This window comes from Burkholderia sp. Bp9143 (genome assembly GCF_003853645.1).
Taxonomy (GTDB): Bacteria; Pseudomonadota; Gammaproteobacteria; order Burkholderiales; family Burkholderiaceae; genus Burkholderia.
Genome location: NZ_QTPO01000042.1, coordinates 1 through 57,074, shown reverse-complemented (window position 1 = coordinate 57,074; position 57,074 = coordinate 1). Strand labels below are relative to the sequence as shown.

The window sequence follows — 57,074 nt, the reverse complement described above, 5'->3', positions numbered from 1 at the left end:
GGCGCCGTCGACGCGATCACCGGCGTGCTCGCGCTCGAGCTCGGCCCGCGCAAGATTCGCGTGAACGCGATCAACCCGGGGATGGTCGTGACCGAAGGCACGCACAGCGCGGGCATCATCGGCTCGGATCTCGACAAGCAGGTGCGCAGCGAGACGCCGCTCGGCCGCCTCGGCGAGCCGGACGACATCGCGTCGGTGGCGGTGTTCCTCGCATCGGACGATGCACGCTGGCTGACCGGCGAACGTCTCGTCGCGAGCGGCGGGCTGCACTGACGCGCCAGGTCGGCGTGCGCCGCTATGCGATCATCGCGAGCGCGTTCGCGCCGACATGCCAGCGCAGGCTCTCGACGACGAGCGCGTGATCGCGTTCGTCGTCGAGCCCTGCGATCGTCATCGCGCCGACGATCCCGCCGCCGGCAAGCCGTAACGGCACGCCGCCGCCGTCGAGCGCATAGTCGGCGTCCGACAATCCCTGCGACCGCAACGACCAGCCGGCGCGGCGAAAGCGCGCACCGACCTCGAGCGAACTGACGCCGAAACGAAACACCGTGTTCTGCCGGCGGCGGATCGCGTCGCTGTCGTCGGCGCGGCTGCCGTCCAGTGCGCAATAGAACAGCGGTGCGGCTTCACCGACGATGCCGACCGCGATCGGCAGCCCGCGCCGCGACGCGAGATTGACCGCGATGTCGCCGAGCCGGCGCGCGACGTCGGCATCGAAGTGCGACAGCATCGGGGCCGACGCAGTGTCGCCGAAAGGCGTGGGTGCGAAGCGCGGGAAGGGGGGCACCATGGCAGCTCCGTGTCGTCGCAAATCCGGTTCGCGCGCGTGTCCTGCGTCGCGCGTCCGCCGTCGATCGTTCAGTGCATCAACGCATCAACGCTTTAGCGCTTGGGCGCCGCGTCGAGCATCCACTCGTGCGCGGGATCGTTCTTGAACGCCCACGCGCGGCTCGGCCCGGCCATCACGTTCAGGTAATACAGGTTGTAGCCGTGCGGCGCGACCACCGGGTGATAGCCGCGCGGCACCATCACGACGTCGTGGTTCTCGACCGCGCACGCTTCGTCGAGGCTGCGGTCGTCCGTGTACACGCGCTGGAACGCGAAGCCCTGCGGCGGATCGATCCGGTGGTAATAGGTTTCCTCGAGCGACGTTTCGTCGGGCGCCGCGTCGCGATCGTGCTTGTGCGGCGGATAGCTGCTCGAATGGCTCGCGGGCGTGATCACTTCGACGACGAGCAGCCGGTCCGCGGCCGGGTTGTCGCCCATCAGGATGTCGCACACGTAGCGCGTGTTGGTGCCTTGCCCGCGCACCGCGCGGCGCATCCGTTCGCCGTCGAGGCGCTGCACGTGCTTGTCGCCGCTCGCGTAAGGCGCGGTGCACAGCGCGACTTCCGCGTCGCGCGTCGCGATCAGCGTGACGGTCTTGCCGCCCGGCACGTACAGCGCGTCCGGCGACACTTCCTCGAACACGCTGTCGCGCTTGCCGAGCGCGTCGTAGGTTTCGCCGTCGACTTGCGCACGCAGCGTGCCCGTGAGCACGACGACGCACAGTTCGCGCGTGCCCGTGTCGAGCGTTTCGGTGTCGCCGGCCTTCAAGCGCAGCGCGCGAAAGCCGACGTGTTTCCAGCCGGCCGACTCGGGCGTCACGTTGCAGATTTCGCGGTCGGCGGATGCCTTGACCAGCAGGGGGGAAATCGTCATGGCGTGAGTTTCTCGATGAGGTGACAGGGCTTACGCGCTCAACCGGTCGACGATCGCGCGCAGCGACTCGTAGCCCTTCTTCGCATACTGATAGCTCGGCGCGACGGCCGGGTCCTGCTCGGCCTCGACGACGAGCCAGCCTTCGTAGCCGGCGTCCTTCAGCGTGCGCAGCGTCGCTTCGTAATCGAGCGCGCCGTCGCCCGGCACGGTGAAGGTGCCGTTGATCACGCCGTTCAGGAAGCTCCAGCCGCCGTTGCGCGCCTGCGTGACGACCTGCGGCCGCACGTCCTTGCAGTGCACGTGCACGACGCGCGCCACGTGCTTCTTCAGCAGTGCGACCGGATCGGCCGCACCGCCGAAATACGCATGGCCGGTGTCGAACAGCAGGAACACCTTCGCGGGATCGGTCAGCGCCATCAGCCGGTCGACGTCGTCCGGCGATTCGACGTACGCGCCCATGTGGTGATGGTAGGCGAGCTTGATCCCGTAGGTCTCGAGCAGGCGCGCGCCGAACGCGTCGAGGCGCGCCGCGTAGCGCCGCCAGGATTCATCGTCGACGAAGCGCGGCCGCTTCGCGACCGGCGTGTCGATGCTGCCCTGGATCGTGCCCGCGCATTCGCCGTACACCACGACCTTCACGTCGTTGAACTGCAGCTTCGTCATGTGCGCGCGGCAGCGCTCGATCTCGGCGGCGACCGCGTCGGCATCGCTCATGCCCGGTGCGACTTCCGCGAGGAAGCCCGAATACCAGCCCGACACGCATACGAGCCCGAACTCGGCGAGCTTCGCCTTCAGCTCCGGGCCCGTCTTCGGAAACTTGTTGCCGAGCTCGAAGCCCGCGTAGCCGATCTCGGCGCCTTCCTTCAGCGCCGTCTCGAGCGGCGTCTCGCCGCCGAGCGACGGCAGGTCGTCGTTCATCCACGACAGGGGATTGATACCGATGCGAACGTTCCAGCTCATGGCTTGCTTCCTTGGTTCGAATGTTGTTGTCGCGGGGCGGGGCAGGGAAACGAATCAGCGCCGCTGCCGGGTTTTCTCGTCGAGATACGTCTGGTGCGCGCGTTCGACGCTGGCGCGCGCGGACACCTGCGGCACCGCGACTTCCCACCATGCGCCGCCGTCCGCGGTCGTGCGCTCGTGCGTCGTGTCGATCACGAGCACCTGGCTCGTCTTCGCCGCGCGCGCACGCTTCATCTCGCTGCGCAGCTCACCGATGTCGCGCACGTGCACGGCTTCGGCGCCCATCGCGCGCGCATGCATCGCGAAGTCGATCGTCGAGGGTTCGCCGCCTTCCGGTACGCAGTCGTCGAGCATGTTGTTGAAGCTCGCGCCGCCGCAATTCAGTTGCAGCCGCTCGATGCAGCCGTAGCCGCGGTTGTCGAGGATCACGACGATGATCTTGCGGCCGAGCATCACGGACGTCGCGAGTTCCGCGTTGAGCATCATGTACGAGCCGTCGCCGACGATCACGATCACTTCGCGCTCGGGCCGCGCGAGCTTCGCGCCGAGGCCGCCGGCGACCTCGTAGCCCATGCACGAGTACGCGTAGTCCATGTGATAGTTGCCCGGCACGCCGCTGCGCCACAGCTTGTGCAGCTCGGCCGGCAGCGTGCCGGCCGCGCACACGACGAGATCGTCGCGCGCGCTGTCGCGCCCGGCGTCGGCCGCGGAGTCGCGCACCGCGCCGATCACTTCCGCGTCGTACGGCAGCGTGTCCTTCGGCACGCGCGTGGTCAGCTCGGTCACGCGCGCGTTCCACGCGGCGGCCTGGTCGCGGTTCGCGGCGGTCCACGCCGCATCCGCGCGCCAGCCCGCGAGTGCGGCCGACAGCTGGCCGAGGCCCGTGCGCGCATCGGCGATCAATTGACGGCCGCGCTTCTTGCCCGCGTCGAACGGCTGCACGTTCAGGCTCAGCAGCGTGGCATTGCCGAACAGCGCATGCGAGCCGGTCGTGAAGTCCTGCAGCCGCGTGCCGACCGCGAACACCACGTCGGCCTGCGCGGCCGCGCGGTTCGCGGCGGGCGAGCCCGTGACGCCGATCGATCCGAGGTTCAGCGGGTGGTCCCACGCGAGGCTGCCCTTGCCGGCCTGCGATTCGGCGACCGGCACGCCGTGCGTGTCGGCGAATGTGCGCAGCGCGTCCCATGCCTGGCTGTACAGCACGCCGCCGCCGGCGACGATCAGCGGCTTCTTCGCTGCTTTCAACACGTCCAGCGCATCCGCGAGCTCGAGCGCGTCGGCCGGCGGCCGGCGCATCCGGATCACCGGCGGCGCGAAGAAATCCTCCGGCCAGTCGTACGCGAAGGTCTGCACGTCCTGCGGTAGCGCGAGACACACGGGGCCGCACTGCGCGGGGTCGGTCATCACCTGGATCGCGCGCGGCAGCGCGACGAGCAGTTGCTCCGGCGACGTGATCCGGTCGAAGTAGCGCGTCACCGGCCGGAAGCAGTCGTTCGCGCTGACGTCGCCCTGTTCGAAGTCCTCGACCTGCTGCAGCACCGGGTCGGGCAGCCGCGACACGAACACGTCGCCGGGCAGCAGCAACAGCGGCAGCCGGCCGACGTGCGCGAGCGCGGCGGAGGTCAGCATGTTGGTCGCGCCGGGGCCGATGCTCGACGTCGCGGCCATCATCCGCTGGCGGAAATTCGCTTTCGCGAACGCGACCGCCGCATTCGCCATCCCTTGCTCGTTGTGCGCGCGGAACGTCGGCAGCCGGTCCTTCTCGGCGTGCAGCGCCTCGCCGAGCCCGGCCACGTTGCCGTGCCCGAAGATCGCGAACACGCCGCCGCAGTACGGCAGGATCTCGGTGCGGCCGTCCGGCTGGACGACTTCGGCGCGCAGGGCGGCCAGGTAGCGCACGAGCGCCTGGCTGACGGTCAGTCTCACGGTGGTGGTCATCGTCTGTCGATCAAGAAGAGTCGGGTGGTCATCACGGGCATCTGCATCAGGCCGCGGCGGCGGCGCGCGCGGCGGCACGGCGGCCGAGCCACGCGTCGACCAGCTGCGCAAAATTGCCGGCCACTTCGTCGATCAGCGCCTGGTCGTCGATCCGGCCGGCGAGCCAGTGCAGCGACGCGTCGGCCCACAGCGTGCGCCCGACCATGAAGCCCTTGACGATCGGGTTGGTCGCCGAGCGGAAGCTGTCGACGAGATATTGCAACGGCTGGTTCAGTCCGAGGATCACCGCGCCGCGGCAGTGCGGGTCGCGCTCGGCCACCAGCGTCTCGAGCCGCGCCCAGCCATCGGCGCTCATCGGCGCGAGCTTCCACCACTCGGGCATCACGCCGAGGTTGTAGAAGCGCGCGACCGTGCGTAGCACCGCGTCGTCCTCGGTGCCGGCCGGCGTGACCGCGCGCGGCGGAATGATTTCCAGCAGCAGCTCGTTGCCGCTCTCGCGCGTGGCTTCCCACAGCTCCAGCACGCGCTGCTCCTGCGCCACGCGCAGGTCGACGTCGTCGTCCGGGTGGTAGTGGACGAGGCACTTCACGACCTGTTCGGTCGGCCAGTGCGTGAGCGATGAGCCGACCGAGCGCGTGTCGTCGAAGCATAGCGGCCGCGAGCCGGGCAGTTCGACCGGGCGGCCGACCCACCAGCCGCGGCCGGTGGCCGACGCGAGCGCGTCGCTGCCGTATGCGCCGCCGTCGATCAGTACGCCGACGTGGCCTTCGATCCGGCGATCGCGCTCGACCTGTTCGGCCGCGCGCACGAGCAGGCGCTTCAGCGTCTTGATCTTCGCTTCGTCCGCGCCGGCCTGCACCGCGAGTTCGTAGAACTGGCTGCGATGGTCGAACGCCATCACGCACAGGTCGTCCCATTCGCGGCGCGGCACCGTCACGCGATGCAGGTGCGCGAGCGTGCGATCGGCGTCCACCCGCGGATTGCGGCTGCCGCCGAACCAGTGCGCGAGTTCGTCCGGCGTCGGCATCGCGGCCGAACACGCGTGGCGCGACACGACGATCGCGCCGCACGCATTCGCGATGCGCGTCGACTCAGCCCAGTCGCGCCCGCGCAGCAGCCCGGACAGCAGGCCCGACAGGAACGCGTCGCCCGCACCGAGCACGTTCAGCACGTCGACGCGTTCGCCGTGGAAGGTCGGCGCATCTTCGATGCGTGCCGGGATGTCGCCCTCGATCACGCAGCAGCCGAGCGCGCCGCGCTTGACCACCAGCGCCGCGCTGCTCGCGCGGCGCACGGCCTGAAGCGACGCGATCAGGTCGTGCGGCACGCCGCCCGCGATCAGGAATTCCTCCTCGGTGCCGACCAGCAGGTCGAACTCGCCGAGCACCTGCTGCAGCTGCCGCGTGACCTGCGCGTCCGGCACGTAGCGGTTCTCACCCGCGCCGCGCGCGGTCAGCCCCCACAGCACCGGCCGGTAGTCGATGTCGAGGATGCGCACGACACCGTGGCGGCGCGCGTAGCCGAGCGCGGTCAGCGACGCCTCGCGGGTGCCCGGCGTCGAAAGATGGGTACCGGTGATCGCGAGCGCGCGGCAGCCGGCGATGAAGTCCTCGTGGATCTCGTCGGCGCGCACGGCCATGTCCGCACAGTTCTCGCGCACGAACAGCAGTGGAAACGTGTCGCGGTCCTTCAATCCGAGCAGCACCAGCGCGGTGAGCCGTTCCGGATCGGTCTGCAGCTGGCTCGTGTCGCAGCCTTCGCGCTCGAGCGTCTCGCGCACGAAGCGCCCCATCTGCTCGTCGCCGACACGCGAGATCATCGCGGTCTTCAGCCCGAGCCGGGCGACGCCGAACGCGACATTGCCGGACGAGCCGCCGAGATACATCTGGAAGCTGCGCGCGTCTTCCAGGCGGCTGCCGTACTGTTGCGCATAAAGGTCCACGGCGACGCGGCCGAGGCAGGCGAGATCGATGGGGCGGTCAGTCGGAAAGTTCAACGGGCTCATATCACGTATCACGCTCGCGGCCGGCGTTCGACCCTGCCGGCAGATTGGGGGACCGATCCCGCGACGGTGGTCCGTCACGTGCGCGGCGCGACACGAGAGCGCCTGCCGCAAGGAATCGGGCTACGGAACGGAGTCTAGACTTTTTGGAAATCCAGTTCCCTAGGTGAAATCACGTAGAAATAAATTTCCAAATTGTCGAGGAAGTGATCTACAGTTTCATCCGGATGCTTCAGTCCATATCGGACTCGGCCCGGCGGCGCGCAACGCGCCGTTTTCCGCCCCCCGGAGATGAGGAGACAGAGTGATCATGAAGACCAAGCTGATGGCCGCCGCGGCCGCCGCAATCCTGGCCATGCCGCTCGCGCATGCCGAGAAGATCGGTGTGACGATGGCATCGTTCGACGACACGTTCCTGACGATCCTGCGCAACAGCATCAGCGATGCGGCGAAGAAGGACGGCGCGACCGTGCAGATCGAGGACGGCGGCAACGACGTCGGCAAGCAGTTGAGCCAGGTCCAGAACATGATCGCGCAGAAGGTCGACGCGATCATCGTGAATGCGGTCGATACCGACGCAACGCCGAAGATCACGAAGATGGTGACCGCCGCGAAGATCCCGCTCGTCTACGTGAACCGCAAGCCGGTCGATTTCGACAAGCTGCCGACAGGCGTCGCGGTGGTCGCGTCCGACGAGAAACAGTCCGGCACGCTGCAGGCGCGCCAGGTGTGCAAGCTGCTCGGCGGCAAGGGCGACATCCTCGTGCTGATGGGCGAGCTGTCCAACGAGTCGGCGCGCGCGCGCACCAAGGACATCGAGGACGTGATCGCGACCAAGGACTGTTCCGGCATGAAGATCGTCGACAAGCGCGAAGGCAAGTGGAGCCGCACGCAGGGCCAGGACATCACGATGAACTGGCTGAGCTCCGGGACGAAGTTCGACGCGATCGTGTCGAACAACGACGAAATGGCGATCGGCGCGATCAACGCGCTGAAGGCCGCGCGCAAGCTGACGCCGAAGACGGTCGTCGCCGGCATCGACGCGACGCCGGACGGGCTCGCGGCGATGAAGAGCGGCGACCTGAAGGTGTCGGTGTACCAGAACGCGGCCGGGCAGGGCGCGCAGGCCGTCGCGGCCGCGCTCAAGCTGGCGAAGAAGCAGCCCGTCGACCGTTTCGTGAACGTGCCGTTCGAACTCGTCACGCCTGAGAACATGAACCAGTACGCGAAGCACTGACCGGTTTTTCCGCTGAACTGCGCGGGCCCGGCGCGTCCGGGTTCGCGTGTGACTTTCGAGGAACGTCCATGTTTACAGCCAGGATGGCGCGCTCGATGGCCAGCGAAAGCGCGCCGGCCGCCTCGTTCGCCGCACCGGGTTCGTCCGGTGCGCCCGTTGCCGATTGCGTGCTCGAGGTGCGCGGCGTCGGCAAGTCGTTTCCCGGCGTCGTCGCGCTCGACGGCGTGCAGTTCCGCGTGCGCCGCGGCACCGTGCATGCGCTGATGGGCGAGAACGGCGCCGGCAAGTCGACGCTGATGAAGATCATCGCCGGCGTCTACACGCCCGACCAGGGCGAGATCCTGATCAACGGCGAGCCCGTCGTGCTGAACGGCCCGCTCGACGCGCTCGATCGCGGGATCGCGATGATCCACCAGGAACTCAACCTGATGCCGTACATGACGGTCGCGGAGAACATCTGGATCCGCCGCGAACCGAAGAACCGCTTCGGCCTGATCGATCACGCCGAGCTGCGCCGCCGCACCGCCGCGCTGTTCGAGCGCCTGTCGATCGACATCGATCCGGAAGCCGACGTGCGCACGCTGACGGTCGCGAGCCGCCAGATGGTCGAGATCGCGAAAGCCGTGTCGTTCGACTCGGACGTGCTGATCATGGACGAGCCGACTTCCGCGCTGACCGACAAGGAGGTCACGCACCTGTTCCGGATCATTCGCCAGCTGCGCGAGCAGGGCAAGGGCATCGTCTACATCACGCACAAGATGAACGAGCTGTTCGAGATCGCCGACGAGTTCTCGGTGTTCCGCGACGGCAAGTACATCGGCACGCACGCGTCGACCGACGTCACGCGCGACGACATCATCCGGATGATGGTCGGCCGCGAGATCACGCAGATGTTCCCGAAGGAGGAGGTGCCGATCGGCGACGTCGTGCTGGCCGTGAAGAACCTCGGCGTCGAAGGCGTGTTCCGCGACGTCAGCTTCGAGCTGCGCGCGGGCGAGATCCTCGGCGTCGCGGGCCTCGTCGGCTCGGGGCGCTCGAACGTCGCGGAGGCGCTGTTCGGCGTCGTGCCGGCCACTTCGGGCGAGATCCTGATCGACGGCAAGCCGGTGCGCATCGCCACGCCCGCGCAGGCGATGAAGCACGGGATGGCATTCCTCACCGAGGACCGCAAGGACACCGGCTGCTTCCTGAATCTCGACCTGCTCGCGAACATGGAAGCGGCGGTGCTCAGCAACCGTTACGTGAAGTTCAATTTCGTGCGGCAGGCGCAGCTGAAGCGCGACTGCGAGGAAATGAGCCGGATGCTGCGCGTGAAGACGCCGGGTCTGCACGAGGAAATCCAGAACCTGTCGGGCGGCAACCAGCAGAAGGTGCTGATCGGCCGCTGGCTGCTGACGCAGCCGCGCATCCTGATCCTCGACGAGCCGACGCGCGGGATCGACGTCGGGGCGAAGGCCGAGATTCACCGGCTCGTCAGCGCGCTCGCCGGCAAGGGTGTCGCGGTACTGATGATCTCGTCGGAAATGCCGGAAGTGCTCGGCATGAGCGATCGCGTGATGGTGATGCACGAAGGCCGGATGACCGGCATCGTCGAACGCAAGGATGCCGACCAGGTCCGCATCATGGACCTGGCCTCGCGCTGAGCCGCAACAAGCATGGAGACAACTGAAATGGGCAACCTGAATCCGGTCGCGGACGCGCAGTCCATGACGATCAAGACGCGGCACGCGAAGTGGCCGCCCGAGCTGAGCATCTTCCTGGTGCTGGTGGGCATCAGCCTGTTCTTCGAGGTGATCGGCTGGCTCGTCGTCGGCCAGAGCTTCCTGTTCAACGCGGAGCGGCTCGAGATCATCGTGCTGCAGATGGCCGTGATCGGCATCATCGCGGTCGGCGTGAACCTCGTGATCATCACCAGCGGGATCGACCTGTCGTCGGGGTCGGTCGTCGCCGCGGCGGCCGTCGTGTCGGCCAGCCTCGCGCAGGTGTCCGATTTTCCGCGCGCGGTGTTCCCGCACCTGACCGACCTGCCGGTCATCTGGCCGGTGCTCGCCGGCGTGTGCGTCGGGCTGCTGGTGGGCCTCCTGAACGGCTCGCTGATCGCGCTGACGGGCATCCCGCCGTTCATCGCGACGCTCGGCACGATGGTCGCCGCGCGCGGCTTCGCGAAGTGGTTCACCAACGGGATGCCGGTGTCGATGCTGACCGACCCGTTCGCGGCGATCGGCGCGGGGGCGAACCCGGTGATCATCTTCCTCGTTGTGGCCGCGATCTTCCACGTCGTGCTGCGCTACACGCGCTTCGGCAAGTACACGTACGCGATCGGCGCGAACCGCCACGCGGCCGTCGTGTCGGGCATCAACGTGACGCGCCACCTGGTGTTCGTCTATGCGATCGCGGGCCTCCTGAGCGGGATCGCCGGCACCGTGACGGCCGCGCGTGCGATCTCCGGCCAGTCGGGCATGGGCGTGATGTACGAGCTCGACGCGATCGCGGCGGTCGTGATCGGCGGCACGTCGCTGTCGGGCGGCCTCGGGCGCGTGACGGGCACCGTGATCGGCGTGCTGATCCTCGGCGTGATGACGTCGGGCTTCACGTTCATCCGGATCGACGCGTACTACCAGGAGATGGTCAAGGGCGCGATCATCGTCGCGGCCGTGATCGCCGACCAGTACCGCAACAAGAAGTCGCGCCGCTGACCTGCCGCGACCGAATACGAAACCGATCGGGAAGAAGATGAAGATCGCTCTGGATCCCTACATGATTCGCCACCTGCCGCTCGACCGGCTGCCGCACGCGGTCGCCGAGCTCGGCTACGACCAGATCGAGCTGTCGCCGCGCAGCGACTTTCTCGACTGGTGGGTGATGCCGCGCGCGACGCGCGAGCGCATGGCCGCGTTCCGGCAGGCGCTGCGCGCAAGCGGCGTGGGCCTCGCGTCGCTGCAGCCGATGTACCGCTGGGCCAGCCCGTTCGAGGACGAGCGGCAATGGGCGGTGCGCTGCTGGAAGAAGGCGATCGAGGTCGCGCTCGAGATGGCGTGCCCGCTGATGGTGTCCGAGTTCGGGCGCGGCGCGTCGCCGGAGCGCTCGGTCGGCGAGCGGCCGGGTGCGAACCCGAAGGAGCTGTGCGAGGCCGCATGGTTCCGTTCGATGGACGAGCTGCTGCCGATCCTCGAGCGCGAACGCATCGTGCTGTCGGTCGAACCGCATCCGGAGGACTGGGTCGAGCAGCTGCAGCCGGCGATCGACATCGTCACGAACATCGGCTCGCCGTCGCTGAAGCTGTCGTACATCGCACCGCACACGTTCTACTACGGCGACGACATGGCCGCGATGATCGCGCAGGCCGCACCGATCCTCGCGCACGTACGCGTGGCCGACACCTTCGACCACCGCAAGAGCAGCCAGCTGCGCTACATCGTGAACCCGCCCGGCTCGAACCAGATCCGCGTGCACCAGCATCTCGACATCGGGCAGGGCGAGATCGACTGGGACATGTTCTTCCGCGCGCTCGGCGAGGCCGGCTTCGACGGCGTGATGTCGTCGTGCGTGTTCGCGTGGGAGGACCGCGCGGAAGCGTCGTCGCGCTACATGCGCGAGACGATCCAGCGCTATGTCGAGCGCCATTTCGAGCGTGCGGCGGCGCGCTGACTCATGACTGACCGGTGCGGCATGGGCCGCGCCGTTGCTGAATGACAGACTGGAGATATCCGGATGACCTTGCAAATCGGCGTGATCGGCTGCGGCGCGATCGGCCAGGACCATATCCGCAGGCTCACGCGCACGCTGTCCGGCGCGCGCGTGGTGGCCGTCAACGACATCGATCCGCAGCAGGCGCGCGATGCGGTGACGAAGTACGGGCTCGATGCGGAAATCTACGGCGACGGCCACGAAGTGGTTGCGGCCGCCGACGTGCAGGCCGTGCTCGTCACGTCGTGGGGGCCGACCCACGAAGCGTTCGTGCTCGACGCGATCGCGCACGGCAAGCCGGTGTTCTGCGAGAAGCCGCTCGCGGTGACGGCGGAAGGCTGCATGCGGATCGTCGAGGCCGAGGTCGCGCACGGCCGCCGGCTCGTGCAGGTCGGCTTCATGCGGCCGTACGACGAAGGCTATCGTGCGCTCAAGCGCGTGATCGACAGCGGCGAGATCGGCGCGCCGCTGATGCTGCACTGCGCGCACCGCAACCAGTCGGTCGGCGAACGCTACACGACCGACATGGCGATCACCGACACGCTGATCCACGAGCTCGACGTGCTGCGCTGGCTGCTCGGCGAGGACTATGCGAGCGCGCAGGTCGTCTATCCGAAGAAGACGCGCCACGCGAGCGCGCATCTCGCCGATCCGCAGATCGTGCTGCTCGAAACCGCGAGCGGCGTGCGCATCGACGTCGAGATCTTCGTCAACTGCCAGTACGGCTACGACATCCAGTGCGAGGTGGTCGGCGAGAACGGCATCGCGAAGCTGCCCGATCCGCCGACCGTCGGGCTCAAGCACGCGACGCGGCAGTCGGTCGAGATCATGACCGACTGGAAGGAGCGCTTCATCGCGTCGTACGACGTCGAGCTGCAGGCATTCATCGACGGCGTGCGGCAGGGCGCGTTGACCGGGCCGTCCGCGTGGGACGGCTATGCGGCGGCGGTGGCGGCCGACGCCTGCGTGCGCGCGCAAAAGAGCGGGGCGGTCGAGCCGATCGCGATGGCCGAACGCCCGGCGTTCTATCGCGGCTGAGCCGCAACCGCTTACCTGCCGGACTGACCGACATGACGATGAAGATTGGCTGCGCGCCCTGCTGCTGGGGCGTCGACGACGTGAACAACCCGCACCTGCCGCCGTGGCGGCACGTGCTCGCCGAGGCCGCACAGGCCGGCTACTCGGGCATCGAGCTCGGGCCGTACGGCTATATCCAGCTCGACCTCGACGTGGTGAGCGCCGAGCTCGACCGGCAGCGCCTGAGCATCACCGCCGGCACGATCTTCGACGACCTGGTGTCGCCGGAGAACCTGCCGAACCTGCTGCGCCAGACGCGCGAGATCTGCATGCTGATCACGCGGTTGCCGAGGCTGCCGACGCAGCACGGCCAGCGCTACGCGGCGCCGTACCTGGTCGTGATGGACTGGGGACACGAGGAGCGCGACTACGCGGCCGGCCACGCCGATCGCGCGCCGCGGCTGTCCGACGAACGCTGGGCGCGCATGGTCGACCATATCCGCCAGATCGCGGAGATCGCGCGCGACGAATTCGGCGTGCGCGCGGTGATTCATCCGCATGCGGGCGGCTACATCGAGTTCGCGGACGAGATCGACCGGATCGTCGCCGACATCGCGGCCGATACGGCGGGCCTCTGTCTCGACACCGGCCACCTGTACTACTCGGGGATGGATCCCGAAACGTGGCTGCGGCGGCATGCGGCGCGGCTCGACTACGTGCATTTCAAGGATATCGACGCGACCGTGTACGGCGCGGTGATGGGCGAGCACATCGCGTTCTTCGCGGCTTGCGCGCGCGGCGTGATGTGCCCGATCGGCAACGGCGTGCTCGACTACCGCGCGATCCGCCGCGCGCTCGACGACATCGGCTATGCGGGGTACATCACGATCGAACAGGAGCGCGATCCGCGCAACGCCGGCACGAGCCTGCGCGACGTCGCGGCGAGCCGCGCGTTTCTGGCATCGGCCGGATTCGCGTGAACGACCGACGGTTTGCACCCCTGAACACACCATGAACACCTGAATACGGACAGGAACACGACAATCATGATCGACGGACAGATTCTGCTTGGACATTCGATTCCCTGGGGCATGGTCGGCGGCGGGCTCGGCAGCCAGATCGGCTACAGCCACCGGTCGGCCGCGTTGCGCGACGGCAGCTTCCGGCTGGTCGCCGGCGCGTTCGATATCGACGCCGAGCGCGGCCGGCAGTTCGGCGTGAAGCTCGGCGTCGACGCCGAGCGTTGCTATCCCGACTACCGGACGATGTTCGAGGCCGAGGCGAAGCGCGCCGACGGCATCCGCGCGGTGTCGATCGCGACGCCGAACAACACGCACTTCGAGATCTGCCGCGCGGCGCTGAACGCGGGGCTGCACGTGGTCTGCGAGAAGCCGCTGTGCTTCACGACGGAGGAGGCCGAGACGCTGCAGCGGCTGTCGGTCGAGAAGAATCGCATCGTCGGCGTCGCGTACGGCTATTCAGGTCACCAGATGATCGAGCAGGCGCGCGAGATGATCGCGCGCGGCGATCTCGGCGAGATCCGCATCGTGCAGATGCAGTTCGCGCACGGTTTCCACAGCGAGGGCGTCGAGGCCGCGAGCGCGGCCGCGCGCTGGCGCGTCGACCCGAAGTTCGCGGGCCCGAGCTACGTGCTCGGCGACATCGGCACGCACCCGCTGTACATCTCGGAAGTGATGGCGCCCGAGCTGAAGATCCGCCGGCTGATGTGCTCGCGGCAGAGCTTCGTGAAGAGCCGCGCGCCGCTCGAGGACAACGCGTTCACGATCATGGAATACGACACGGGCGCGATCGGCTACGTGTGGTCGAGCGCGGTGAACGCGGGCTCGATGCACGGGCAGAAGGTGCGCGTGATCGGCTCGAAGGCGAGCGTCGAATGGTGGGACGAGCATCCGAACCAGCTGCGCTACGAAATCCAGGGGCAGCCCGCGCAGGTGCTCGATCGCGGAATGGGCTATCTGCATCCGCACGCGTTGCGCGAGGATCGCATCGGCGCCGGGCATCCGGAAGGGCTGTTCGAAGCGTGGTCGAACCTGTACGCGCGCTTCGCGTTCGCGATGGATGCGGCCGACCGCGGCGACGTGCAGGCGTTGAAGCAAATCCGCTTTCCGGACGTCCACGCGGGCGTCGAAGGCGTCCGTTGGGTCGAGAACTGCGTGCGGTCCGCCGATGCGGGCGGCGTGTGGGTCGACTATCGTTGAGCCATGGAGGGCCGATGCGCGGCATCGGCCTGCGGCGTCGAGCCTCGGTAGACGCCCTAATCTTTACGGCGCGACAAGGGCGTTGGAAAATCGTTTCCAGTACAGCCGTGGAGCGTGTGCAGGTGATGATCGAGCGCGTGGGAGCGAGCGTGCGGCATGGGTCGTGCCGCAAACGTGATTAAATTCGCCCTTCATGCATGTATACAGGTGAGTCCCGGGCCGCGTCCGTCAGTAATCGCGCGCATCGGGGCCGTCAACTTCGCGCTATCCGATGAGCTCATCCGAGAAACCTCCTGCCACCGTCGAGCAGTTCCTGCAGCATCTGACGCAGGAGTACGACGGCCTCAGCAATCGCCTGAAGGTGATTGCGCGTCACGTGGAAACGCATCGGGACCAGCTTGGCCTGGAAGGCATCCAGTCGCTCGCGGAGGCGTGCGGGGTCCAACCGTCGGCCGTCGTGCGGTTCGCGAAGCATTTCGGCTTTTCCGGCTTCTCCGAGATGCAGCGCTTGTTCCGCGAGGGCCTGGCCCAGCAGATCGCGCCGGGCCGCGCGTACAACCTGCGATTGCGCGACGTGATCGAGGCGGGCTCGTCGAGTCTGCAGCCCGAGCAGATCGCCGACGAATTCATCAAGGGCAGCATCGCCGGGATGCAGCAGCTGCGGCAGACGCTCGATCCGCAGGCGCTCGCGCAGGCCGTCGACCTGCTCGCCGACACGCAGGCGATCTGGATCGCCGGCTCGCGCCGCGCGTTTCCGATCGCCGTGTATCTCGACTATGCGCTGCAGCACACCGACAAGCGCATCGGCCTGTTCAGCGCGCTCGGCAGCATGCATCTCGGGCAGATCCGGTCGGTGCGCGAGGGCGACGTGATGATCGTGATCTCGTTCATGCCGTATGCGGAAGAAACCGTGCAGGTCGCGCAGCAGGCCGTGCAGCGCGGTGCGCGTCTGATCGCGATCACCGACAGCCGGATGAGCCCGCTCGCGCGGGAGGCCGAGGTGACGCTGATGGTGCAGGACAGCGCGACGTTCGGGTTCCGCGCACTGACCGCGACGATGGGCCTCGCGCAGAGCCTGTTCGTGGCGCTCGCCTACCGGCTCGAGCTGTCGTATCTGCCGACCACCGACGGCGCCCACGACACGAAGGCCGGCTGACGCCGGCCTTCCGTTTGCCTGCCGCCCGCGGGTCCCTCCGGCGGGCGGCGTGCTAGTCAGGCTTACTTCGCGGTCGGCATCGCGAACTCGGCACCCTTGCCGATGCTCGACGACCAGCGCTGCATCACCGACTTCTGGCGCGTGTAGAACCGCACGCCTTCCTCGCCGTACGCATGCATGTCGCCGAACAGGCTCTTCTTCCAGCCGCCGAAGCCGTGCCATGCCATCGGCACCGGGATCGGCACGTTGATGCCGACCATGCCGACCTGGATGCGCCGCGCGAATTCGCGCGCGATGCCGCCGTCGCTCGTGAAGCACGCGACGCCGTTGCCGAACTCGTGCGCGTTGATCAGGTCGACGGCTTCGCCGAAGTCCTTGACGCGCACGCAGCCGAGCACCGGCCCGAAGATTTCTTCCTTGTAGATGCGCATGTCGGGCGTCACGTGATCGAACAGCGTGCCGCCGGTGAAGAAGCCTTCCTCGCGGCCCGGCACGCGCAGCCCGCGCCCGTCGACCACCAGTTGCGCGCCTTCGCTGACGCCTTGCGCGATGTAGCCTTCGATGCGCTTCAGCGCTTCGCCGGTGACGATCGGGCCCATCTCGACTTCCGGCGACATCCCGTCGCCGATCACCAGCTTGCGCGCGCGCTCGGCGACCGCCGGCACGATCCGGTCGGCCACGTCGCCGACCAGCACCGCGATGCTGATCGCCATGCAGCGCTCGCCGGCCGAGCCGTACGCGGCGCCGATCAGTGCATCGACCGCCTGCTCGATGTTCGCGTCGGGCATCACGACGAGGTGGTTCTTCGCGCCGCCGAGCGCCTGCACGCGCTTGCCCGACTGCACCGCGCGCTGCTGCACGTAGGCCGCGATCGGCGTCGAGCCGACGAAGCTGACGGCCTGCACGTCCGGATGGTCGAGCAGCCCGTCGACCGCGCCCTTGTCGCCCTGCACGACGTTGAACACGCCGGCGGGCAGGCCTGCCTGCGTGAGCAGGTCGGCCATGAACAGCGCCGCCGACGGATCGCGTTCGCTCGGCTTCAGCACGAACGTGTTGCCCGTCGCGAGCGCGACCGGGAACATCCAGCACGGCACCATGCACGGGAAGTTGAACGGCGTGATCCCGGCGACGACGCCGAGCGGCTGGCGCATCGTCCAGTTGTCGATGCCGGTGCTGACCTGGTCGGTGAAGTCGCCCTTCAGCAGTTGCGGCACGCCGCACGCGAATTCGATGATGTCGATGCCGCGCGCGACTTCGCCCTGCGCGTCGGAGAACACCTTGCCGTGCTCGGCCGTGATGATCGCCGCGAGCGTGTCGCGGTGCTCGTTCATCAGTTGCAGGAAGCGGTGCAGCACGCGTGCGCGGCGGATCGGCGGCGTCGCGGCCCAGGCCGGGAACGCGGCGTGGGCGGACGCGACGGCCTGCTGCACTTCGTCGTCGCCGGCGAGTGCGACGCGGCGCACCGCGCGGCCGAGCGCCGGATTGAGGACGTCCTGGAAGCGGCCGCTGCGGCCGGCAACGGGCGCGCCGTCGACATAGTGGCCGACGTCGGCGTCGGACGTGTAGGCGGGAACCGGATTCATCGTGTCTCCTGAGGATTGGGGGGTGGACGGAACCTAGTCTAGGCAAAGCGGCGGGGCGGGAGAAGGCCGCGCAGCTTGATTCACTGTTCAGAATTCTGAATAATTACTGGATGAATCAGCAAAATGTCCAGGCGCTCTGGCCGCATATCCATTCGCTGACGGTGCTGGCCGCGGCCGGCAGTTTCACGGCCGCCGCCCAGCGGCTCGGCATCAGCAAGGCCGCGATGAGCCAGCGCATCGCCGATCTCGAGAAGGCGGCTGGCGTGCCGCTCGTGCGGCGCACGACGCGCAGCGTGCGGCTCACCGACGCGGGGCAGACGCTGGTCGACAGCACGCGCGACGCGTTCGAGTCGATCGGCCAGCACTTCGCGCGCGTGAAGGACCTGGCCGGCGAGCCGCGCGGGCTGCTGCGCGTGACCGTGCCCGTCGCGCTCGGGCGCCAGCAGGTCGTGCCGCACCTGCCCGATTTCCTGCGGCAGCATCCGGGCGTGCAGATCGAACTCGACCTGTCCGACCGGCTGCATTCGCTCACGCAGGAAGGTTTCGACCTCGCGATCCGCCATACGACGACCGCGCCGCAAACCCACGTCGCGTGGAAGCTGTGCGACACGCGTTCGCTGCTGGTCGCGAGCCGCGACTACCTCGACGCGCGCGGCGCACCGCGCCACCCGAGCGAACTCGTCGACCACAGCTGCCTGTGCTACCTGCGCGAGCACGAACCGGCCGCCTGGAGCTTCGAGCCGGACGACCGGCGGCGCCAGCGCGTGAGCGTGCCGGTGCGCGGCAGCTTCGCGGCGAACAACAGCGAGGCGATGCGCGAGGCCGCGCTCGGCGGGCTCGGCATCGCGCTGCTGCCGGATTTCAGCGCGCAGCGCGATCTCGACGCCGGCCGGCTCGTCGCGCTGCTCGACGGCTGGCGGCCGTCGGGCGCGTTCGGCGACCACATCTTCGCGATCCGGCCGTACAGCCCGGTCGTGCCGAGCGCGGTGCGCGCGCTCGTGCGGCACCTGCGCGAGCGGCTCGCGGGCGGTTTCTCGGGCCCCTGACGTGCTACTGACGTGCCCCTGACAGGCGCTTGGCGGAACGAGCGCGGGCGCGCCGCGTCGCCCGGCCGGGCCTTGGCCGCGCGGGCAGGGGTGGCCGCGCTGCGGTAAAATCGCCGCTTCCTCCCGCGCCCGTGTGGCGCGTCATTCGAAGGTCGACAGCCGATGCAGATTCACAAGGAAGTGGACGCGCGCGGGCTCAATTGCCCGTTGCCGATCCTGCGCGCCAAGAAAGCGCTCGCCGATATGGAGAGCGGGCAGATCCTCAAGGTGCTCGCGACCGACCCGGGCTCGCAGCGCGATTTCGCCGCGTTCGCGAAGCAGACGGGCAACGAGATCGTCGAAGTGACGACCCAGGACAAGACGTTCGTGTTCCTGATGCGTCGCCGCTGACGGCCCGCATCACGCGCCTCTTGCGGCACCGCACGCACGCCGCCCGTTGCGGCCCGGCCGCGCCTCTGACGCCTCTGACAATCCTTAAACCTCGTCGCGCGGCCGGCTGCGTATACTGATCCGGCCGGTCGTCCGTCCCGGATGGATGCGCCGGCTACGGTACGTCATACGAGGCGGGCACGGGGGCCATGCCTGACGCTACCGTCGTACAAACGGGGAGAGGACATGTCCTTCAGACCAGGGGCCATTCGAAGTCCGTCCGCGGCGGAATGCATCGCGCCCGCACGCGCGGCGGGGTTGAGCCGGATCGAGCTCGACCCGCAACAGGATCGCCACGCGCGTGCCGCACTTGAGGCGTATGCCGATTCGGCGGCGGCCGAGATGCCGTGGCTGGCCGAATCGCTCGACGAACGGCTGCGCGGCGCCGCGCGGGACGACGGCGCGTGCCTCACGTATTGCGGTGCGACGATCGAGCGTGTGTTCGATCTCGCGCAAGCGTGGGCGGCGAGCCAGCCCGACTATGCGGCGCCGGCGTGGGAGCGCGTGCGCGGCCAGCTGGAGCGGCTGCTGGGGCAGCCCATCCTGGGGCAGCCCATGCGGCGGCAGCCGGAGCAGCCCTCGGTCGCGCGGCTGCCGCGCGTGCCGGCCGACGATCTGGCCGAGTCGGTGGCCGGCATGGCGGGCGCCGGCTAGGCGCGAGATCTTGCGAAGGGAAGGATTATTCGAATAAATGACCGCAGTCCGCGCAATTTCTTGGCGAATTTCATACTACTATGATGAAATCGCCGGTTCGTCCGTGCCCCGTTTTTGAGATATTTTCCGGGGGCCGTGTCGCGCAGGTTGCGCACGCGGCAAACGACGGCTCGCCGGCCGGTGTCGGAAGCTGCGCGCGTGCCGCGCGGCGGGGTGAGCGCGGGGAGCTGAACTGGACGAATCGATTTCGATTTGCGGGGTGCTATGAGAATTGCTGTACTGGATGACGATCCGGCCCAGACGGATTTCGTCAGTCAAACGCTGACGGCCGTCGGCCACACGTGCTATGCGTTCAAGGAAGGCAAGGCCCTGAAGAAGCGTCTGCAGCGCGAGACGTTCGATCTGCTCGTGCTCGACTGGAACGTGCCCGACATGTCCGGCGAGGAAGTGCTCAAGTGGGTGCGTGCGAACCAGACGGAGCACAGCCTGCCGATCATCTTCATGACGAGCCGCGACGACGAGGCGGGGATCACGCAGATCCTCAACGCCGGCGCCGACGATTACGTGGTCAAGCCCGTGTCGGGCCCGATCCTGCGCGCGCGCATCGGCTCGCTGCTGCGCCGCGCGTATCCGGTCAACGCGGAGGCGACCGTTCGCGAGTTCGACCAGTTCCGCTTCGACGTGAACCTGAAGCAGGCCTATGTCGGCGACAAGGCCGTGAGCCTCACGCAGAAGGAATTCGAGCTCGCGTTGTTGCTGTTCCAGCACCTCGACCGGCCACTGTCGCGCGCGCACATTCTCGATCTCGTGTGGAAGCAGGCGACCGACATTCCGTCGCGCACGATGGATACGCACATCTCGATGCTGCGCACGAAGCTCGGCCTGCGGCCGGAGAACGGCTATCGCCTCGCGCCGATCTACGGCTACGGTTACCGGCTCGAGCGGGTCGGTCAGGGAGAACCGGAGTGACCCAGCGAATCACGCAGCGCGCGGCGAGCCTGCGCACGGCGGCGCTGCACGCGGCGTGCGCGGTCGCGTTTGCGTTCGCGGCACAGCAGGCCGTGGCGCAGCCGCCCGCAGCCGTGGGCAAGACGGTCGTCTATCGCACGCAAGCCGGCGACACGCTGTACGACGTCGCGGCGCGCTACCTGCAGGGCCCGGATGACTGGCAGCTGCTGCAGCAGATCAACGGCGTGCCCGCGCCGAAGCACCTTCAGCCCGGCATCGCGCTGAAGCTGCCGGTCGCGCGGCTGCGCAAGGAAAAGCTGACCGCGCGCGTCGTCGCGGTGCAGGGCACGGCCGAGCGCGCGTCCGGCGACGCGTACGCGCCGCTCGTGAACGATGCGACGCTCACCGAGGGCGACCGTGTGCGCACGGGCGCGAACGGCTTCCTGACGCTCGAACTGGCCGACGGCACGCACATGAGCCTGCCGCCCGACAGCCAGCTCGACCTGAAGACCTTGCGCCGCACCGTGCTGACCGGCACGCTCGATCGCGAGTTCGAGCTCACGCGCGGCTCGGTCGACAGCGAGGTCACGCATCTGAAGAAGCGCGACGACCGCTTCCAGATCCGCTCGCCGTCGGTCGTGGCCGGCGTGCGCGGCACACGGTTCCGCGTGAACTACGACGCCGCCGGCAACGCGGCGACGCGCGTCGAGGTGCTCGACGGCACCGTCGGCGTCGCGGGCAAGCAGCAGCCGGCCGACCCGACGCTCGTGCATGCGAACTTCGGCAGCGTCGCGACGTCGTCCGGCGAGGTCGGCGCACCTGTGCAGCTGCTGCCGGCGCCCGCGCTCACGCATCCCGACAAGGTGCAGGACGAGCCCGACCTCACGTTCGACATCGCGCCGCTCGAGCATGCGCACGCCTATCACCTGCAACTCGCGCGCGATGCGGGCATGCTCGAGTTGTTCAGCGAAACGCGCACGGTCTCGTCGCGCGCGGTGTTCCGCGAGGTGCCGAACGGCACGTACTTCGTCCGGATTGCCGCGATCGACGACAACGGCCTCGAAGGCATGCCGCACATTTACGCGTTCGAGCGGCGCCTGATGGGGCTCGACGCGACCGCGTCTCCCGGCCCGAACGGCTACGAATTCCGCTGGTCGCCGAACGGCGCGGCCAAGGATGCGCATTATCGGTTCGTGCTGTCGCGCTCGAAGGACCTGAGCGCGCCGGTCGTCGACCAGATGGGCCTGCAGGCGCACCGGATCACGGTCGCCCACCTGCCGCCCGGCGACTACTACTGGGCGGTGACGGTCGAAGAGTTCGAGGGCGGCAAGTTCTATCAGAAGACGAGTCCGGTCAGCGCGTTCACGTTGTCGCGCTGACCCGCGGCGCATGAAAACCGACTCCGTTTCCCCGCGGCGGCGCCTCGGCCGCCGCTTCCTGATCGAGTGGATCGCGATCGGCTGCCTCGGAATCGCGGTGATTCTCGCGTGCGCGCTCGGCCGGTTGTCGTCGAGCGTCGACGGGCTGATCTACGACCGGCTGCTGATGCTGCGCAGCCTGCCGCTGTCGCCCGACGTCGTCGTCGTCGACATCGACAACCAGAGCGTGTCCGCACTCGGCCGCTGGCCGTGGCCGCGCAGCGTGCACGCGCGGCTGCTCGACACGCTGGCGCGTGCGCAGCCGGCCGCGGTCGTCTACGACGTGCTGTTTACCGAGCAGTCGCCGGAGGATCGCGCGTTCGCGGACGCGATGGCCCGTGTGCCGACCTTCCTGCCCGTCCTGCTGAGCCCCGAGCAGGCGGACGGCACGCGCACCGTCGATCCGCCGGTGGCCGAGCTGTCGGCACGCACGATGGGGCTCGGCCACATCAATCTCGAGGTCGATCCCGACGGCATCGTGCGCAGCGTCGCGCTGTTCGAAAGCGACGGACGCGTGCGCTGGCCGCAGTTGATGGTGCCCGTCTACCGCGCGATCGAGGCCGGACGGCTGCATCCGGTCGGCGGTGCGCCCGGCGCGAATGCGCACGACCTGTCGCGCGACGCGACCGGCGAGGGCCGCTACCTGATCCCGTTCAGCCGCAGCACGCCCGCGTATCCGACACTGTCGTTCGACGACGTGCTCGAAGGCCGCGTGAAACCCGATGCGCTGCGCGGCAAGATCGTCGTCGTCGGCGTGACGGCGTCGGGCCTCTACGACCGCTTCGCGACGCCGGTGTCGGGCGACTTCGGCCCGCTAGCCGGCGTGTACATCCATGCGAACGTGCTCGACATGCTGACGACCGGCAGCGCGATCCTGCCCGTGTCGCGCGCCGGGCTCTTCGTCGCCTCGCTGCTGCCGCTCGCCGTGCTGCTGGGCGGTTTCCTGATGCTGTCGCCGTGGCGCGCGCTGCTGCTGACGCTGAGCCTGGCCGCGCTGGCCACCGTCGCGAGCCTGGCGCTGCTGTTCGAGGCGCGCGTGTGGCTGTCGCCCGCGCCGGCGATCTTCGGGCTGGTCGCCGTGTACCCGATCTGGAACTGGCGGCGCCTGGAAATGACGATGTCGTACCTGCGCCGCGAACTGCAGCGGCTGGCCGACGAGCCGCACCTGCTGCCCGAGGCGCCGCGCACGCGCAGCGTCGGCGGCGACGTGCTCGAACGCCAGATGGCGCTGATGGCACAGGCCGCGCAGCGCGTGCAGGACATGAAGCGCTTCGTGTGGGACAGCCTCGACAGCATGCCGGAGCCGATCTTCGTCACCGACCTGGCCGGAACCGTGCTGATCGCGAACCATGCGGCGAAGCGCTACGGATCGCGGCTCGCGTTGCCGCTGCCGGAAGGGCGGTCGCTGCGCGCCGCGCTCGGCGAGCTGACCTTCATGAAGACCGTCGACGGCAACGCCGAGCACGACGTCACGATCCGCGAACATTGGCCGGCCGCGCTCGACCCGACGCTCGGGGCCGAACAGGACGCGATGGCGCGCGGCATCGAGGTGCGCGATCGCGACGGGCTCGACCATCTGTTACGCTACGCCCCGTGTACGAACGCGCAGGGCCGCGTGACGGGCTGGATCGCCGGCCTCGTCGATGTGACCGAGCTGCATGCCGCCGAGCGGCAGCGCGAGGAGGCGCTGCACCTGCTGTCGCACGACATGCGCTCGCCGCAGTCGTCGATCCTCGCGCTCGTCGAGATCGAGCGCGATCGCGTCGAAACCGACGCGATGCGCGGGCTGCTTGCGCGGATCGAGCGCTATGCGCACCGTGCGCTGTCGCTCGCCGACGAGTTCGTGCAGCTGGCGCGCGCGGAGTCGCAGGTGTACCAGCTCGAACCGACGAGCCTGGTCGACGTGCTGATCGACGCGAGCGACGAAGTCTGGCCGCAGGCGCAGGCGAAGCGCATCCGCATCGAGACCGACGTCGGCGCCGACATGTGCTGGATGCGCGCCGACCGCTCGCTGATCACGCGCGCGTTCGTCAACCTGCTGAACAACGCGGTCAAATACAGTCCGTCCGACACGGCGATCACGTGTACGCTGACGGTCGAGCACGCATCGAAACGGATGTTCTGTACGATTCGCGATCAGGGGTACGGCATCGCGCCGGAAGATCAGCGGCATCTGTTCGAGCGTTTCAAGCGGTTCCATGCCGGCGAGCGGCCCGAAATCTCGGGCTCCGGGCTTGGCATGGCATTCGTGAAGACGGTCGTCACGCGCCACGGCGGCAGCGTGACGGTCGACAGCGAAGTGGGTGTCGGCACCGCGGTGACGGTGTCGCTGCCCGCGATCGACGAGCCGTCCGCCTGACAGGGCCGGGCACGACGGCAGGCATTTGGGGGAAGTCATGAGAAAGGAATGGGCAGCGACCGCGCTGGCGGTGTCGTTGTTGACGGGTTGCGCCGGCGTCACGACCGGCGTGAGCGCGCTCGGGCAGCCGAATGCGTTCGCATCCGGTGCGCACGGCTACGATTTCGTTCGCACGGCCGCTCAGGCCGACGATGCCGAATACCGGCAGATCGAGACGCTCGTGCGCGACGAGCTCGCGCACCGCGGCTTCGACGCGCAGCCCGGCAACACCGCGGACTACCGGCTGTCGATCGCGTATGCGACGCAGCCGGCATCGGTCGCGACGACGGCCGACCAGTGCGGCGTGGCAGGCAGCGCGTGCGTGACCGTCGACGGACCTGCGCCGTTCGCGCTGCCGTTCGCGGGCAAGGTTTACCGCCACGTGCTGACGCTGCGTTTCGTCGATGCGAAGTCGGGCGCCGACGTCTATCGCGTGTCGGCGTCGCTGCGCGATCGCGATGCGGGCTCGCGGCAGGCCGCGCCGACGCTCGTGAAGAGCGCGCTCGCGAAGCTGCCGTTCGAGCAGGGCGACGGCTGGTTCGTGACGACGAAAAAAGACGACGCGGGCGCAATGCCGGGCGTCGTCTCGGTGAAGTCGGCCGCCGCGCGCTGACGCGCCGGCCGTGAGGTGAGGGCGGGCCCGCCGGGGAGGCGCGGCCGGCCCGTGCCGCGTTCAGGCGGCCGGTTGCCCGTTGCCGCGCGCGCGCAGGTACGCGTCAAACTCGGTGCCGACTTCCGGGTGGCGCAGTGCGAATTCGACCGTCGCCTTCAGGTAGCCGAGCTTGCTGCCGCAGTCGTAGCGCGTGCCCTGGTACTTGTAGGCCAGCACCTGTTCGTCGGCGAGCAGCGCCTGGATCGCGTCGGTGAGTTGCAGCTCGCCGCCCGCGCCCGGCTTCAGCGCGCGCAGGTGTTCGAAGATCCGCGGCTTCAGGATGTAGCGGCCGACCACGCCGAGGTTCGACGGCGCGTCTTCCGGCGCCGGCTTCTCGACGATCGCCGACATCTTGACGATCGACTCTTCCCACTCCTTGCCGTCGACGATGCCGTACGACTTCGTCTCCGACGGCGGGATCTCTTCCACGCCGATCACCGAGCTGTGATAGTGGTCGAACACGTCGACCATCTGCTTCATCACGGGCGGGTTGCCGTCGAGCAGGTCGTCAGCGAGGATCACCGCGAACGGGTTGTCGGCCACGAGCTTCTCCGCGCACAGCACAGCATGGCCGAGGCCGAGCGCTTCCGGCTGGCGCACGTAGAAGCAGTCGACATGGCTCGGCTTGATGCTGCGCACGAGCTCGAGCAGCTTCGCCTTGCCGCGTGCCTCGAGTTCCGCCTCGACCTCGTACGACTTGTCGAAGTGATCCTCGATCGCGCGCTTGCTGCGCCCGGTCACGAAGATCATCTCGGTGATGCCCGCGGCGATCGCTTCCTCGACGGCGTACTGGATTAGCGGCTTGTCGACGACGGGCAGCATTTCCTTCGGGCTCGCCTTCGTTGCCGGGAGGAACCGCGTGCCGAGACCGGCGACGGGGAATACCGCCTTGGTGACTTTCAACATGATCGAACCTTTATTCCTGTAATCGTCTTGTCAGACAGTCTATGTTCACGTTCCGATTATAGTGAACGCAAACGACCTTACCGTTTGTTACGCAGGCAACCGATCGAGCTGAGCGCGCAGTTTTTCCAGCGTGCTCTGGAATTCGGCGACGCGTTTCTGCTCCTGTTCGACCACGGCCGGCGGCGCTTTCGCGACGAACGCCTCGTTGCCGAGCTTCGCATTGCACTTCGCGATCTCGCCCGTCAGGCGCGCGATTTCCTTCGACAGGCGCTCGCGTTCGGCCGCGACGTCGATCTCCACCTTCAGCACCAGCTTGTTCGGGCCCACGATCGCGATCGGCGCGCCGTGCGCTTCCTTGTCGAGCGTCGCTTCGTCGGCCAGGATCTGCACTTCCGACAGGCGGGCGAGGGCCTGGACGTACGGCGCGAACGAGCGCAGGCGCTCGGCATCGCCGGCCGCGAGCAGCGGCACCTTGGTCGCGGGCGACAGGTTCATCTCGCCGCGCAGGTTGCGGCACGCGTCGACGATCGCCTTCAGGTCGGCCGCCCATTGCTCCGATGCCTCGTCGATCTTCTGCAGGTTCGCGACCGGATACGCCTGCGTCATCAGCGACGCTTCGCCCTCGGCCTTGCCTTGCGGATAACGGCCCGCGAGCGGCGCGACCTTCTGCCAGAGCGCTTCGGTGATGAACGGGATGACCGGGTGCGCGAGGCGCAGCACCGTTTCCAGCACGCGCAGCAGCGTGCGGCGCGTCGCGCGCTGCTGTTCCGGCGTGCCGTTCTGGATCTGCACCTTCGCGAGTTCGAGGTACCAGTCGCAATACTCGTCCCACACGAACTTGTAGATGCTCGTCGCGATGTTGTCGAAGCGGTAGTCGGCGAAGCCCTTCGCGATGTCGGCCTCGGTGCGCTGCAGGAGCGACACGATCCAGCGGTCGGCCGCCGAGAAGTCGAGGTAGCCGCCGGGGCCGCAGTCGCCCGCGCCGCACACTTCCGGCTTGTCGGCGCCGCAGTCGTGGCCTTCGCAGTTCATCAGCACGAACCGCGTCGCGTTCCACAGCTTGTTGCAGAAGTTGCGATAGCCTTCGCAGCGCGCGAGGTCGAAGTTCACGTTGCGGCCGAGCGTCGCCATCGACGCCATCGTGAAGCGCAGCGCGTCGGTGCCGAACGCGGCGATGCCGTCCGGGAATTCCTTGCGCGTCTTCTTCTCGATCGTCGCTGCCTGCTTCGGGTTCATCAGGCCCGTCGTGCGCTTCGCAACCAGCGTTTCGAGGTCGATGCCGTCGACGATGTCGATCGGGTCGAGCGTGTTGCCCTTGCTCTTCGACATCTTCTGGCCTTCCGCGTCGCGCACGAGGCCGTGCACGTAGACGGTGTGGAACGGCACCTTGCCGGTGAAGTGCGTCGTCATCATCACCATCCGGGCGACCCAGAAGAAGATGATGTCGAAGCCGGTGACGAGCACCGACGACGGCAGGAAGTGTTGCAGCTCAGGCGTTTCGTTCGGCCAGCCGAGCGACGAGAACGGCACGAGCGCCGACGAGAACCATGTGTCGAGCACGTCCTCGTCGCGCTTGAGCGCGCCGGCATAGCCCTTCGCGGCGGCCTGCGCGCGCGCTTCTTCCTCGTTGCGTGCGACGAACACCTCGCCGTTCTCGCCGTACCATGCGGGAATCTGGTGGCCCCACCACAGCTGGCGCGAGATGCACCAGTCCTGGATGTTCTCGAGCCACTGGTAGTAGGTGGTCGTCCAGTTTTCCGGCACGAACTTGATCTGGCCGTTGCGCACGACGTCGAGCGACGTTTCGGTGATCGACTTGCCCGGGTTGAACGTGCCTTCCGGCGCCGGCTTCGTCATCGCGACGAACCACTGGTCGGTCAGCATCGGCTCGATCACGACGCCCGTGCGGTCGCCGCGCGGCACCATCAGCTTGTGCGGCTTCACGGAGTCGAGGAAGCCTTCCGCATCGAGGTCGGCGACGATCGCCTTGCGCGCGTCGAAGCGGTCGAGGCCGCGATACTGCTCGGGGCCGTTGTCATTGATCTTCGCGTCGAGCGTCAGGATCTCGATCGGCGCGAGGTTGTGGCGCAAGCCGACCTGGTAGTCGTTGAAGTCGTGCGCGGGCGTGACCTTCACGACGCCCGTGCCGAACTCGCGGTCGACGTAGTCGTCGGCGATCACCGGGATCTCGCGGCCCGTCAGCGGCAGCGTGACGAGCTGGCCGATCAGGTGCGCGTAGCGCTCGTCTTCCGGATGGACCATCAGCGCGACGTCGCCGAGCATCGTCTCGGGACGCGTCGTCGCGACGGTCAGCGAGCCAGAGCCGTCGACGAGCGGGTAGCGGATGTGCCACAGGTGGCCGTTTTCCTCTTCGCTCGCGACCTCGAGGTCCGACACCGCGGTGAGCAGCACCGGATCCCAGTTGACGAGGCGCTTGCCGCGGTAGATCAGGCCCTGTTCATAGAGCGTGACGAACACGTCGCGCACGGCGGCCGACATCTTGTCGTCCATCGTGAAATATTCGCGCGACCAGTCGGTCGACGCGCCAAGACGGCGCACCTGGCCCGTGATCGTCGAACCGGACTGCTGCTTCCACTCCCACACGCGCTCGACGAACTTCTCGCGGCCGAGGTCATGGCGCGACACGCCCTGCGCGTCGAGCTGGCGCTCGACGACGATCTGGGTCGCGATCCCCGCGTGGTCGGTGCCGGGCACCCACAGCGTGTTCTCGCCGAGCATCCGGTGGTAGCGGGCGAGGCCGTCCATGATCGTCTGGTTGAACGCGTGGCCCATGTGCAACGTGCCGGTGACGTTCGGCGGCGGCAGCTGGATCGCGAAATCGGGGCGCGCAGGGTCGAATGCCGGGGCGGCATAACCGCGTTTTTCCCACTCCGGCCCCCATTGGGACTCGATGGTGTGGGGTTCGAAACTCTTCGCAAGCGTGCTGTCGCTCATGGTTGGAAATCTGCCGAAAAATGCGTGAATTGGATGCCGAATCCGACAATTATAAATGGATGCACATCGGCCAGCCATCGCGTTGCCAGCGCGGGCCCGTCGCGAGGCGCGCGCGGCGCGGCGGCGGCATGCGGCCGAACGGATCGGAAACGGCATCGCGCGGCCGACTTATAATGGCGGGTCCGCATTTTTCTCGCACGTCCGCTGCCGCTCCATGCCCGATCTGCTCGCCAATCTGAACCCTGAACAATACGCCGCCGTCACGTTGCCGAACGAACCGGCGCTGATCCTCGCGGGGGCGGGCAGCGGCAAGACCCGCGTGCTGATCACGCGCATCGCCTGGCTGATCCAGCAGGGCTACGCGTCGCCGGCCACCGTGCTGGCCGTCACCTTCACGAACAAGGCCGCGCGCGAGATGATGGCGCGGCTGTCGGCGATGATGCCGATCGACACGCGCGGGATGTGGATCGGCACGTTCCACGGCCTGTGCAACCGGATGCTGCGCACGCACTGGCGCGACGCCGGCCTGCCGCAGACCTTCCAGATCCTCGACACGGCCGACCAGCTGTCGGCGATCAAGCGGCTGATGAAGGCGGCGAACGTCGACGACGAGAAGTACCCGCCGAAGAACGTCCAGTACTTCATCAACAATGCGAAGGAGCAGGGGCTGCGTCCCGACAAGGTCGACGCGTCCGACAACTTCAACCGCAAGTTCGTCGAGCTGTACCAGGCGTACGACCAGCAGTGCCAGCGCGAGGGCGTCGTCGACTTCCCCGAGTTGCTGCTGCGCTGCTACGAGCTGCTCGCGTACAACGCGCCGCTGCGTGCGCACTACCAGGCGCGCTTCAAGCACATCCTCGTCGACGAGTTCCAGGACACCAACAAGCTGCAGTACGCGTGGCTCAAGATGCTCGCGGGCGGCCAGAACGCGATCTTCGCGGTCGGCGACGACGACCAGTCGATCTATGCGTTCCGCGGCGCGAACGTCGGCAACATGCGCGACTTCGAAGACGAATTCCGCGTGCGCAACCTGATCAAGCTCGAGCAGAACTACCGGTCGCACGGCAACATCCTCGACGCGGCGAACCAGCTGATCTCGAACAACGCGCACCGCCTCGGCAAGAACCTGCGCACCGACGCCGGCCACGGCGAGCCCGTGCGCGTGTACGAGGCGAGCACCGATGCGCAGGAAGCCGGCTGGATCGTCGAGGAGATCCGCTCGCTGATCAACACCGGGATGTCGCGCAGCGAGGTCGCGGTCCTGTATCGCAGCAACGCGCAGTCGCGCGCGATCGAGCACACGTTGATGACGTCGGGCATCCCGTATCGCGTGTACGGCGGCCTGCGCTTCTTCGAGCGCCAGGAAGTGAAGCACGCGCTCGCGTACCTGCGCCTGATCGACAACCCGAACGACGACACCGCGTTCGTGCGCGTCGTGAACTTCCCCACCCGCGGGATCGGCGCGCGCTCGATCGAGCAGCTCGCGGACGCCGCGCGCCTGTACGATTGCTCGATGGCCGCCGCGATTCCGTACGTGACCGGCAAGGCCGGCACGAGCCTTGGCGCGTTCGCGACGCTGATCGCGAAGATGCGTGCCGAGACGCAGCAGATGAGCCTGCCGGAGACGGTCGAGTATGTCGTGCGCGCGAGCGGCCTGGCCGATTTCTACCAGGGCGAGCGCGAAGGCCAGGACCGCCTCGAGAACTTGCAGGAACTCGTGAACGCGGCCACCGCGTTCGTCAGCGAGGAAGGCTACGGGCTCGACGCGCCAGCTCGCTCGATTCCGCTGCGCGCGGGCGCGATCGCGGCACCGGAACTCGGCGTGGACGCGGACGATCCGACGGTCGACGTGCTCGATCCGGCCCCGCTCGACGACCCCGCGCAGAACCCCGACACGATGACGCCGCTCGCGGGCTTCCTGTCGCACGCGTCGCTGGAAGCGGGCGACAATCAGGCGCAGGCCGGCCAGGACGCGGTGCAGCTGATGACGGTGCACGCGGCGAAGGGCCTCGAATTCTCGGCCGTGTTCATCACCGGCCTCGAGGAAGGGCTGTTCCCGCACGAGAACAGCGTGCTCGAATCGGACGGCCTCGAGGAAGAGCGCCGGCTGATGTACGTCGCGATCACGCGCGCGAAGGAGCGGCTCTACCTGTCGTTCGCGCAGAGCCGGATGCTGCACGGCCAGACGCGCTACAACGTGCGCTCGCGCTTCTTCGACGAATTGCCGGAGCACGTGCTGAAGTGGCTCACGCCGAAGGTCGAGGCGGGCTCGCGCTGGGGCGGCCGCTCGGACAACGCCGGCTGGGGGCGCGACTGGTTCGCGCGGCCGGGCGGCGGCAGTCGCGAGCAGGTCGTCGACGCGGCGGTCACCGCGCCGCTGCCGGCGTTCGCGAACAAGCAGCGCGCGGCCGACACCGGCTTCCGCGTCGGCCAGCAGGTCTTCCATACCAAGTTCGGCGAGGGTACGGTCACCGCGCTCGAAGGCAACGGCGCCGATGCGAAGGCGCAGGTGAAGTTCAAGCGGCACGGCGAGAAGTGGCTCGCGCTGGCGGTCGCGAAACTGCAGGCGGTGGAATGATGGGCATCGACATGGCTGAAACGGTTTCGGCACGCCCGCTCGGTATTCTGGCCGCGCTGCCCGAGGAACTCGGCGACCTGATCGCCGCGATGCGCGCCGAGGGCACAATGAAGACGGTCACGCTCGGCCGCCGCGATTACCACGTCGGCACCGTGCACGGCGCGGCCTGCGTCGTCACGCTCGCGCGGGTCGGCAAGGTCGCGGCCGCCGCGACGGTCAGCGCGCTGATCCATGTGTTCGGCGTGTCCGGCATCGTGTTCACCGGTGTCGCCGGCGGGGTGTCGCGCGCGGTGCGCGTCGGCGACGTCATCGTCGCCGATACCCTGCTGCAGCACGACCTCGATGCGTCGCCGCTGTTTCCGCGCTACGAGGTGCCGCTCCTCGGCATCACGCGGTTCGCGACCGACGCGGAACTTACGGCCCGCCTGAAGTCCGCGTGCACGCTGTTCGTCGCCGAGGAGGGCGCGCAGTTCGCCGCGCGTTTCGGGCTGGCGGGAGCAACGCTGCACGGCGGGCTGATCATCAGCGGCGACCGCTTCGTGTCGAGCGAGCGGGAAGTCGTCGCTTTGCGCGACGCGCTGCCGGATGCACTCGCGGTCGAGATGGAAGGCGCGGCGATCGCGCAGGTGTGCGCCGAACACGACGTACCGTTCGCCATCGTGCGCACGATCTCCGATACGGCCGACGATCACGCGACGCAGTCGTTCTCGCACTTCCTGTCGGCGATCGCGAGCAGCTATTCGTCCGGCATCCTCAAGCGTTTCCTGACGCTGCATGCGACGGAGCGTGGCGCGGCAATCATATAGGTAGGCGCGCCGTGCTTAGGCGCTGCAAGGACGAAGGGGCCATGATGGATTAAGCGCTCACGGCTGCCCGGGAAGTTGGGGCAGTCAGGACGATCGCACGTTGCACGCGGTCGTATCAAAAAAATAACGATCCGGAGAGGGCCCGAATGCCTGTCGAATGTACTTTCTCGTTGAACCGTCAACGCTCGATACGTCAATGATCCGAACTCGACAACAATTCCCGACGACGGGCCGTTGCCGGCCGGTGTTTACTACATCGTGGATCGCCAGAGCGGTGGACGCATGGGGTGGTTGAACGACTTTCGCTCCGATCTGCTTGCCGGTACTCATCGCGCGGATTGGTTCGCGTTGTATCGCAACGATGGTGTGATCGACGACTGGACGTCGATCAACGGCATTCGGCGTGGCAACTTCCGATTGAATCCCGTCGGATACTGGGGCATCAGCGAAGGCTACATCACGCTGCCGAACAAAACCCAGTTCGACGCGCTTCGCAAGTTCCTGAAGTCGCAGGCCGTCGGCACGATTCCAGTCACCGGGATGAAGCACTACGGTCGAGTGGTCGTCCAATGAAAGCGCTTCTTCGTCTGCTCGCCGCGATCGTATTGACGATTCCGGTCTATCTCGGCCTGGCGAATTCTCCTCCGGATGACTGGTTTCAAAGCGGCGCCGGTTGGCGAGCGTTCGAACCGCTGTTCAACGTGTTCGAGAGGCTCGGTGGTCACGGCCAGGGTGACATCCTGATCAGTACCATGCTCGGCGTCAGTTTCGTGATCGCGTTGGCGCTGGTCTGGCTGGGCGCTCGAATGTTCGACCGTCGGACGTGAGAGTCCCGGCGTCGATAGCCGTTTGGCGAAACGCTTCGTAACGTTTTTGAGCCACCGGCCGCGGCACGCATGCCGCGGCCGTCTCGTCACGCCTTCTTGCGCCGGCTGCTTTCGAGGTTCGGCAGGAACACCGTCAGCACGCCGATCAGCGGCAGGAACGAGCACACCTTGTAGACGAACGTGATGCTCGTCGCGTCCGCGAGCTGGCCGAGCACGGCGGCGCCCACGCCGCCCAGGCCGAACGCGAAGCCGAAGAACAGGCCCGCGACCATCCCCACCTTGCCTGGCATCAGTTCCGTTGCATAGACGAGGATCGCGGCGAACGCCGACGCCAGCACGACGCCGATGATCACGCTCAGCACGCTCGTCCAGAACAGGTTCGCGTACGGCAGCAGCAGCGTGAAAGGCGCGACGCCGAGGATCGACACCCAGATCACGTACTTGCGGCCGATCCGGTCGCCGACCGGCCCGCCGATCAGCGTGCCGGCCGCGACCGCCGCGAGGAACACGAACAGGTGGATCTGCGCGGCCTGCACCGACAAGTGGAACTTGTCGATCAGGTAGAACGTGAAATAGCTGTTGATGCTCGCGAGGTAGAAGTACTTCGAGAACACCAGCAGCACCAGCACGCCGATCGCGGCGAGCACACGACCCTGCGGCAGCGTCGGATGGCCGGCCGCCGCCGCCTTCTTCTTCATCGACGGATGCTTCTTGTACCAGTGGCCGATTTGCGTGAGCACGACCATCGCGACGAGCGCGGCCGCCGAGAACCACGCGATGCTGTGCTGCCCGTGCGGGATGATCACCAGCGCGGCGAGCAGCGGCCCGAGTGCCGAACCGGCGTTGCCGCCGACCTGGAACAGCGACTGCGCGAGCCCGTGCTGGCCGCCCGACGCCATCCGCGCGACGCGTGACGATTCCGGATGGAACACCGACGAGCCGCAGCCGACCAGCGCCGCCGCCGCCAGCAGCGTCGGAAAGTTCTGCGCGGCCGACATCAGCAGCAGCCCCGCGAGCGTGAAGCCCATCCCGACCGGCAGCGAATACGGCTTCGGCCGCTTGTCCGTATAGAGGCCGACGAGCGGCTGCAGCAGCGACGCGGTGATCTGGTAGGTCAGCGTGATCAGGCCGATCTGCGCGAACGACAGCGCGAACTGGCTCTTGAGCATCGGATAGATCGCGAGGATCAACGACTGGATCATGTCGTTGAGCATGTGCGAGAAGCTGATCGCGCCGAGCACCGGGTAGACGGTGCGCGGGGCGGGTGAAGCGGATGGCTGGACGGCGGCGGTGCCGACGCCCGTATCGAGGCTGGTTTCCATGCGAGCTGAGCGAGTTGAGGTGGCGGGACGCGCTCTGAGGGGGATCGGCGCGTTCGAATCGTTGTTGCGTCAAAGAAGTGTAATGTGGCGTATCGAGAATGTCAGGCCAAGTTTTATCGTGATTCGGACATTGATGTGACGATTCGGCCATGACGCGCTTTTTTGGTCGGTCGGGTATAACGCTGCGGCGCGTGCGCCCGTCGAAGGGGGTAGCGGGGGGCGGATCGGTGTTAGTCCGGACTCAAGGAATGCCGATGGCAGCCGTAGAACGACACAACAGAGGCGCGCCGCGTCCGGCACCGGCCACGAGCCGGGCGGGCACAGGACGCGCGGCTTGGCCAGCCATCGCGGGGACCGCCGGAACCGACCTTTCCGGCGGCGTGATCAATACGGGGATATATCGATGAAAGCAGCATCATTGCATCCGCAGCCGGGTGCGGCCACTACCGCATCCGGTGCAGCCGCCGGGACCGCCGCTCGACGTCCGCGCGCAGCCCGGCGCGAACGCCGGCCATGGACCGTGAAGGTGACATTGCGCGCCGCGTTCGCGATCCTGCTGGCCGGCACGCTCGCGATCGGCGTGTTTTCGCTGTGGCAGATCAGCCGGCTGAACGCGTCGATCGCGTCGGTCTACGAGCAGGGGCACGTCGCGAGCCGGGCGGCGGAGGAGGTGCGCGCCGAGGTGCTGCGCGCGAGCCGTGCGCAGAAGATGCTGCTGACCGCGACCACCGCGAAGGAGCGCGACGACCTGGGCACCGAGGTCGGCGCGGGGCTCGCGTCGATCGGCCAGGCACTCGCGACGCTGCAGCGTTATGCGGATCCGGCCGATGCGGACGATTCCGCGCGACTGCGCGCATTCTCGATGGCGGTCGGTACGTGGAGCGGCCATCTGCGCGATTTCGTCGCGCTCGTGCAGGCGCAGCCGCTCGACCTGTCGCAGATGAGCTGGCAGGTCGGCACGCAGGACGTGTCGCTGCTGGTCGAGACCGGCAAGCTCGAGAAGCTCGTCGCGATGCTCGTGAAGACGCGCGGCGCGAAGTCGAAGGCGACGCTCGATGCGTCCGCAACGATCTTCTCGTCGTCGTTCGCGATGATCGCGGCGATGACGGCCGCGCTGATCGTGCTGGCGATCGTGATCGCCGAACGGGTCGTGCGCCGCCTCGCGTCGCAGCTCGGCGGCGAGCCTGCGGACGCGAAGGCGATCGCTGCCGACATCGCGCGCGGCGACCTGACGCGGCCGATTCCGCTCGGCCGGCACGACCGCGACAGCATGGTGCGTGCGCTGTCCGACATGCAGACCGGGCTCGCGGCGACCGTCGGCGAGATCGCCGTCAGCGCCGAGGCGATCGCGGCCGCGTCCGGCGAGATCTCGACCGGCAACCTCGACCTGTCGCGGCGCACCGAGCAGCAGGCCGTCGCGCTCGAGCGCACCGCGGCCAGCATGGAGGAACTCACGTCGACCGTGCGGCAGAACGCCGAGAACGCGCGTCAGGCGAGTGCGCTCGCGGCCAATGCGTCGGTCGTCGCGGAGGCGGGCGGCGAAGTCGTCGGGCGCGTGGTCGCGACGATGAGTGAGATCGACGACAGCGCGAAGAACATTCGCGAGATCATCGGCACGATCGAGGGGATCGCATTCCAGACCAACATTCTCGCGCTGAACGCGGCGGTCGAGGCCGCGCGCGCGGGCGAACAGGGGCGTGGCTTTTCGGTGGTGGCAGGCGAGGTGCGGCTGCTCGCGCAGCGCGCGGCGACCGCGGCGAAGGAGATCCGTGCGCTGATCGGTGCGTCGGTCGAGCGCGTCGCGAACGGCGCGGCGCTCGCGCACGATGCGGGCCGCACGATGGACGACGTGGTGCGGGCGGTCAAGCGCGTGACCGACATCATCGGCGAGATCTCGGCCGCATCGGACGAACAGAGCGCGGGGATCGACGAGATCGGCCGCGCGGTCACGCAGATGGATGCCGGCACGCAGCAGAACGCGGCGCTCGTCGAACAGGCGGCCGCCGCGGCGAATGCGCTCGACGAGCAGGCGCAGTCGCTCAAGTCGCTGGTCGGGCGCTTTCGCATCGCGGCGTAGGCGCCCGGCCGTCGACGCTTACGACTTCTTCTGCTTGTCCGGATCGATGATGACCGTGCAGGTCGTGCCCGCCGACAGCACCACGTCGGCCGGCACTTCGTCGATCCGGATCCGCACCGGCACGCGCTGCGCGAGGCGCACCCAGTTGAAGGTCGGGTTCACGTCCGCGACGAGGTCGCGGCTTTGCGGGTTGTCGCGATCGTAGATGCCGCGCGAGATGCTCTCGACGTGACCCTTCATCACGCCACCGCTCATCAGCCGCATCTCGGCCGGCGCGCCGACCTTCACGCGCGGCAGCTTGGTTTCCTCGAAGTAGCCGTAGACCCAGAACGAATGGCTGTCGACGATCGCGAGCTTCGCCTGGCCGGCCACCGCGTAGTTGCCCTTGAACGTCTGCAGGTTCGTGATGTAGCCGTCGACCGGCGCGACCACACGCGTGCGTTCGAGATTGAGCTTCGCGGCGTCGAGCGCGGCGATCGCCTGCTGGTACTGCGCATCGGCGCTCGACGCGCTGTGCGCCGCGTTCTCGCGGTTTTCCTTCGACACGACGAGCGCGTCGAGGTCGGCGCGACGGGCCGCGTCGTCGCGGCGCATCTGCAGTTCCGCGCGGCGGGCGGCGACGGCTGCCTGTGCCTGCTCGACCGCGATCTGGTAGTGCGACGGGTCGATCTGCATGATCAGGTCGCCCTTTTTCACGAGCTGGTTGTCATGCACGGGCAGCTCGACGATCGCGCCCGACACGTCCGGCGCGACGTTGACGATCTCGGCACGGACGCGCCCGTCGCGCGTCCACGGATCGTCCATGTAGTGCACCCACAGCGAGCGCCCGATCAGGATCGCGACGAGAAGGATGACGGCGGTCGCGACGAAGCCGAAGAGTTTTCTGAGAATCATGTTGGTTCGGAATCAACGGTAAACGGCAAGACTCAGTCCGCCGCAAATGCAGACGAGAAGGCACGCGCGGAACAGCGACGGGTGCCAGACGAGACGGTAGAGGCCCGTGTAGGCGAGCAGGCGGTCGACGGCCCAGGTCGCCAGCGCGCCCAAGACGAACATCAGGACCACCGTGGGCATGTAGGCATCGAGAATGGCGATTTCACGCGGCATCATGACGAGGCTCCTTGTTGGGGACGCACGGGGCGGTTGCGGTTGAGCGGCTCGAGCGGCGATTCCGGATCGAGCAGCGCCGTGCGTACGAAATGCAGATGGCTCAGGATGCGCTGCAGCCGGTGGCGCTCCTCGCGCGACGGCGTGAACGCATCGAGCGTCTGCCGGGTCGCGTCGATCGCGGCGTTGACCGCGGCGAGCGTCGCGTCGAAGCGCGCCGCGTCCGGCTTGCTGAACAGGGCAGACAGCGCGGTGCGCATCGTCTCGATCGCGCGACGCCACGGCGTCGTCGGCGCATAGCGCGGGTCGGACGGCAGCGTCGCCAGCTCGGCGCGCAGGTCGAGCGCCGCATTGCCCGTTTCCAGCACCGCGAACATCCAGCGCAGCGCGTCGCGCTGCACGTCGGGCTGGTCGGCCGACAGCGTGTGCGCCTGGTACATCAGGTCGCGCGCGCCGCTCTCGAAGCGCGTGCGCAATCCGGCCAGCCGTGCGTGGCATGCCGCGACCACCTGGTGGCGCAGGTCGGCGAACAGCCGCTTCTTCAGCCACGGCGCGGTCGGCGGGAACAGCACCGCGAACGCGATCGCCGAGACCAGCATCGACAGCACCAGCGCGAGCGAATCGTTCATGAAGCTGGTCGGGTCGTAGTGCGTGACGCTGTCCGGGCCGGCGAGGAAACAGAAGAAGATCAGGTAGCCCATCCCGTAGCCCGCGAGCTTCGGCTTCAACGTCATGTAGATGCCGATCGAAAGCAGCGGCGCGAGGGCCACGCACAGCAGCGGGAAGCCGTCGATGTGCGGGTAGATGCCGAACATCAGCAGGAAACCCGTGCAGACGGCCAGCGCGGTACCCATGCCCATCTGCGCGGACATCGCGGTCGGGCGCGGCGTCGACGACGCGAGCGCGCAGGTGGCCGCCGCCGTCAGCGTCAGCGTCACGCCGCTCGGCCACGCGGTCGCGATCCAGAACCAGCCGAGCACGAGGATCACGGTCGCGGTGCGAATCGCCGCGATCACCATCGCCGTCACGTTGGTGCGCGGCTCGTAGCGCTCGATCCAGCGTTCGCGCTCGTGCGTCGCGGTCGACAGCGACGCGTAGGTTGCCGCGTATTCGTGCAGGTCGGTGATGAAGCGGTACAGCAGCTCGGCGGCCGTGTCGAAGTCGAGCAGCGGAAAATCCGGCTGCGTTTCGAGCGCCGCGCGGGTTGCGCGGATGCGGCGCGGCAGCGCGTCGCGCCACGCAAGCAGCTGTTCGGCCGCGAGCGCCGCGTCGGCCGACGTGCGCACGGGTTCGCCGTTGCGCGTCAGGAGCGGCGCGATCTCGCGGAAGTACGGCTCGATCGCATCGATCGCGGCCTGTGCGCCGGCCGCGCGCAGCCGGTTCATCAGCTGGTGCAGCGCGTGGAAGCGGCTCGACACGCTCATGAATTCGCTGTTCAGTCGCGCGAGGCGGCCGCTGCGCATCCGCGTGTCCGGATCCTCGAACACGGCCATGCTGCGCGCGGCTTCGAAACCGACCACGTCGGCGACGAAGCGCGTATGGATCGTTTCGATGTGCGCGCGGTCGAGCTTGCCCGACAGTGCCGCCGCGACGTAGTCGACGAAGCTGCCGAAGCGCTTGCGCACCGTCGTGCGCATCTGCTCGCCCGTGTACTGCGGAAACACGAGCGCGCTGACGACGCCGGCCGACACGATCCCGATGATGACCTCGGACACGCGCGTCATGGCGCTCATGAACGCGCCGTCCGGATGCTGCGACGCGGGCAGGCCGATCAGCGCGGTCGTATAGCCGGCGAGCAGGAAGCCGTAGCTGCGGAAGTTGCGGTTGCGCGCGGCGCCGGCCGTGCACAGTGCGATCCACAGCGCAACCGCCAGCAGGAACAGCTGCGGCTGCTGCGGGAACAGTCCGACGAACGTGAGCGTAGCGATCAGCCCGAAGATCGTGCCGGCGACCCGGTAGAAGCTCTTCGCGAGCACGGCGCCGCTTTGCGGCTGCATCACGATGAACACCGTGGTCATCGCCGTCTTCGGCGCCGGCAGGTCGAGCCGCATCGACACGCCGGTCGCGATGAACGCGGCGAGCAGTGCCTTGAACAGATAGAGCCACGCGGCGCCGTCGCTGCGGGCCCAGTCGCCGAACGCGGCGTACCAGGTCGCGAGCGGGCCGCCGGCGTGCGTGGAAGCGGAGGAGGAGGCTGACATGGCGGTCGCTCCGCGTTACCGTGCGGCCGGCATGGCGGTCGTACCGACTGTCGCGACCGGCGCGGGCCGGGCGACGGCCGCGACGGGCTTCGCACCCGATGCGGCGGCCGGCGCGGCGGCACCCGCGGCGGATTCGTCGTGGGGCGGATGGCCGCCCCGAACGTCCGTCCCCGTCTCGACGCCGCCGCCGAGCGCGGCCATCAGCTGCGCGTGCGCGGCGAGGCGTTCCGCGTCGATGCGGGCCGCCGTCTCCTGCGCGCGCAGCAGCTGCTGTTGCGCGACCAGCACGTTCACGTAATCGGTCAGCCCGCGGCGGAAGCCTTCGCGCGACAGTTGGTAGCTGCGGTCGTTGGCGGCCACCGAGCGCGCGGCGTCCTTCTTCTGCGTATCGAGCGAGCGGATCCGCACGACCTGGTCGGCGATGTCCTTGAGCGCGCCGACGATCGTCTGGTTGTAGCGCTCGACCGCCTGGTCGTAGCCGGCGTTCGCCGCACCGAGTTGCGCGCGCAGGCGACCGCCTTCGAAGATCGGCAGCGACAGCGCGGGGCCGGCCGTCCAGCCGCCGTTCATCGCGCGCAGGAAGTCGGTGAACGGCGCGGTCACGCCGAAGCCGCCGACCGTCGCGAGCAGGTCGATGTTCGGGTAGAACGCGGCTTTCGCGACGTCGATGCCGCGGGCCTGCGCGTCGACCGTCCAGCGGGCCGCGACGACGTCCGGGCGGCGGCCGAGCAGGTCGGCCGGCAGCGCGGACGGCAGGCCGGCCGGCGCGTCGAGCGACAGGCTCGGCCGCTTGATCGCGTCGCCGGCGCCCGGGCCCTTGCCCGCGAGCGCGGCGAGCTGGTGGCGCGCGAGCTGGATCGCTTCTTCATAGCTGTCGATCTGGCGCTCGTAGTCGGGCAGCGTCGATTCGGCCTGGCTGACTTCGAGCTGCGTGCCGAGGCCGGCCTGCAGCCGCTTGTGCGCGAGATCGGCCAGCGAGCGCTGGCGTTCGAACGTTTCGTGCGCGAGGTCGAGCAGAGCGTAGTTCATCGACATGCCGACGTACGCGCGCACGACGTTGACCTCGAGCTCGAGCTTCGCCGCCCGTGCATCGGCCGCGGTCGCATGCGCGGTGTCGAGCGCGCGCTCGGTCGCGTTCTTGTCCTTGCCCCACAGGTCGAGGTGGTACGACAGGCCGAGCGTGCCGGTGTTGTTCCAGGTATCGGCGTTCGCGAGCGGGCCCGGGCCGTAGAACACGTTGTCGGGCCAGTGCTCGCGCATCAGCGACAGGTTGCCGTTGATCTGCGGCAGCTCGGCCGAACGGGCCACGCGCGCCATCGCCTGCGCTTCGCGCACGCGGGCCTCGGCGGCCGCGAGGGTCGGGTTGCCGGCCTGCGCCGCGGCGATCCACGCGTCGAGTTGCGGATCGCGGTACGCGCGCCACCAGTCGGCCGCGGGCCAGCCCGCATCGCGGTCCGCCGCTCGGATCGCGGCACCGGCATCGAGCGCGTTTGCTTCGATGCGGGCGGACTGCGGCTTGTTGTCGCCCATGCTCGCGCATCCGGCCATTATTAATGAGACTGCAAGAACCGCCAGTGCCAGCGTCCCTTTTATTGCCGGAGACCGCACGATTTTCTCCCTTTCGGATATAGATGAGTCGGATGCGATTATATTTTTCAGTGATTCCTGAATAAACGGACAACGGTGCAAGTCATTTTTACGAATCCTGAGATAATATTGGTTCGCCCCTGTGCAACAATCCCTCCGGATTCAAACGGGTAATGGGATGGATACGTTACAAAACATGCGGGTATTCGTCCGAGTGGTCGACGCGGGGAGCTTTACCGCGGCCGCCCAGCAGATGAATTCGACTACCGCCTATGCGTCGCGCGCCGTGTCGGATCTCGAGGCGCACCTGCGCACGCGCCTCCTGAACCGGACGACGCGCCGGATCGCGCTGACCGAAGCGGGCGAGCGCTACCTGCAGCGCTGTGAGCAGATCCTCGCGTACGTCGACCAGGCCGAAGCCGAAGCGGGCGACGCGCACGCGCGGCCGTCGGGCAAGCTGAAGGTCCATTGCTTCACGAGCCTCGGGCAGCACTACCTGGTGCCGGCCATCGCGCGCTACCGGCAGCGCTATCCGGACGTGCACGTCGAACTGACGCTCGCGCAGCGGATGCCCGACCTGCTCGACGAGGGGTACGACGTCGCGATCGTCGTCGGCCGCGACCTGCCCGATTCGGGGCTCGTGTCGCAGCGGCTCGGCGAGAGCTACAGCGTCGTGTGTGCGTCGCCGGGCTATGTCGAGGCGCACGGCATGCCGCGGACGCCGGCCGATCTCGAGCAGCACGTCTGTCTCGGGATGGTCGCGCCCGGCTTTCACTTCGACGACTGGTCGCTGTCGGGGCCGCGCGGCGACGAGGTGATTCCGATCACGGCGCCGCCGTTCCGCGTGAACGTCGCCGAGGCGCTCGCGGTGGCCGTGCGGGAGGGGATGGGGATCGGCGGGTTGCCGCTCTATTCGGCGATCGGCGGGCTGCGCAGCGGGCACATCGTGCGTGTGATGCCCGAATACCGGTCGCACGTGATGAACATCTACGCGCTGTATCCGTCGCGCCAGTACCTCGACGCGAAAATCCGCACCTGGGTCGATTTCCTGCGCGACGAGCTGCCGGCCACGCTGGAAGCCGACGAAGCCGCGCTCGCGCAGTTCACGGCTGCGACATGACGGCGCGGTCAGACGCAATCTGACGAGATTTGTCGTTCACGCAACATTTTTTTACCAACGGACAGCGGACAGTTTGATACTGTTTCAATCATGGAGATTTGGATCTGCCCACACCCGGAGTTGGAATGGATACGCAACTGATGATCGGCCTTGGAGTTCTGCTTGGTGCGGCTGCCGCCGCCGCGGCGACGCGCGATCTGCTGCGCGCGATGAAGGCGCGGATGAAGCCGGTGCCGGTGCGCGTGCGCCCGTCGTCGAATGGATCGCGCCGCGCCGATCGCTGATCGGGAGGCTTTCAGATCGGGGAGGGCCGCATCACGCGGCCCGATGGCCTGACGGCTCGGCGCTCAGCCGAGTTCGACCACTCTGTCCCACGTAAACGCGGGATTTTCCAGTTCGCCGGTGCGCCGGTGAATATAGCCGCGCGGGTTGCACACCACGTGCGTGCCGCTGTCGGTCACGTAATCGAATGAAGTATGCGTGTGGCCGTGGATCCACAGGTCCACGGGCGGCCGCACGAGTTCCGCCATGTCCATGACGAATCCCGCCGACGCCAGGTCTTCGGCATAGCGCTCCGCCAGCGAGCGCAGGTGCGGCGCATGATGGGTGACGACGATCGTGCGGCCCGCGAACGGCGTCGCGAGCCGTGCCTCCAGCCACGCGCGGCTTTGCCGGTGCAGCGCGATCGCGTCGGCCGGCGTGAAGTCCCGCTCCGGCGCCTCAGCCGCATGCAGTGCCGCATCGTGCGGCCACGTCACCTGGATCAATCCCTTGAAATCGAGCATCACGCGCACGCCGGCCTCGATCGCGCGTGCGATGCTCGCCTCGTCGGCGCCGAACAGCGAGAAATCGGTCCACAGCGTCGTGCCCAGCACGCGAAAGCGCTGCGCCGGATCGACGTACACGCCGTTGTTCAGGTAATGCACGTGGTCGATCGCCTGCGCGGCGTCGCGCATCGCGGTTTCGAGCGCGCCGAATTCCCCGTCGTAGTACTCGTGGTTGCCCGGCACGTAGACCACCGGCACGCCCGGATCGAACGTCTCGGCGGCCCAGCGCAGGCCTTCCGCGTGATTGTGGATGTCGCCGGCCAGCACGACGAGATCCGCGTCGGCATGCGCGATCGTGTCGGGCTGGTTGCATTCGAGATGCAGGTCGGACAGGACGCGAACTCTCATGAACATCGCTCCGGGGTGGGTGGCTTCAGCGCAGGACCTTGCCGGGATTCATCAGCCCGCGTGGGTCGAGCGCGGTCTTCAGCGTGCGCATGAGCGCCGTTTCGACCGGCGACTTGTAGCGCTGCGCGTCGTCGATCTTCAACTGGCCGATCCCGTGCTCCGCGCTGATCGTGCCGTGGTGACGGTGCACGTTGTCGTAGACGATTCGGTTGATCGGCTTCTGGAATGCCGCGAGGAACGCCTTCGGGTCGCCGCCTTCGGGCGTCTGCACGTTGTAGTGCAGGTTGCCGTCGCCGAGGTGGCCGAACGTGACCATCCGCGCGCCCGGCGCGGCCTGCTGGATCGCCGCGTCGGTTTCGTCGATGAAGCGCGCGACCGACGAGATCGGCACCGCGATGTCGTGCTTGATGTTGAGTCCTTCGTCGGCCTGCGCGAGCGGAATGTGTTCGCGCAGGTCCCAGAACGCGCGCGACTGCGCGAGATTTTCCGCGACCACCGCGTCGACTACGAGCCCGGCCTCGAACGCCTCTTCCATCAGCTTCTCGAACAGCGCGCGCGCATGTGTTTCGCTCTCGTTGTCCGACAGTTCGAGCAGCACCGTCTGCGCATGCGTGCGGTCGAACGGGTAGCGCAGTTGCGGATAGTGCTTGCCGACGAGCTGCATGCAGAAGTCCGACATCAGCTCGAAGCCGGTCAGCAGCGGGCCGGCCGCGCGCTGCGCGAGCGCGAGGAAATCGAGCGCCGCGTGCGGCGACTCGAGCGCGGCCAGCGCGGTGACCTGCGCGGCCGGCAGCGGATGCAGCTTCATCACGGCGGCCGTGATGATCCCGAGCGTGCCTTCGGCGCCGATGAACAGGTCGCGCAGGTCGTAGCCGGTGTTGTCCTTGCGCAACCCGCGCAGGCCGTCCCAGATCTCGCCCTGCGGCGTCACGACCTCGAGCCCAAGGCACAGCTCGCGTGCGTTGCCGTAGCGGAGCACCGCGGTGCCGCCCGCGTTGGTCGACAGGTTGCCGCCGATCGTGCAACTGCCTTCGGCGGCGAGGCTCAGCGCGAACAGCCGGCCGCCCTCGCGGGCGCGCGCCTGCACGTCGGCGAGGATCACGCCGGCGTCGACCGTGATCGTGTTGTTGTGCGGATCGAGCGCCCGCACGCGGTTCAGGCGCACGAGGCTCAGCACGGCCTGGGCGCCGCTCGCGTCGGGCGTCGCGCCGCCGGCGAGGCCCGTGTTGCCGCCTTGCGGCACGAGCGCGACGCCGTGCGTGTTCGCGAGCCGGACGAGCGCGGCGACTTCGGCCGTATCGGCCGGTTTCAGCACCGCGCATGCGCTGCCCTTGTAGCGGCGGCGCCAGTCGGTCAGGAACGGCTCGGTGTCGTGCGGGTCGGTCAGCACGCAGGCGGCGCCGATCGCGTCTCGGCAGGCGGATACGAAGGCTTCGGAAGAAATCATCACGTTCGGTCGCGTAAGGGTCAGGACGCGGCGCGCTGCTGCTTCGCCGCGCGCTTGAACGGTGCGACGTAGGCCAGCGCAGCCACGAAGAAGCCGACGGTGAGCGCGGTCTCGCACCAGCCGAGCGTCGCGGACAATCCGCGGTCGGACATGCCGCGCACGATGCCTTCGGCGAAATAGACGAGGATCAGCATGCTCGCCCACTGCATCGTATAGATGTTACGCCGCCAGACGCCGGGCAGCGCGAGCGCGAGCGGCACGGCCTTGAGCATCAGCGCCGAGCCGCCCGGGCGCAGCGGCGCGAGCCACAGTTCCCACGCGAGCGACAGCGCGATCAGCGCGACGAGGCACGCGGCGGCGGCCAGCGCGTAGTGCGGCCGGGCGGCGACGGCGGGGCGGGCGGGCGCGTTCATGCGGCTTCGGTGGCCTGGGCGGCGGACAGCGCGGCCGCCGCGCGGGCGAGCCGCACGCCGAGCGCGGCCGCGAGCGCCTTTTCATCAGCCGACAGCCCTTCGGGCGCACTGCGATCGTGCTGCGACACGTGCGACGCGCCGTACGGCGTGCCGCCGGTGCGTGTCGTGCTGAGCGCGGATTCCGTGTACGGGATGCCGACGATCATCATCCCGTGATGCAGCAGCGGCAACATCATCGACAGCAGCGTCGACTCCTGGCCGCCGTGCAGGCTGCCGGTCGACGTGAACACGCTCGCCGGCTTGCCGGTCAGCGCGCCCGACAGCCATTGTGGGGTCGTGCCGTCGAGGAAATACTTGAGCGAGGCGGCCATGTTGCCGAAGCGGGTCGGCGAGCCGAGCGCGAGGCCCGCGCATTCCTCGAGATCGCGCAGTTCCGCATACGGCGGGCCGTCGGCCGGGATGTCGGGGGCGGTGGCTTCGCAGACCGTCGAGACGGGCGGTACGGTACGGATGCGGGCCTGCATGCCGGGCACGCTGTCGATGCCGTTCGCGATCGCGAGCGCGAGATCGCGCGTGGCGCCGTGGCGGCTGTAATAGAGGACGAGGATGTCTTTCATGGGCGACGGGGCCGCGTGCGGCCGCGCGCATGCCCGGTGCAGTCGGTCCCTGCTGGATCGAGCGGCTATTATAGGGGCTGAAGTCGTCGCATAGCGCGGCGGCGGCGCGCCGTCGGGCGCGCGGCATCGATAAGGAGAAGCCGTTTGCCGAAGTTGAGCGTCGATCTCGACACCCTCAAGCGCCTCGCGCAGTTCGCGGCCCGGCGCAGTGCCGAGGATCGCATCCCGCAGGTGGCGGGCAGTCTCACGTTCACGACGATGCTGGCACTCGTGCCGCTCATCACCGTCGCGTTCGCGCTGTTCACCGCGTTCCCGATGTTCGCGTCGTTCCAGATCTCGCTGCAGGGGTTCCTCGCGGATCACCTGATGCCCGCGCAGTTCAACGTCCAGATCTTCAAGTACCTGAACCAGTTCGCGTCGAAGGCCAAGGGGCTGACGACGGCCGGCCTGATCGTGCTGGTCGTCACGTCGGTGATGACGATGATGACGATCGAATCGGCGTTCAACCTGATCTGGCGCGTGCGCAAGCCGCGGCCGTTCGCGCAGCGCGTGCTCGCGTACTGGGCGCTGATCACGCTCGGCCCGCTGCTGTTCGGCGTGAGCCTGTCGATCTCGTCCTACCTGTTCACGCAGTCGCTCGCGTTCACGGGCGCCGCGCCGTCGACGTCGATCATCGAGTGGCTGCTCGCGCTCGTGTCGCTGCCGCTGACGGTGCTCGCGTTCACGCTGCTGTACGTCTACCTGCCGAACTGCACGGTCGCATGGCGCGATGCGGTGATCGGCGGTCTGTTCGCGGCCATCGCATTCGAGCTCGCGAAGCGCGGCTTCGGCTACTACGTGCGGCGCATTCCGACCTATACGGCTGTCTACGGCGCGTTCGCGGCGCTGCCGGTGTTCCTGTTGTGGGTGTATCTGAGCTGGTTCATCGCGCTGCTCGGCGCGATGGTAGCGTCCGCGCTGCCGGCGATCCGCGTCGGCCAGTTCCATCGCATCCACTATCCGGGCAGCGACCTGCTCGACGCGCTCGAATTGCTCGCGCGGCTGGCCGAGGCGCGCGCGGTCGGCAAGGCGGGCTATACCGCAATGCGGCTCGCGACCATGTTGCGCTGCGACATGGAAACCGCGCAACGGCTGCTGCAGACGATGGAGGAGCGGGAATGGATCGCGCGGCTGGACAACAGCGAGCCGCCGCCGCGCTACATCCTGCTGGCCAACCCGGAGCAACTGACGCTGGCGCAGCTGTTCGACGTGCTGGTGATCGACCGCACCGAGCTGACCTACCAGCTGCAACGGCGTCGCAGCCACGTCGAAGGTGCGGCACTGCTCGAGGTGCTGTCGAACGATCGATTCGACGTATCGCTCGCGTCGCTGATCGCCGCGCACCGGCTGACGGGTGTGCAGCCGGCCACGACCGTGCCGGGGCCCGTGCCCGGCGACGCGCACGACCCGCACGCGCGGCCGCCGAAAACGGCGTGACGCGGTGCCGGGCGGGCGTTACAGCGGAATCTTGCCGGTGCAGATGTCCTTGAACATCACCCAGTCGCCCATCAGGCTGTAGATCGGGTGCCGGAATGTGGCGGGGCGGTTCTTCTCGAAGAAGAAGTGCCCGACCCACGCGAATCCGTAGCCGCACACGACCGCCGCCGGCAGCCATGGCCAGTGGCCCGTCGCGATCGCCATCGCGACGCAGCCGATCACGCCGAGCGAGCCGATGAAATGCAGCCGCCGCGACGTCAGGTTCTGGTGTTCATTCAGGTAGTACGGGTAGAAATCAGCGAAGCTGGCGAAATGCTCCGTATGCGTATGCGCCATGGCCGTCTCCTCGGGCCGCCGTCCATGGGGTCATTGTGCGGCGGGCGGCCCGTGTCCGCAAGCGGGGGCGGCCGCGCCGCGCGGGCCCGCGCTTTCCTTTTGACAGGCTTTCCGATAGGATCGAAAGAGGTTTTGCATTCAAGCATGAGGGGACTACGATGCGCGTCAGCGATATTCTGAAAGTGAAGGGCAACACGCTGTTTACGGTGACGCCCGATAAGCCGCTGCGCGAAGCGGTCGATACGATGGCCGAACACGATATCGGTTCGCTCGTCGTGATGGAGTACGGCGATCTCGTCGGGATGCTGACGTTCCGCGAGATCATCCTGCGCCTGCACGTGAACGGCGGCGCGATCGGCGACGTGCAGGTGCGCAAGGTGATGGACGAGCCGCTCACGTGCACGCCGGAAACCGACGTCAACGAAGTGCGCCGGATGATGCTCGAGCGCCACGCGCGCTACATGCCGGTGCTCGACAAGAAGGTGCTGATGGGCGTCATCTCGTTCTACGACGTCGCGAAGACGGTCGTCGAGGCGCAGAGCTTCGAGAACCGGATGCTGAAGGCGTACATCCGCGACTGGCCGGAATCGGAAGCCGAAGCGCAGAAGCCGTGAAACCTGTCGCGCCCGTTGCCATCACGCGCGGGCGCTGCCACTCGGCGCACGGCGGCGCAGGTTCAGCCTGCGCCGCCGTTTTTTCGACAACAACACAAGGCCCGCGCAGCCTCGCCCAGACGATGCGCGCGTATTCCGCATGAGCGATCACACGCAAGTCTCTTCCGCGTCGCGCGGCGAACGGCGCGCCCACGCGTCGCAGTTCGACCTGTTGCGCCAGCGCCGTTTCGCGCCGTTCTTCACGACTCAGTTCCTGGGGGCGCTGAACGACAACGTGTTCAAGATCGGGTTCACGTCGCTCGTCACCTATCACACCGCACGCTTCTCCGGCGTCGACGCGAAGACGGCCGCGTTCCTGATTTCCGCGATCTTCATCCTGCCGTTCGTGCTGTTCTCGGCCACTTCCGGCCAGATCGCCGACAAATACGACAAGGCGACGCTCACGCGCTTCGTGAAGACCTTCGAGATCGTGCTGATGCTGGTCGGCGCGGCCGGTTTCGTCACGCACAGCGCGACGCTGCTGTATCTGTGCACGTTCATGATGGGAATGCACTCGACGCTGTTCGGCCCCGTCAAGTATTCGTACCTGCCGCAGCATCTCGGCGACCATGAACTGGTCGGCGGCAACGGCCTCGTCGAGATGGGCACGTTCATCGCGATCCTCATCGGCACGATCATCGGCGGCGCTGCCGCGGGCATCGAAGGCAACGGCGAGCGCGTGCTCGCCGTCAGCGTGGTCGTCATTGCGCTCGCGGGGCGGCTCGTCGCGCAGCGCGTGCCGCCGACGCCGGCGCCGCAGCCCGATCTCGTGATCAACTGGAACCCGTTCAGCGAAACGTGGCGCAACCTCGGGCTTGCGCAGCAGAACCGCACCGTGTTCCTGAGCCTGCTCGGCATCTCGTGGCTGTGGTTCGTCGGCGCAACGTTCCTCACGTCGTTCTTCAATTTCGCGAAGGATGTGCTGTCCGCGAGCCCCGACGTCGTCACGGTCCTGCTCGCGACGTTCTCGGTCGGGATCGGCCTCGGCTCGCTGCTGTGCGAGCGGCTGTCGCAGCGGCGCGTCGAGATCGGCCTCGTGCCGCTCGGCTCGATCGGCATCAGCGTGTTCGCGATCGAGTTGTATTTCGCGAGCCGCTCGCTGCCGTCGCCCGGGCATCTGCTGTCGGTCGGGGAATTCCTGGCCGGCGCACGCCACTGGCGCATCCTGGCGGACCTGTTCCTGCTCGCGATGTTCGGCGGCTTCTACAGCGTGCCGCTGTATGCACTGATCCAGAGCCGCAGCGCGCCGACCCATCGTGCGCGGATCATCGCCGCGAACAACATCCTGAACGCGCTGTTCATGATCCTGTCGGCCCTGATGGCCATGGGGCTGACCAAGGCCGGTGTCGACATCCCGGGCCTGTTCCTCGTCACCGCGCTGCTGAACGTCGTGGTCGCGACGTATATCTACCTGCTCGTCCCCGAGTTCCTGCTGCGCTTCGTCGCGTGGGTGATGGTGCACACGTTCTACCGGATTCGCCTCGTGCATGCGGAGCGGATCCCGGAAGAGGGCGCGGCCGTGCTCGTGTGCAACCACGTGAGCTACGTCGATGCGCTCGTGCTGGCGGCCGCGAGCCCGCGGCCGATCCGGTTCGTGATGGATCACCGGATCTTCAAGACGCGCTTCGCAATCTGGGTGTTTCGGCATGCGAAGGCGATTCCGATTGCGCCGCGCCACGAGGATCCCGACATGCTCGCGCGCGCGTACGACGCGTGCGAGGCCGCACTGAAGGACGGCGAGCTCGTGTGCATCTTCCCGGAAGGCAAGCTGACCAAGACGGGCGACATCAACACCTTCCACCACGGCATCACCGAGATCCTGGGGCGCACGCCGGCGCCCGTGATTCCGATGGCGCTGCGCGGGCTGTGGGGCAGCTATTTCTCCCGTCATGCCGATGCGCGCATGCCGCGACCCATCAAGCGCGGCGTGATGAGCCGGCTGACGCTCGCGGTCGGCGAGCCGATGCCGGCCTCGGTCGCGACGCCCGAGGCGTTGCAGGCCGCGGTGACCGAACTGCGCGGCGCGCGCAAGTAAGCGGGGCGGACCCGGCGGCATCGTACGGGGCCTTGATGGCCGCCGCGAACCGGCCCGTTCGGCCCGAACGGCGCGGGTCGACGACCGCCGCGCCGGGCCGTATTCGTCGCCGGCCCGTGTGGTCTGAACGGTTCACACGGCCCGCGGGTCCCGGACGGCTGGCATAATAGCGGTTTACCCCTTTTTCTCGACCGGCAAACGATCGGCCTGCCTGCGGCCCCGGCAGCGCATCGGTTTGCCCATTTCTATTTGGGCGGTTCCACCATGTCCGGCAATACCCTCGGCACGCTTTTCACTGTCACGACCTTCGGCGAATCGCACGGTCCCGCGATCGGCTGCGTGATCGACGGCTGCCCGCCGGGAATGGGGCTGACCGAAGCCGACATCCAGGTCGAGCTCGATCGCCGCAAGCCCGGCACGTCGCGGCACGTGACGCAGCGCCAGGAGGCCGACGAGGTCGAGATCCTCTCAGGCGTGTTCGAAGGCGTGACGACCGGCACGCCGATCGCGCTGCTGATCCGCAACACCGACCAGCGCAGCAAGGACTACGGCAACATCGTCGAGACGTTCCGTCCCGGCCATGCCGACTATACCTACTGGCAGAAATACGGCATCCGCGACTACCGCGGCGGCGGCCGTTCGTCCGCGCGCCTGACCGCGCCGATCGTCGGCGCGGGCGCGATCGCGAAGAAGTGGCTGCGCGAGCGCTTCGGCGTCGAAGTGCACGGCTACATGAGCGGTCTCGGCGAGATCGACGTGCCGTTCGTCGACTGGTCGCACGTCCGCGAGAACCCGTTCTTCTCGCCGAACGCGGCAATCGTTCCGGAGCTGGAAGCCTACATGGATGCGCTGCGCAAGGACGGCGATTCGATCGGCGCGCGCATCGACGTCGTCGCGTCGGGTGTGCCGGTCGGCTGGGGCGAGCCGGTATTCGACCGTCTCGATGCGGACATCGCGAAGGCGATGATGAGCATCAACGCGGTGAAGGGCGTCGAGATCGGCGCGGGCTTCGACAGCGTCGCGCAGCGCGGCTCGGTGCACGGCGACGAGCTGACGCCGGCCGGCTTCGTCGGCAACCATGCGGGCGGCGTGCTCGGCGGGATTTCGACCGGGCAGGACATCACGGTGTCGATCGCGATCAAGCCGACGTCGAGCATTCGCACGCCGCGCCGTTCGATCACGAAGGCCGGCGAGGAGGCGACGGTCGAGACCTTCGGCCGCCACGACCCGTGCGTCGGCATTCGCGCGACGCCGATCGCCGAGTCGATGCTCGCACTGGTGCTGATCGACCATGCACTGCGCCATCGTGCGCAGTGCGGCGACGTCGAGACGTCGACGCCGAAGATCGCGGGTAGCGCGACCTGATGCAACGGGGCCGGCAATCGCCGGTTCGGCCGATTCGATGCGAAACGGGGCGCCTGGGGCGCCTCGTTTTCATTGGGCCGCCGAATCCGGCGGTGCGGCCGATTCGCGCACCCGCAGCTCCGGCAGTACCGCGCAACCGGGCCCGGCTGCGCCGTTCTCGAGTGCGTCGAGCAACGCGCGGGCGGCCTTGCGGCCGATCGCGTCGGTGTCGACCCACATCGTCGTCAGCGCCGGCCGGATTTCGCGAGCCAGCGCGACATCGTCGAATCCGGTGATCGACAGCTGCGAGGGCACGTCGATGCCGAGTGCCTGCGCCTCGAGCAGGGCGCCGAGCGCGAGTGCGTCGTTGCCGCAGATCACGGCCGTCGGGCGCGTTGCGCCGCTGTCGGCAATCGCGCGCAGGCTCGCCCGCCCGAACGCGATCGTGGCCACGCCCTCGTGCTGGTGGATCGGCCTGACCGCGAGCCCGCGCGCGGCGAGCGTGTCGTGAATGCCGCGCAGGCGGGCCTGCACGCGGTCGTTGTCCGCCGAAGGCTGCATGATGATCGCGAAATCGCGATGCCCGAGCTCGAGCAGGTGGGTGGTCAGCCGCGCGAATGCCGCGCGGTTGTCGAAGCCGATGCAGCAGTGCGGGCTGTCGTCGCGGTAAGCATAGGTGACGACATACGGCACCCGATGCAGGTCGAGCAGCTCGAATACTTCCGGCGGATAGGCTTCACCGACCAGCGACACGGCCTCGACGCCGCGCGACAGCATCGCGCGCACCTGCGCGAGCGCCTGCGCCGGATCGTAATTCGAGCAGCCCAGGAACAGGGTGATGCCGTGCTCGGCCATGACCGCCTGCATGCCCGCTACCTGCGACGCGAACACCTGGTCGTCGAGCGTCGGGATGATCGCCCCGGTGATGTGGGTGCGCGTGGAGGCGAGTGCACGGCCGGCTGCGTTGGGAATCCAGTTCAGCGCACGCGCCGCGTCGCGCACGCGCTGCTGTACGTCGGCCGAGACCTTGCCGGGATCGTTGTAGACGCGCGAAACGGTCGCGGTCGATACGCCGGCGAGTTTCGCGACGTCCCCGAGCACCGACCGGCCGCTGCCGCGGCGCGCGCGACCCGCGCCGCCGCCGGATGGAGGCGTACTCATCGGTCATCCCTGGGCGCGGCGGTCCTGCAGGCTTCGCGCTTTGTCAAAAACGCCATCGTTTACCCTCGATTCGTCATGGCCGCGCTTGCGTTCCCGGTCTCGCCTGTGAGAATGTAAGCGCTATCTTGATGCTGGTTCGTATTATGTCAGACACACGCCCCAGTCGCATTGTGAAATTTTCGTTGATGACGGCCGTTCGGGCCATTTTGTCCGTCGAAAATGTAAGCGGTTACATTCAATGATTGCCAGAGCAAAATCGCCCCGAATCGCTGTCGTCGGCAGCATCAACGTCGATCTCGTCACGCATGCGCCGCGGCTGCCCGTGCCGGGCGAAACGCTGCTCGGCACTTCGTTCCAGACCGTCCACGGCGGCAAGGGGGCGAACCAGGCGGTGGCCGCCGCGCGCCTCGGTGCGTCGGTCGCGATGATCGGCTGCGTTGGCAACGATGCGTTTGGCACACGTCTGTACGACGCGCTGGCGGCGGAACGCATCGACGTGACGCACCTGCACCGGATCGACGGTGAGCCAACCGGGGTCGCGACGATCACGGTCGATGCGCACGGGGCGAACAGCATCGTTGTCGTGCCCGGTGCAAACGCGCGCCTCGATGACGAATTGATCGACGGGGCGCGCGACGCGATCGCCGATGCGGCACTGATGGTGTGCCAGCTCGAGGTGCCGATCGAGACCGTCGCGCGCGCCATCGGCAGTGCGATCGCACATCGCACGCCGGTGCTGCTCAATCCGGCACCCGCACGGCCGCTGTACGACGCATTGCTGGCCCGCATCGACTACCTCGTCGTCAACGAAACGGAAGCGGAGTCGCTGACCGGCATTGCCGTCGACGACGATGCCTCGGCGGTGCGGGCCGCCGAAGCGCTGCGCGCGAAGGGTGTCGGCAACGTGCTGGTCACGCTGGGCGCGCGCGGCGTCTGCTGGCGCGGAAGTGCAGGGAACGGCCGCCATCGGGCGATGGCGGTGGTCGCCGTCGATACGACGGCGGCCGGCGACACCTTCGTCGGCGGCTTCGCGGCCGCCCGGGCGAGCGGTGCGTCGATGGACGACGCGATCGCGTTCGGACAGCGTGCGGCCGCGATCAGCGTCACGCGCTACGGCGCACAGACGTCGATTCCGACACGCGAGGAAGTGGAGCGTGGGGCCGCATAGATTCCGCGACGACGGAAAGGATCGAGGCCCGGCAACCATTCAGGATATGGAGACAAACGCAATGAACGAGAATCAAGCTATTCCGACCGCGCCGCCACGTATCCGGCGCGGACAACGTATCGCGCTCGCGCTGCTGATGGCGAGCGGGATCGTCAACTATCTCGACCGCGGCACGCTGGCCGTCGCGAGTTCGGCGATCCGGAGCGATCTCGGGCTGTCGCTCTCGCAGATGGGGTTGCTGCTGTCGGCATTCTCATGGAGCTATGCGCTGTGCCAGTTCCCGGTCGGCGGACTCGTCGATCGCATCGGACCGCGCCGGCTGCTCGGCATCGGGCTGATCGTCTGGTCGTTCGCGCAGGCTGCGGGCGGCATCGTGTCCACCTTCGGCTGGTTCATCGTCGCGCGCATCGTGCTCGGCATCGGTGAGGCGCCGCAGTTCCCGTCGGCGGCGCGGGTGGTGAGCAACTGGTTTCCGTTGCGTGCACGCGGTATGCCGACCGGGATCTTCAACGCGGCGTCGCCGCTGGGCACCGCGCTCGCCCCCTTGTTGCTGGCGGTGCTCGTCGCATCGTTCAACTGGCGCTGGGCATTCTTCGTGACGGGGGCACTCGGCCTCGTCGTCGCCGTCGTCTGGTTTGTGCTGTACCGCGATCCGGCACGCGCGCAATTGACCGCGGCGGAACGAGGGTATCTCGATGCCGATGCGCAGACGGCCGTCGCGATGCCGAAACTGACCTTCGCCGACTGGCGCAGCCTGTTCTCGCACGGCACGACCTGGGGCATGCTGATCGGATTCTTCGGTTCCGTGTATCTGAACTGGGTCTACCTGACCTGGCTGCCGGGGTACCTGACGATGGAGCGTCACATGAGCCTCATTCGCACCGGGTTTGCGGCATCCGTGCCGTTCCTGTGCGGATTCGTCGGCTCGCTCGTTGCCGGCTGGCTCTCGGATCTGGTGACGCGCCGCAGCCGCTCGCCGGTCGTGAGCCGGCGCAATGCGGTGGTCGTCGCGATGCTCGGGATGGTCGCGTTCACGATTCCGGCCGCGCTCGTGCAGAGCAACACGGTTGCGCTCGCATGCATTTCGGTCGTGATCTTTCTCGCCAATGCGGCATCGGCGTGTTCGTGGGCGCTCGCGACGGCAGCCGCGCCGCCGAGCCGTGTCGCATCGCTCGGCGCGATCCAGAATTTCGGCGGTTTCATCGGCGGTGCGCTCGCGCCGATCCTGACGGGTGTCATCGCGCAGAGGTGGTCGTTCGTGCCGGCGCTGCTGACGGCGGCGGCAATCGCATTCGCCGGCGCGATGGCCTACCTGCTGCTGGTGCGCAAACCGATTCCCGAGCAGTCCGCGAGCGCCGCGTCCGGACCGCTGCCGGCCTGAGTACGTCGGCTACACCCCTGTATTTACTGAAGGAAGGAGAAACAGATGCAACCACATCAGCAATCGACCACGACCATCGAGGGGATCGTGCCGGTGATGCTGACGCCGTTCGACGACGCCGGCGCGATCGACTACGCGGGCCTCGAGCGACTCATCGAATGGTATCTGGCGCACGGCTCGGATGCGCTGTTCGCGGTCGCGCAATCGAGCGAGATGCAATTCCTGAGTCTGGCCGAACGTGCGGAACTCGCGCGTTTCGTGGTCGAGCGGGTGGCCGGGCGCGTGCCCGTCGTCGCGTCCGGCCACATCAGCGAAGATCTGGATGCGCAGGTCGCCGAGCTGCGAGCTGCGGCGGAATCGGGTGCGCAGGGCGTCGTGCTCGTGACCAACCGCCTCGATCCGCAGCGCAAGGGCAGTGCCGCGTTTCTCGACCATCTTCACAAGCTGCTCGCGCGACTGCCGTCTGATTTGCCGCTCGGCTTGTACGAATGTCCGGCGCCTTATCGGCGACTGCTGTCCGATGACGAACTGCGCGCGTGCATCGATACGGGCCGCTTCGTGATGTTGAAGGACGTGAGTTGTGATCTGGAGACGGTGAAGCGACGCGTCGCACTCGCCGCGGGGTCGCCGCTGAAGATCCTGAATGCGAACGCCGCGATCGCATGGGATGCGATGAAGGCGGGTTCGGCCGGCTTCAACGGCGTGTTCACCAACTTCCATCCCGATCTGTATCGATGGTTGCGCACGCAGGGCGACTCGGATCCGGCGCTTGCCGACGAGTTGTCGACGTTCCTGGTGCTCTCGGCGGTGTCGGAAGCGCTTGGCTACCCGGCGCTCGCGAAGATCTATCATCAACGGATCGGCACGTTCGGATCGATTCGTTGCCGCGTGATCGACTACGACGTGCGCGAACGGTTCTGGGCGCTCGACGCGGTGCTCGACAAGATCGTCTCGGGTACCGAGCATTTCCGTCGGCGGATCGCGGCGCGTTAGCGCGGGACAGTGCGGCGCGCGGTGCATGAATCGCGCGCGCTCCAGAGGGCAGGACGGCGTCGAATGCCGAACGGACGAAAAAAACGCCGCGCGAGGCGGCGTTTTTCGTCAGGTTACATGTTCGGGTAATTCGGCCCGCCGCCGCCTTCCGGCGTGACCCACACGATGTTTTGCGTCGGGTCCTTGATGTCGCAGGTCTTGCAGTGCACGCAGTTCTGCGCGTTGATCACAAGGCGATCGCTGCCGTCGTCGTTCTTCACGAACTCATACACGGCCGCCGGGCAGAAGCGCCCCTCGGGGCCCGCGTAGGTGCGCAGGTTCACGTTTACCGGCACGCTCGCGTC

The 57,074-nt window shown here is 67.8% G+C and carries 49 protein-coding genes and 1 pseudogene (1 of these 50 running past the window's edge); 30 read left to right on the top strand and 20 right to left on the bottom strand.

Annotated elements, in window-relative coordinates:
- Positions 1-273 carry the end of a glucose 1-dehydrogenase gene (locus DIE23_RS27720; RefSeq protein ID WP_124615029.1) on the top strand. Its footprint begins 474 nt before the window's first position, so 273 of the gene's 747 nt are visible here — the last part of the coding sequence; its start codon lies off the left edge, out of view; the stop codon is at positions 271-273.
- Between the two features lie 22 nt (positions 274-295).
- On the opposite strand, the gene DIE23_RS27715 is transcribed toward DIE23_RS27720, so the two are convergent.
- The 5 genes from DIE23_RS27715 to iolC all read right to left on the bottom strand — a co-directional run bounded on the left by DIE23_RS27715 (position 296) and on the right by iolC (position 6,604).
- Positions 296-790, bottom strand: coding sequence for a heme-degrading domain-containing protein (locus DIE23_RS27715; protein WP_124615028.1), 495 nt, complete (start codon positions 788-790; stop codon positions 296-298).
- A 92-nt stretch (positions 791-882) separates the two neighbouring features.
- On the bottom strand, positions 883-1,701 hold the full coding sequence (gene iolB / locus DIE23_RS27710) for a 5-deoxy-glucuronate isomerase (RefSeq protein WP_124615027.1): 819 nt from the start codon (positions 1,699-1,701) through the stop codon (positions 883-885).
- Positions 1,702-1,731: 30 nt separating this feature from the next.
- Positions 1,732-2,661, bottom strand: coding sequence for a myo-inosose-2 dehydratase (gene iolE, locus DIE23_RS27705; protein WP_124615026.1), 930 nt, complete (start codon positions 2,659-2,661; stop codon positions 1,732-1,734).
- Positions 2,662-2,715: 54 nt separating this feature from the next.
- Positions 2,716-4,599, bottom strand: a complete 1,884-nt coding sequence (gene iolD, locus DIE23_RS27700) for a 3D-(3,5/4)-trihydroxycyclohexane-1,2-dione acylhydrolase (decyclizing) (RefSeq protein WP_124615025.1) — start codon at positions 4,597-4,599, stop codon at positions 2,716-2,718.
- A 46-nt stretch (positions 4,600-4,645) separates the two neighbouring features.
- Positions 4,646-6,604 carry a bifunctional 5-dehydro-2-deoxygluconokinase/5-dehydro-2-deoxyphosphogluconate aldolase gene (iolC, locus tag DIE23_RS27695; RefSeq protein WP_124615024.1) on the bottom strand — a complete coding sequence of 653 codons (1,959 nt, stop codon included), beginning with the start codon at positions 6,602-6,604 and terminating at the stop codon, positions 4,646-4,648.
- A gap of 307 nt (positions 6,605-6,911) precedes the next feature.
- Between iolC and DIE23_RS27690 the strand changes: the two genes are divergently transcribed.
- The 8 genes from DIE23_RS27690 to DIE23_RS27655 all read left to right on the top strand — a co-directional run bounded on the left by DIE23_RS27690 (position 6,912) and on the right by DIE23_RS27655 (position 15,917).
- Positions 6,912-7,838, top strand: a complete 927-nt coding sequence (locus DIE23_RS27690) for a sugar ABC transporter substrate-binding protein (RefSeq protein ID WP_124615023.1) — start codon at positions 6,912-6,914, stop codon at positions 7,836-7,838.
- Positions 7,839-7,906: 68 nt separating this feature from the next.
- Complete coding sequence (locus tag DIE23_RS27685) at positions 7,907-9,481, top strand: sugar ABC transporter ATP-binding protein (RefSeq protein WP_124615022.1); 1,575 nt, start codon at positions 7,907-7,909, stop codon at positions 9,479-9,481.
- Between the two features lie 27 nt (positions 9,482-9,508).
- Complete coding sequence (locus DIE23_RS27680; RefSeq protein WP_124615052.1) at positions 9,509-10,534, top strand: ABC transporter permease; 1,026 nt, start codon at positions 9,509-9,511, stop codon at positions 10,532-10,534.
- Between the two features lie 37 nt (positions 10,535-10,571).
- The gene (locus DIE23_RS27675) at positions 10,572-11,486 is read left to right on the top strand and encodes a sugar phosphate isomerase/epimerase family protein (RefSeq protein ID WP_124615021.1); all 915 of its coding nucleotides are present in this window, start codon (positions 10,572-10,574) and stop codon (positions 11,484-11,486) included.
- Positions 11,487-11,549: 63 nt separating this feature from the next.
- Positions 11,550-12,563 carry a Gfo/Idh/MocA family protein gene (locus DIE23_RS27670; RefSeq protein ID WP_124615020.1) on the top strand — a complete coding sequence of 338 codons (1,014 nt, stop codon included), beginning with the start codon at positions 11,550-11,552 and terminating at the stop codon, positions 12,561-12,563.
- 32 nt (positions 12,564-12,595) lie between these two features.
- Complete coding sequence (locus tag DIE23_RS27665) at positions 12,596-13,522, top strand: TIM barrel protein (protein WP_124615019.1); 927 nt, start codon at positions 12,596-12,598, stop codon at positions 13,520-13,522.
- Between the two features lie 66 nt (positions 13,523-13,588).
- Positions 13,589-14,761, top strand: coding sequence for a Gfo/Idh/MocA family protein (locus tag DIE23_RS27660; RefSeq protein WP_124615018.1), 1,173 nt, complete (start codon positions 13,589-13,591; stop codon positions 14,759-14,761).
- 271 nt (positions 14,762-15,032) lie between these two features.
- Positions 15,033-15,917: a MurR/RpiR family transcriptional regulator gene (locus DIE23_RS27655; RefSeq protein ID WP_124615017.1), complete on the top strand. Its 885-nt coding sequence runs from the start codon at positions 15,033-15,035 to the stop codon at positions 15,915-15,917.
- Positions 15,918-15,979: 62 nt separating this feature from the next.
- Here DIE23_RS27655 and DIE23_RS27650 read toward each other — a convergent pair whose 3' ends face one another.
- The gene (locus DIE23_RS27650; RefSeq protein ID WP_124615016.1) at positions 15,980-17,500 is read right to left on the bottom strand and encodes a CoA-acylating methylmalonate-semialdehyde dehydrogenase; all 1,521 of its coding nucleotides are present in this window, start codon (positions 17,498-17,500) and stop codon (positions 15,980-15,982) included.
- A gap of 110 nt (positions 17,501-17,610) precedes the next feature.
- Between DIE23_RS27650 and DIE23_RS27645 the strand changes: the two genes are divergently transcribed.
- The 7 genes from DIE23_RS27645 (at position 17,611) to DIE23_RS27615 (ending at position 25,006) form a co-directional block, all read left to right on the top strand.
- Positions 17,611-18,546, top strand: a complete 936-nt coding sequence (locus DIE23_RS27645) for a LysR family transcriptional regulator (protein ID WP_124615015.1) — start codon at positions 17,611-17,613, stop codon at positions 18,544-18,546.
- Positions 18,547-18,708: 162 nt separating this feature from the next.
- Positions 18,709-18,936, top strand: a complete 228-nt coding sequence (locus DIE23_RS27640; RefSeq protein WP_006753156.1) for a sulfurtransferase TusA family protein — start codon at positions 18,709-18,711, stop codon at positions 18,934-18,936.
- Between the two features lie 225 nt (positions 18,937-19,161).
- Positions 19,162-19,629 (top strand): peptidase, encoded by a 468-nt coding sequence (locus DIE23_RS27635; protein ID WP_124615014.1) that lies wholly within the window; start codon positions 19,162-19,164, stop codon positions 19,627-19,629.
- 264 nt (positions 19,630-19,893) lie between these two features.
- Entirely contained in the window at positions 19,894-20,598 is a 705-nt protein-coding gene (locus tag DIE23_RS27630; RefSeq protein WP_006490421.1) for a response regulator transcription factor, read from the top strand.
- Positions 20,595-21,956 carry a FecR domain-containing protein gene (locus DIE23_RS27625; protein WP_124615013.1) on the top strand — a complete coding sequence of 454 codons (1,362 nt, stop codon included), beginning with the start codon at positions 20,595-20,597 and terminating at the stop codon, positions 21,954-21,956. Before DIE23_RS27630 ends, DIE23_RS27625 begins: the two co-directional genes overlap by 4 nt.
- Before the next feature lie 10 nt (positions 21,957-21,966).
- Positions 21,967-24,354, top strand: a complete 2,388-nt coding sequence (locus tag DIE23_RS27620; RefSeq protein WP_124615012.1) for a CHASE2 domain-containing protein — start codon at positions 21,967-21,969, stop codon at positions 24,352-24,354.
- A 37-nt stretch (positions 24,355-24,391) separates the two neighbouring features.
- Complete coding sequence (locus DIE23_RS27615; protein ID WP_124615011.1) at positions 24,392-25,006, top strand: DUF4136 domain-containing protein; 615 nt, start codon at positions 24,392-24,394, stop codon at positions 25,004-25,006.
- Between the two features lie 60 nt (positions 25,007-25,066).
- On the opposite strand, the gene galU is transcribed toward DIE23_RS27615, so the two are convergent.
- Both galU and DIE23_RS27605 read right to left on the bottom strand, forming a co-directional pair.
- Positions 25,067-25,951 (bottom strand): UTP--glucose-1-phosphate uridylyltransferase GalU, encoded by an 885-nt coding sequence (gene galU, locus DIE23_RS27610; protein ID WP_124615010.1) that lies wholly within the window; start codon positions 25,949-25,951, stop codon positions 25,067-25,069.
- A gap of 87 nt (positions 25,952-26,038) precedes the next feature.
- Entirely contained in the window at positions 26,039-28,906 is a 2,868-nt protein-coding gene (locus DIE23_RS27605) for a valine--tRNA ligase (protein WP_124615051.1), read from the bottom strand.
- Positions 28,907-29,120: 214 nt separating this feature from the next.
- On the opposite strand from DIE23_RS27605, the gene DIE23_RS27595 reads away from it, so the two are divergent.
- The 4 genes and pseudogenes from DIE23_RS27595 (at position 29,121) to DIE23_RS27580 (ending at position 33,117) form a co-directional block, all read left to right on the top strand.
- Positions 29,121-31,484, top strand: a complete 2,364-nt coding sequence (locus DIE23_RS27595) for a UvrD-helicase domain-containing protein (protein ID WP_124615009.1) — start codon at positions 29,121-29,123, stop codon at positions 31,482-31,484.
- The gene (locus DIE23_RS27590; RefSeq protein WP_124615008.1) at positions 31,481-32,290 is read left to right on the top strand and encodes a 5'-methylthioadenosine/adenosylhomocysteine nucleosidase; all 810 of its coding nucleotides are present in this window, start codon (positions 31,481-31,483) and stop codon (positions 32,288-32,290) included. The genes DIE23_RS27595 and DIE23_RS27590 overlap by 4 nt, the downstream gene beginning before the upstream one ends.
- A 146-nt stretch (positions 32,291-32,436) precedes the next feature.
- Positions 32,437-32,863: pseudogene (locus tag DIE23_RS27585) on the top strand (DUF2778 domain-containing protein).
- Positions 32,860-33,117, top strand: coding sequence for a hypothetical protein (locus DIE23_RS27580; protein ID WP_124615007.1), 258 nt, complete (start codon positions 32,860-32,862; stop codon positions 33,115-33,117). The pseudogene DIE23_RS27585 and the gene DIE23_RS27580 overlap by 4 nt, the downstream one beginning before the upstream one ends.
- An 86-nt stretch (positions 33,118-33,203) precedes the next feature.
- Here DIE23_RS27580 and DIE23_RS27575 read toward each other — a convergent pair whose 3' ends face one another.
- Complete coding sequence (locus DIE23_RS27575; protein WP_124615006.1) at positions 33,204-34,439, bottom strand: MFS transporter; 1,236 nt, start codon at positions 34,437-34,439, stop codon at positions 33,204-33,206.
- A 403-nt stretch (positions 34,440-34,842) separates the two neighbouring features.
- Here DIE23_RS27575 and DIE23_RS27570 point away from each other — a divergent pair, with 403 nt between their 5' ends.
- Positions 34,843-36,516 carry a methyl-accepting chemotaxis protein gene (locus tag DIE23_RS27570; RefSeq protein ID WP_124615005.1) on the top strand — a complete coding sequence of 558 codons (1,674 nt, stop codon included), beginning with the start codon at positions 34,843-34,845 and terminating at the stop codon, positions 36,514-36,516.
- A gap of 18 nt (positions 36,517-36,534) precedes the next feature.
- On the opposite strand, the gene DIE23_RS27565 is transcribed toward DIE23_RS27570, so the two are convergent.
- The 4 genes from DIE23_RS27565 to DIE23_RS27550 are packed head-to-tail and all read right to left on the bottom strand — an operon-like array spanning position 36,535 to position 41,432.
- Entirely contained in the window at positions 36,535-37,410 is an 876-nt protein-coding gene (locus tag DIE23_RS27565; protein WP_047900486.1) for an HlyD family secretion protein, read from the bottom strand.
- A gap of 12 nt (positions 37,411-37,422) precedes the next feature.
- Positions 37,423-37,626 (bottom strand): DUF1656 domain-containing protein, encoded by a 204-nt coding sequence (locus tag DIE23_RS27560; RefSeq protein ID WP_011351756.1) that lies wholly within the window; start codon positions 37,624-37,626, stop codon positions 37,423-37,425.
- Positions 37,623-39,824: an FUSC family protein gene (locus tag DIE23_RS27555; RefSeq protein ID WP_124615004.1), complete on the bottom strand. Its 2,202-nt coding sequence runs from the start codon at positions 39,822-39,824 to the stop codon at positions 37,623-37,625. The genes DIE23_RS27560 and DIE23_RS27555 overlap by 4 nt, the downstream gene beginning before the upstream one ends.
- Positions 39,825-39,839: 15 nt before the next feature.
- On the bottom strand, positions 39,840-41,432 hold the full coding sequence (locus tag DIE23_RS27550) for an efflux transporter outer membrane subunit (RefSeq protein ID WP_124615003.1): 1,593 nt from the start codon (positions 41,430-41,432) through the stop codon (positions 39,840-39,842).
- A 157-nt stretch (positions 41,433-41,589) separates the two neighbouring features.
- Between DIE23_RS27550 and DIE23_RS27540 the strand changes: the two genes are divergently transcribed.
- On the top strand, positions 41,590-42,531 hold the full coding sequence (locus tag DIE23_RS27540; RefSeq protein WP_124615002.1) for a LysR family transcriptional regulator: 942 nt from the start codon (positions 41,590-41,592) through the stop codon (positions 42,529-42,531).
- 125 nt (positions 42,532-42,656) lie between these two features.
- On the top strand, positions 42,657-42,815 hold the full coding sequence (locus tag DIE23_RS39700; RefSeq protein WP_170296438.1) for a hypothetical protein: 159 nt from the start codon (positions 42,657-42,659) through the stop codon (positions 42,813-42,815).
- A 63-nt stretch (positions 42,816-42,878) separates the two neighbouring features.
- Here the strand turns inward: DIE23_RS39700 and DIE23_RS27535 are convergent, their stop codons facing one another.
- From DIE23_RS27535 to wrbA, 4 genes are read right to left on the bottom strand one after another with little or no spacing between them, the layout of a single operon-like run.
- Positions 42,879-43,706: a metallophosphoesterase gene (locus DIE23_RS27535; RefSeq protein ID WP_124615001.1), complete on the bottom strand. Its 828-nt coding sequence runs from the start codon at positions 43,704-43,706 to the stop codon at positions 42,879-42,881.
- Positions 43,707-43,731: 25 nt separating this feature from the next.
- Positions 43,732-45,153, bottom strand: a complete 1,422-nt coding sequence (locus DIE23_RS27530; protein ID WP_124615050.1) for an FAD-binding oxidoreductase — start codon at positions 45,151-45,153, stop codon at positions 43,732-43,734.
- 20 nt (positions 45,154-45,173) lie between these two features.
- Positions 45,174-45,566 (bottom strand): DUF2069 domain-containing protein, encoded by a 393-nt coding sequence (locus DIE23_RS27525; RefSeq protein ID WP_124615000.1) that lies wholly within the window; start codon positions 45,564-45,566, stop codon positions 45,174-45,176.
- Entirely contained in the window at positions 45,563-46,183 is a 621-nt protein-coding gene (gene wrbA / locus DIE23_RS27520; protein ID WP_124614999.1) for an NAD(P)H:quinone oxidoreductase, read from the bottom strand. Before wrbA ends, DIE23_RS27525 begins: the two co-directional genes overlap by 4 nt.
- A gap of 144 nt (positions 46,184-46,327) precedes the next feature.
- On the opposite strand from wrbA, the gene DIE23_RS27515 reads away from it, so the two are divergent.
- Positions 46,328-47,659 (top strand): YihY family inner membrane protein, encoded by a 1,332-nt coding sequence (locus tag DIE23_RS27515; RefSeq protein WP_124614998.1) that lies wholly within the window; start codon positions 46,328-46,330, stop codon positions 47,657-47,659.
- 18 nt (positions 47,660-47,677) lie between these two features.
- Here the strand turns inward: DIE23_RS27515 and DIE23_RS27510 are convergent, their stop codons facing one another.
- The gene (locus DIE23_RS27510) at positions 47,678-47,995 is read right to left on the bottom strand and encodes an Mpo1-like protein (RefSeq protein WP_124614997.1); all 318 of its coding nucleotides are present in this window, start codon (positions 47,993-47,995) and stop codon (positions 47,678-47,680) included.
- A 158-nt stretch (positions 47,996-48,153) separates the two neighbouring features.
- Here DIE23_RS27510 and DIE23_RS27505 point away from each other — a divergent pair, with 158 nt between their 5' ends.
- From DIE23_RS27505 to aroC, 3 genes are all read left to right on the top strand, one after another.
- Positions 48,154-48,609: a CBS domain-containing protein gene (locus DIE23_RS27505; RefSeq protein ID WP_044846066.1), complete on the top strand. Its 456-nt coding sequence runs from the start codon at positions 48,154-48,156 to the stop codon at positions 48,607-48,609.
- Positions 48,610-48,748: 139 nt separating this feature from the next.
- Positions 48,749-50,683: an MFS transporter gene (locus DIE23_RS27500; RefSeq protein ID WP_124614996.1), complete on the top strand. Its 1,935-nt coding sequence runs from the start codon at positions 48,749-48,751 to the stop codon at positions 50,681-50,683.
- A gap of 264 nt (positions 50,684-50,947) precedes the next feature.
- Positions 50,948-52,048: a chorismate synthase gene (aroC, locus tag DIE23_RS27495; RefSeq protein WP_124614995.1), complete on the top strand. Its 1,101-nt coding sequence runs from the start codon at positions 50,948-50,950 to the stop codon at positions 52,046-52,048.
- A 69-nt stretch (positions 52,049-52,117) separates the two neighbouring features.
- On the opposite strand, the gene DIE23_RS27490 is transcribed toward aroC, so the two are convergent.
- On the bottom strand, positions 52,118-53,188 hold the full coding sequence (locus DIE23_RS27490) for a LacI family DNA-binding transcriptional regulator (protein WP_124614994.1): 1,071 nt from the start codon (positions 53,186-53,188) through the stop codon (positions 52,118-52,120).
- Positions 53,189-53,426: 238 nt separating this feature from the next.
- Here DIE23_RS27490 and rbsK point away from each other — a divergent pair, with 238 nt between their 5' ends.
- Genes rbsK through DIE23_RS27475 form a run of 3 tightly spaced genes read left to right on the top strand, consistent with a single transcriptional unit; the run spans position 53,427 to position 56,730 of the window.
- The gene (gene rbsK / locus DIE23_RS27485) at positions 53,427-54,356 is read left to right on the top strand and encodes a ribokinase (protein WP_124614993.1); all 930 of its coding nucleotides are present in this window, start codon (positions 53,427-53,429) and stop codon (positions 54,354-54,356) included.
- A 46-nt stretch (positions 54,357-54,402) separates the two neighbouring features.
- Entirely contained in the window at positions 54,403-55,737 is a 1,335-nt protein-coding gene (locus DIE23_RS27480) for an MFS transporter (protein WP_409364258.1), read from the top strand.
- Between the two features lie 45 nt (positions 55,738-55,782).
- Entirely contained in the window at positions 55,783-56,730 is a 948-nt protein-coding gene (locus DIE23_RS27475) for a dihydrodipicolinate synthase family protein (RefSeq protein WP_124614991.1), read from the top strand.
- Positions 56,731-56,843: 113 nt separating this feature from the next.
- On the opposite strand, the gene DIE23_RS27470 is transcribed toward DIE23_RS27475, so the two are convergent.
- Positions 56,844-57,074, bottom strand: a 231-nt coding sequence (locus DIE23_RS27470; RefSeq protein ID WP_185643073.1) for a 4Fe-4S dicluster domain-containing protein, incomplete at its 5' end; no start/stop codon positions are given.

Excerpts from the sequence above, each read along its gene's own strand:
- DIE23_RS27640 (WP_006753156.1), top strand. The coding sequence starts at position 18,709 with ATGCAGATTCACAAGGAAGTGGACGCGCGCGGGCTCAATTGCCCGTTG.
- DIE23_RS27595 (WP_124615009.1), top strand. The coding sequence starts at position 29,121 with ATGCCCGATCTGCTCGCCAATCTGAACCCTGAACAATACGCCGCCGTC.
- DIE23_RS27645 (WP_124615015.1), top strand. The coding sequence starts at position 17,611 with ATGAATCAGCAAAATGTCCAGGCGCTCTGGCCGCATATCCATTCGCTG.
- aroC (WP_124614995.1), top strand. The coding sequence starts at position 50,948 with ATGTCCGGCAATACCCTCGGCACGCTTTTCACTGTCACGACCTTCGGC.
- iolE (WP_124615026.1), bottom strand. The coding sequence starts at position 2,661 with ATGAGCTGGAACGTTCGCATCGGTATCAATCCCCTGTCGTGGATGAAC.
- rbsK (WP_124614993.1), top strand. The coding sequence starts at position 53,427 with ATGATTGCCAGAGCAAAATCGCCCCGAATCGCTGTCGTCGGCAGCATC.
- DIE23_RS27675 (WP_124615021.1), top strand. The coding sequence starts at position 10,572 with ATGAAGATCGCTCTGGATCCCTACATGATTCGCCACCTGCCGCTCGAC.
- galU (WP_124615010.1), bottom strand. The coding sequence starts at position 25,951 with ATGTTGAAAGTCACCAAGGCGGTATTCCCCGTCGCCGGTCTCGGCACG.
- DIE23_RS27475 (WP_124614991.1), top strand. The coding sequence starts at position 55,783 with ATGCAACCACATCAGCAATCGACCACGACCATCGAGGGGATCGTGCCG.
- DIE23_RS27580 (WP_124615007.1), top strand. The coding sequence starts at position 32,860 with ATGAAAGCGCTTCTTCGTCTGCTCGCCGCGATCGTATTGACGATTCCG.
- DIE23_RS27560 (WP_011351756.1), bottom strand. The coding sequence starts at position 37,626 with ATGATGCCGCGTGAAATCGCCATTCTCGATGCCTACATGCCCACGGTG.
- DIE23_RS27715 (WP_124615028.1), bottom strand. The coding sequence starts at position 790 with ATGGTGCCCCCCTTCCCGCGCTTCGCACCCACGCCTTTCGGCGACACT.
- DIE23_RS27650 (WP_124615016.1), bottom strand. The coding sequence starts at position 17,500 with ATGAATCCGGTTCCCGCCTACACGTCCGACGCCGACGTCGGCCACTAT.
- DIE23_RS27500 (WP_124614996.1), top strand. The coding sequence starts at position 48,749 with ATGAGCGATCACACGCAAGTCTCTTCCGCGTCGCGCGGCGAACGGCGC.
- iolD (WP_124615025.1), bottom strand. The coding sequence starts at position 4,599 with ATGACCACCACCGTGAGACTGACCGTCAGCCAGGCGCTCGTGCGCTAC.
- DIE23_RS27565 (WP_047900486.1), bottom strand. The coding sequence starts at position 37,410 with ATGATTCTCAGAAAACTCTTCGGCTTCGTCGCGACCGCCGTCATCCTT.
- DIE23_RS27620 (WP_124615012.1), top strand. The coding sequence starts at position 21,967 with ATGAAAACCGACTCCGTTTCCCCGCGGCGGCGCCTCGGCCGCCGCTTC.
- DIE23_RS27555 (WP_124615004.1), bottom strand. The coding sequence starts at position 39,824 with ATGTCAGCCTCCTCCTCCGCTTCCACGCACGCCGGCGGCCCGCTCGCG.
- DIE23_RS27690 (WP_124615023.1), top strand. The coding sequence starts at position 6,912 with ATGAAGACCAAGCTGATGGCCGCCGCGGCCGCCGCAATCCTGGCCATG.
- DIE23_RS27530 (WP_124615050.1), bottom strand. The coding sequence starts at position 45,153 with ATGATTTCTTCCGAAGCCTTCGTATCCGCCTGCCGAGACGCGATCGGC.
- DIE23_RS27630 (WP_006490421.1), top strand. The coding sequence starts at position 19,894 with ATGAGAATTGCTGTACTGGATGACGATCCGGCCCAGACGGATTTCGTC.
- wrbA (WP_124614999.1), bottom strand. The coding sequence starts at position 46,183 with ATGAAAGACATCCTCGTCCTCTATTACAGCCGCCACGGCGCCACGCGC.
- DIE23_RS27480 (WP_409364258.1), top strand. The coding sequence starts at position 54,403 with ATGGAGACAAACGCAATGAACGAGAATCAAGCTATTCCGACCGCGCCG.
- DIE23_RS27615 (WP_124615011.1), top strand. The coding sequence starts at position 24,392 with ATGAGAAAGGAATGGGCAGCGACCGCGCTGGCGGTGTCGTTGTTGACG.
- DIE23_RS27680 (WP_124615052.1), top strand. The coding sequence starts at position 9,509 with ATGGGCAACCTGAATCCGGTCGCGGACGCGCAGTCCATGACGATCAAG.
- DIE23_RS27490 (WP_124614994.1), bottom strand. The coding sequence starts at position 53,188 with ATGAGTACGCCTCCATCCGGCGGCGGCGCGGGTCGCGCGCGCCGCGGC.
- iolC (WP_124615024.1), bottom strand. The coding sequence starts at position 6,604 with ATGAGCCCGTTGAACTTTCCGACTGACCGCCCCATCGATCTCGCCTGC.
- DIE23_RS27660 (WP_124615018.1), top strand. The coding sequence starts at position 13,589 with ATGATCGACGGACAGATTCTGCTTGGACATTCGATTCCCTGGGGCATG.
- DIE23_RS27535 (WP_124615001.1), bottom strand. The coding sequence starts at position 43,706 with ATGAGAGTTCGCGTCCTGTCCGACCTGCATCTCGAATGCAACCAGCCC.
- DIE23_RS27590 (WP_124615008.1), top strand. The coding sequence starts at position 31,481 with ATGATGGGCATCGACATGGCTGAAACGGTTTCGGCACGCCCGCTCGGT.
- DIE23_RS27570 (WP_124615005.1), top strand. The coding sequence starts at position 34,843 with ATGAAAGCAGCATCATTGCATCCGCAGCCGGGTGCGGCCACTACCGCA.
- DIE23_RS27665 (WP_124615019.1), top strand. The coding sequence starts at position 12,596 with ATGACGATGAAGATTGGCTGCGCGCCCTGCTGCTGGGGCGTCGACGAC.
- DIE23_RS27540 (WP_124615002.1), top strand. The coding sequence starts at position 41,590 with ATGGATACGTTACAAAACATGCGGGTATTCGTCCGAGTGGTCGACGCG.
- DIE23_RS27605 (WP_124615051.1), bottom strand. The coding sequence starts at position 28,906 with ATGAGCGACAGCACGCTTGCGAAGAGTTTCGAACCCCACACCATCGAG.
- DIE23_RS27575 (WP_124615006.1), bottom strand. The coding sequence starts at position 34,439 with ATGGAAACCAGCCTCGATACGGGCGTCGGCACCGCCGCCGTCCAGCCA.
- DIE23_RS27670 (WP_124615020.1), top strand. The coding sequence starts at position 11,550 with ATGACCTTGCAAATCGGCGTGATCGGCTGCGGCGCGATCGGCCAGGAC.
- DIE23_RS27505 (WP_044846066.1), top strand. The coding sequence starts at position 48,154 with ATGCGCGTCAGCGATATTCTGAAAGTGAAGGGCAACACGCTGTTTACG.
- DIE23_RS39700 (WP_170296438.1), top strand. The coding sequence starts at position 42,657 with ATGGATACGCAACTGATGATCGGCCTTGGAGTTCTGCTTGGTGCGGCT.
- DIE23_RS27685 (WP_124615022.1), top strand. The coding sequence starts at position 7,907 with ATGTTTACAGCCAGGATGGCGCGCTCGATGGCCAGCGAAAGCGCGCCG.
- DIE23_RS27510 (WP_124614997.1), bottom strand. The coding sequence starts at position 47,995 with ATGGCGCATACGCATACGGAGCATTTCGCCAGCTTCGCTGATTTCTAC.
- DIE23_RS27525 (WP_124615000.1), bottom strand. The coding sequence starts at position 45,566 with ATGAACGCGCCCGCCCGCCCCGCCGTCGCCGCCCGGCCGCACTACGCG.
- DIE23_RS27655 (WP_124615017.1), top strand. The coding sequence starts at position 15,033 with ATGAGCTCATCCGAGAAACCTCCTGCCACCGTCGAGCAGTTCCTGCAG.
- iolB (WP_124615027.1), bottom strand. The coding sequence starts at position 1,701 with ATGACGATTTCCCCCCTGCTGGTCAAGGCATCCGCCGACCGCGAAATC.
- DIE23_RS27635 (WP_124615014.1), top strand. The coding sequence starts at position 19,162 with ATGTCCTTCAGACCAGGGGCCATTCGAAGTCCGTCCGCGGCGGAATGC.